Origin of the sequence: Burkholderia sp. LS-044 (genome assembly GCF_004803625.1) — a bacterium.
In the GTDB taxonomy this organism is placed as follows: Bacteria; Pseudomonadota; Gammaproteobacteria; order Burkholderiales; family Burkholderiaceae; genus Burkholderia; species Burkholderia cepacia.
Genome location: NZ_SSWO01000007.1, coordinates 1 through 57,671, shown reverse-complemented (window position 1 = coordinate 57,671; position 57,671 = coordinate 1). Strand labels below are relative to the sequence as shown.

Genomic DNA, 57,671 nt, shown 5'->3' with positions numbered 1-57,671 from the left:
TGCGGACCCGACATTATAAGGCGGCCGGACGATGCCGTTCCCGATCCGTTCGACCGCCCGTCGCGCGTACGTTGCCGGCACGTGGCGGCCGCGTCGCGACGGGCCCGCGCCGGCAAGGCGATGGCTGGTCGATGTGCATCCATTTATAATTGTCGGATTCGGCATCCAATTCACGCATTTTTCGGCAGATTTCCAACATGAGCGACAACACGCTTGCGAAGAGTTTCGAGCCCCACACCATCGAGTCCCATTGGGGGCCGGAGTGGGAAAAGCGCGGTTACGCGGCCCCGGCATTCGATCCGGCCCGCCCCGATTTCTCGATCCAGTTGCCGCCGCCGAACGTGACGGGCACGCTGCACATGGGCCACGCGTTCAACCAGACGATCATGGACGGCCTCGCCCGCTACCACCGGATGCTCGGCGAGAACACGCTGTGGGTGCCCGGCACCGACCACGCGGGGATCGCGACCCAGATCGTCGTCGAGCGCCAGCTCGACGCGCAGGGCGTGTCGCGCCACGACCTCGGCCGCGAGAAGTTCGTGGAGCGCGTGTGGGAATGGAAGGAAAAATCCGGTTCGACGATCACCGGCCAGGTGCGTCGCATCGGCGCGTCCACCGACTGGTCGCGCGAATACTTCACGATGGACGACAAGATGTCGGCCGCCGTGCGCGACGTGTTCGTCACGCTTTATGAACAGGGCCTGATCTACCGCGGCAAGCGCCTCGTCAACTGGGATCCGGTGCTGTTGACCGCCGTGTCGGATCTCGAAGTCGTGAGCGAAGAGGAAAACGGCCACCTGTGGCACATCCGCTACCCGCTCGTCGACGGCTCGGGCTCGCTGACCGTTGCCACGACGCGCCCGGAAACGATGCTCGGCGACGTCGCGCTGATGGTCCATCCGGAAGACGAGCGCTACGCGCACCTGATCGGCAAGCTCGTCACGCTGCCGCTGACGGGCCGCGAGATCCCGGTGATCGCCGACGACTACGTCGACCGCGAGTTCGGCACGGGCGTCGTGAAGGTCACGCCCGCGCACGACTTCAACGACTACCAGGTCGGCCTGCGCCACAAGCTCGCGCCGATCGAGATCCTGACGCTCGACGCGAAGATCAACGACAACGGCCCCGAGCAGTATCGCGGCCTCGACCGCTTCGACGCGCGCAAGGCGATCGTCGCCGATCTCGACGCGCAGGGCTTCCTCGATTCCGTGAAGCCGCACAAGCTGATGGTGCCGCGCGGCGACCGCACGGGCGTCGTCATCGAGCCGATGCTGACCGACCAGTGGTTCGTCGCGATGACGAAGCCGGCGCCGGAAGGCACGTTCAATCCCGGCAAGTCGATCACGGAAACGTCGCTCGACGTCGTGCGCAACGGCCAGATCAAGTTCGTGCCGGAAAACTGGACGACCACCTATTACCAGTGGCTCGAGAACATCCAGGACTGGTGCATCTCGCGCCAGCTGTGGTGGGGCCACCAGATTCCCGCATGGTACGGCGAGAACGGCGAGGTGTTCGTCGCGCGCAACGAGGAAGAAGCGCGCGCGCAGGCTGCCGCGAAGGGTTACGCGGGCGCGCTGAAGCGCGACGAGGACGTGCTCGACACGTGGTTCTCGTCGGCGCTCGTGCCGTTCTCGTCGCTCGGCTGGCCGAACGAAACGCCTGAACTGAAGCACTTCCTGCCGTCGTCGGTGCTCGTCACGGGCTTCGACATCATCTTCTTCTGGGTCGCCCGGATGGTGATGATGACCACGCACTTCACGGGCCAGGTGCCGTTCCACACCGTCTACGTGCACGGCCTCGTGCGCGACGCGGAAGGCCAGAAGATGTCGAAGAGCAAGGGCAACACGCTCGACCCGATCGACATCGTCGACGGCATCGACCTCGACACGCTGGTCGCGAAGCGCACGACGGGCCTGATGAACCCGAAACAGGCCGCGACGATCGAGAAGAAGACGCGCAAGGAATTCCCGGACGGCATCGCCGCGTTCGGCACCGATGCGCTGCGCTTCACGATGGCGTCGATGGCAACGCTCGGCCGCAACGTGAACTTCGACCTCGCGCGCTGCGAGGGCTATCGCAACTTCTGCAACAAGCTGTGGAACGCGACGCGCTTCGTGCTGATGAACTGCGAAGGCCACGACTGCGGCAGCGACAAGCCGGAAGTCTGCGGCGCGGGCGATTGCGGCCCGGGCGGCTACCTCGACTTCTCGGCGGCCGACCGCTGGATCGTGTCGCTGCTGCAGCGCACCGAGGCCGACATCGCGAAGGGCTTCGCCGATTACCGCTTCGACAACATCGCAAGCAGCATCTACAAGTTCGTGTGGGACGAGTACTGCGACTGGTATCTCGAACTCGCGAAGGTGCAGATCCAGAACGGCACGCCGGAACAACAGCGCGCAACGCGCCGCACGCTGCTGCGCGTGCTCGAAACGGTGCTGCGCCTCGCGCACCCGATCATCCCGTTCATTACCGAAGCGCTCTGGCAGAAGGTCGCGCCGCTCGCGGGCCGCTATCCGCAAGGCAAGGCCGACGGAGAAGCGTCGCTGATGGTGCAGGCGTACCCGGTCGCGAACCTGCAAAAGATCGACGAGGCGTCCGAACAGTGGGCGGCCGACCTGAAGGCGATCGTCGACGCGTGCCGCAACCTGCGCGGCGAGATGAACCTGTCACCGGCAACCAAGGTGCCGCTGCTTGCCGCCGGCGATGCCGAGCGCCTGCGCTCGTTCGCGCCGTACGTCCAGGCGCTCGCGCGCCTGTCGGAAGTGCAGATCCTCGCGGACGAAGCGGCGCTCGACAAGGAAGCGCACGGCGCGCCGATCGCGATCGTCGGGCCGAACAAGCTGGTGCTGAAGGTGGAAATCGACGTCGCGGCCGAACGCGAGCGCCTGTCGAAGGAAATCGCGCGCCTGACGGGCGAAATCGCGAAATGCAATGCGAAGCTCGGCAACGAGGCTTTCGTCGCGAAAGCGCCGCCGGCGGTGGTCGAACAGGAGCAGAAGCGCGTCGCGGAATTCCAGAGCACGCTCGAAAAACTGCGCGCGCAGCTCGATCGGTTGCCTGCGTAACAAAGGGTAAGGTTGTTTGCGTTCACTATAATGCGGACGTGAACATAAACCGTCTGACAAGTCGATTACAGAAATAAAGGTTCGATCATGTTGAAAGTCACCAAGGCGGTATTCCCTGTTGCCGGCCTCGGCACGCGCTTCCTCCCGGCAACGAAGGCAAGCCCGAAGGAAATGCTGCCGGTCGTCGACAAGCCGCTGATCCAGTACGCGGTCGAGGAAGCGATCGCCGCCGGCATTACCGAGATGATCTTCGTCACCGGGCGCAGCAAGCGCGCGATCGAGGACCACTTCGACAAGTCGTACGAAATCGAGGCCGAACTCGAGGCACGCGGCAAGGAGAAGCTGCTCGAACTCGTGCGCAGCATCAAGCCGAGCCATGTCGACTGCTTCTACGTGCGCCAGCCGGAAGCGCTCGGCCTCGGCCATGCGGTGCTGTGCGCCGAAAAGCTCGTGGCCGACAACCCGTTCGCGGTGATCCTCGCCGACGACCTGCTCGACGGCAACCCGCCCGTGATGAAGCAGATGGTCGACGTGTTCGACCACTATCACAGCTCGGTGATCGGCGTCGAAGAGATCCCGCCGTCGGAGACGAAGTCGTACGGGATCGTCGACGGCAAGGAGTGGGAGGAGTCGATCGTCAAGATGTCGGCGATCATCGAAAAGCCGGCGCCGGAAGTCGCGCCGTCGAACCTCGGCGTGGTCGGCCGCTACATCCTGAAGCCGAGGATCTTCGAGCACCTGCGCGCGCTGAAGCCCGGCGCGGGCGGCGAACTGCAGCTCACCGACGCGATCCAGGCGCTGCTCGCCGATGAACAGGTGCTGGCCTACAAGTACCAGGGCACGCGCTACGACTGCGGCAGCAAGCTCGGCTACCTGAAGGCGACGGTCGAATTCGCGCTGCGCCACGCGGAAGTCGGCGCGGAATTCGACGCGTACCTGCGCGCGCGCGCCAGCGCACACCCGGCCGACTGAACGCGGCAAGGGCACGAGGGCTCACTCCGGCGAGCCCGCCCTCACCTCACCGGCCGGCGCTCAGCGCGCTTCGGCCGGCTTCACCGAGACGACGCCCGGCATCCCGCCCGCGTCGTCTTTTTTCGTCTTGACGAGCCAGCCGTTGCCCGCGTCGAACGGCATCTTCGCGAGCGCGCTCTTCACGAGCGCCGGCGCGGCCTGCTGCGTGCCCGGCTCGCGATCGCGCAGCGACGCCGTCACGCGATAGACGTCGGCCCCCGACTTCGCGTCGACGAACCGCAGCGTCAGCACGTGGCGGTATACCTTCCCGGCGAACGGCAGCGCGAGCGGCGACGGCCCGTCGACGGTCACGCACGCGCTGCTCGCCGCACTGCACTGGTCGGCGACGGCCGCGACCGCCGTCGGCTGCGTCGCGTAGGCGACCGACAGCCGGTAGCGCGCGTCCTTGAGCGGTTTCGCATCGAAGCCGCGGTGCGCGAGTTCGTCGCGCACGAGCGTCTCGATCTGCCGGTATTCGGCATCGTTGGCCTGCGCGGCCGTCCGCACGAAATCATAGCCGTGTGCATCGGATGCGAACGCGTTCGGCTGCCCGACCGCACTCACGCCGCTCGTCACGCCGGCGCAACCCGTCAACAGCGACGCCGCCAGCGCGGCCGCTGCCCATTCCTTTCTCATGGCTTTCCCCAAATACCTGCCGTCGTGCCCGGCCCTATCAGGCGGACGGCTCGTCGATCGCGGGCAGCGACACCGTCACCGCGGTGCCGACACCCACCTCGCTGTCGACCGACACGCTGCCCCCATGGCGCGTGACGACCGTCTTCACGAATGCCATGCCGAGCCCGGAACCCGAGATTTCGGGCCGCTCGCCGGCATGGAACCGCTTGAAACGCTCGAACAGATGCCGCTGATCTTCCGGCGCAATGCCGTACCCCTGATCGCGAATCGTACAGAACATCCGTCTCGACGCATGCTCGACCGCCAGCGTACACGTGATCACGGTGTCGGACGGACTGTATTTGACTGCGTTGTTCAGCAGGTTCACGAACGCGCGCGTGATCAGCGAGCGGTCCGCGCGCACCCAGCACATATCGGTGCCGACGTCGGTGTCGATGCGGATGTGCTTCGCCTGCGCCTGCGGCCATACCTCGTCGCTCGCGTCGATCAGCACGTCGACGAGGCTCGTCGCCTCGAGCTGGTACGCCTGCGACTCCGCGCGCGCCAGCTGCACGAACTCGTCGGCGAGCGACAGCGCGCGGTGCGCATAGCGCTCGATCCGCGCGAGCAGCCCGCGCATCGCGTCGGTCTCGACGCGGTCGCGCTCGATCTCGACGAGCGCGAGGATCGACGACTGCGGCGAGCGCATGTCGTGCGACAGCAGGTGCAGCGCTTCCTCGCGATGCCGCTCGGCCGCGTGCAGTTCGGTCACGTCGACGAGGCCGGCGATCCAGCCCGTCACGCGGCCCTGCGCGTTCGTGCAAGCGGCGTAGCGTAACAGATGGTCGAGCCCGTCGCGATCGCGCACCTCGATGCCGCGTGCCATCGCGTCATGCTCGTCCTCGAGCGTCGGGTCGAGCACGGCCGGCCAGCGCTCGCGAATCGCCGCGTCGTGTTCGGCGTTACCGTCGACGGTCTTCATGAACGTCAGCTCGCCGAGCGCGGTGCGCAGCGGCCGCCCTTCCGGCAGCGGCAGCGCGAGCCGCGACCCGTAGCGCTTCGCTGCATGGTTCGCAATCAGCACGGTGCCGGCCAGGTCGGTCACGAAGATCGGCTCGGGCATGCTGTCGAGGCTGTCCCACACGAAGCGCTTCATGTCCTGCACGCGCTGCGCGGCTTGCGCCATCAGCGCCATCTGCCGCTCGAGCACGTCGCCGCCGACGCTGCGCGTGCGCGGCGCCTCGGGCAGCAGATGCGGCTCGTCGGCGAGCCGCTGCAGCTCGCGGCGCAGGTACGACATCGTCATTTCCAGGCGTCGCCAGTTCCAGATCGGGTAGACGGCGACCAGCCCGAAGATCGCGGGCGCCGGCGACAGCCAGATGCGCGCCTCGAACAGCAGCGCCATGCTCGCGACGACGGCGAGCCCGGCAAGGCTCAGCGTGAGCAGCAGCGCGCGCCACGGCGACAGCATCAGGAAGCCGCCCAGCAGCACGGCGAGCGGCAGCAGCGACGCGGCGAACAGCCCGGCGCGCGACGCGGGCGAGATCGCGCTGCCGGTCGCCAGCATGTCGAGCACGTTGGCATGGATGTACACACCGGCGAGCGGCCCGAACTCGCCGGAGACGGGCGTCGCGAAGCGGTCGTACAGCCCCGACGCCGTCACGCCGACGACGACGATCTTGCCGCGCAGCGCGTCGGGTTTCACGCGCCCTTCGAGCACGTCGTCGAACGACAGCGTCGGATACGCGGGCGTGTTGCGGCTGAACGGGATCAGGTAGCGGCCCTCGCCCGCCGCGTCGCGCGACAGGTCGTGCGCATGCGCACCGGGCACGCCGCCGACCGGATGCAGCCGGCCGCCCTGGATCGCGCGATACACGGGCACCATCAGTTGCGGCCAGCGCACGCGGCCGTCGCTTTCGAACAGCGCGACGCTGCGTACGATACCGTCGCGGTCGACTTCGAGGTTGATGTGGCCGAGGCCGACCGCGCGCGCCGCGAGCGCGGCCACCGGCGGATCGACCGCGCGCGTGCCGTCCGCCTGTTCGGGGCTCAGCAGCACGGGCAGGAAGGTCGGCACGTGGCTCATCGCGTCCGCGAACGCGCGATCCTCCGCGGACGGTTCGGTAAACAGCACGTCGTAGACGACGGCAGCCGGCTGCGCGCGCGCGAGCGTATCGAGCAGCCGCGCGTGCACGTTGCGCGACCACGGCCAGCGGCCGAGCGCGGACACGCTCTGGTTGTCGATGTCGACGACCACCACGTCGGGCGACAACGGCAGGCTGCGCAGCATCAGCAGCCGGTCGTAGATCAGGCCGTCGACGCTCGTCGACAGGCGGCCGAGCGCGCACGCAAGGATCACCGCGATCCCGAGGCAGCCGATCGCGATCCATTCGATCAGGAAGCGGCGGCCGAGGCGCCGCCGCGGGGAAACGGAGTCGGGTTTCATGCGCCGCGGATCAGCGCGACAGCGTGAACGCGCTGACCGGACTGGTCTTCTCGTAGAACTTGCCGCCTTCGAATTCCTCGACGGTCACGGCCCAGAAATAGTCGCCCGGCGGCAGGTGTGCAACGGTGATCTGGCGCGCATGCAGGCCGACCTGGTCGACGACCGGTGCGCTCAGGTCCTTCGAGCGCGACAGCACGAACCGGTAGCGCGCATCCTTGCCCGAACCGTTCGGCGACCAGCGGAACTCGTAGCCGTCGGCGCCGGGCGACGCGCTCGCGTCGAGCCCCATCACGCGGCGCTCGAACGCATACGTGCGCGGCCGGCCCTCGAGGCCGTTCGCGTCGATCGCGGCGACCCGCACGAAGTAGTTCCCGTTCGGCACGTCGTGAAAGACCGCCCGCGGAGAATCGGTGCGCGTTTCGCGGAACAGGTCGAGCAGCCCGGCGTCGTGCGCGAGCTGCAAACGGTAGCCACGCGCGTCGGCGAGCGGCGCGACGTCGAATGTGACGTCGGGCTCGTCCTGCACCTTGTCGGGATGCGCGAGCGCCGGTGCGGGCAGCAGCTCGACGGGCGCGCCGACCGCGCCGGACGATGTCGCGACGCTGCCGAAATTCGCATGCACGAGCGTCGGGCCGGCCGGCTGCCGATCGCCCGCGACGCCGACGGTGCCGTCGAGCACTTCGACGCGCGTCGACGCGCTACCGGCCGCGTCGTAATTCACGCGAAAGTGCGTACCGCGCACGCCGGCCACGACCGACGGCGAACGGATCTGGAAGCGGTCGTCGCGTTTCTTCAGATGGGTGACCTCGCTGTCGACCGAGCCGCGCGTGAGCTCGAACTCGCGATCGAGCGTGCCGGTCAGCACCGTGCGGCGCAGCGCCTTCAGGTCGAGCTGGCTGTCGGGCGGCAGGCTCATGTGCGTGCCGTCGGCGAGCTCGAGCGTCACGAAGCCGTTCGGGCCCGTGCGCACGCGATCGCCCTCGGCAAGCGTCGCATCGTTCGCGAGCGGCGCGTAAGCGTCGCCGGACGCGCGTTCGGCCGCCCCCTGTACCGCAACGACGCGCGCGGTCAGTTTTTCCTTGCGCAGACGCGCCACCGGCAGCTTCAGCGCGATGCCGGGCTGCAGGTGCTTCGGCGCGGGTACGCCGTTGATCTGCTGAAGCAGCTGCCAGTCGTCCGCGCCCTGCAGGTAGCGCGCGGCGACGTCATACAGCGTGTCGCCCGCCTGCGTGCGGTAGACGACCATCTTGCCCGCCGCGGCGGGCGGCTGCGCGGCCGCATGCTGCGCGGCGAACGCAAACGCGACCGCGCAGGACACACGCAGCGCCGCCGTCCGCAGGTTCGCCGTGTGCTGCGTGATTCCCGTGGTCACTCCGGTTCTCCCTGGCCGACCCGCTCGAGCCGGTAGCCGTAGCCGTAGATCGGCGCGAGGCGATAGCCGTTTTCGGGCCGCAGGCCGAGCTTGGTGCGCAGCATAGAGATGTGCGTATCCATCGTGCGCGACGGGATGTCGGTCGCCTGCTTCCACACGAGATCGAGAATGTGCGCGCGCGACAGCGGCCGGTCGAGGTGCTGGAACAGCAGCAGCGCGAGCTCGAATTCCTTCTGCGTGAGGCTCACGGCCTTGTCGCCGACGTAGGCCTGCTTCAGGTTCACGTCGAAGCGGAACTGGTCGAACTCGCGAACGGTTGCCTCGGCGTTGACCGGATACGCGCGGCGCAGCAACGAGCCGATGCGCGCACGCAGGATCGGGCCCGACACGGGCTTGACCACGTAATCGTCGGCGCCGGCGTTGAGGATCTGCGTGATCCCCGCCTCGTCGTCACGGCTCGTCATGAAGATGATCGGCAGGCTGTGCTCGGTCTGATTCGCACGCACCCACTTCAGCACTTCCTCGCCGGACATGTCGGGCACGTTCCAGTCGAGCACCAGCAGATCGAACGTCTCGCGCTGCAGGCGCTTCTTCAGGGCCTTGCCTTCCTTGAACGCATAGCACGTATGGCCGACGGCCGTCAGCGTTTGACTGACGAAATCCGTCTGGGCCGGATCGTCATCCAGTACAGCAATTCTCATAGCACCCCGCAAATCGAAATCGATTCGTCCAGTTCAGCTCCCCGCCCCCACCCCGGCCGCGCAGCACATGCGCGGCTTCCGGATACCGGCCGGCGAGCCGTCGTTCGCCGCTCGCGCCACCTGCGCAAACCGGCGACCCCGGCTAAATATCTCAAAAACGGGGCACGGACGAACCGGCGATTTCATCATAGTAGTATGAAATTCGCCAATAAATTGCGCGGACTACCGTCTTTTCTTCGAATAATGCTTCCTGTCGCGCAATCGGGCGTCTAGTCGGCGCCCGCGATGCCGGCCACCGGCTCGACAACATCGTCGGCCGGCGCGTGCTGCGACAGCGGTTCCGCATGCGCCGGTTGTACAAGCATCCGCTGCAGCTGGCCGCGCACGCGCTCCCACGCGGCGGCCGCGTAGTCCGGCTGGCTCGCCGCCCACGCCTGCGCCAGATCGAACACGCGCTCGATCGTCGCACCGCAGTAGGTCAGGCCCGAGCCGTCGTCCAGCGCGGCGTCGCGCAGCCGTTCGTCGAGCCACTCGGCCAGCCACGGCATCTCGGCCGCGGCCGAATCCGCGTAAGCCTCCAGCGCCGCACGCGCGTGACGATCCTGCTGCGGATCAAGCTCGATACGGCTCAGTCCCGATACGCTGCGTTCCGCTCCGGACGGACTTCGAATGGTCCCTGGTCTGAAGGACATGTCCTCTCCCCGTTGTACGACGGTAGCGTCAGGCATGGCCCCCGTGCCCGCCGTAAGACGTACCGTGGCCGGCGCATCCGCTGGGAGCGGACGACCGGCCGGGTCAGTATACGCAGCCGGTCACGAAGCGAGGTTTAAGAATTGTCAGAAAAGCGCGGCCCGGCGCCAGGCGCGGCCGGCAGCATGACGCGGGCCTTCAGCGGCGGCGCATCAGGAACACGAAGGTCTTGTCCTGCGTCGTCGATTCGACGATCTCGTTGCCCGTCTGCTTGGCGAACGCGGCGAAATCGCGCTGCGAACCCGGATCGGTCGCGAGCACCTTGAGGATTTGCCCGCTTTCCATATCGGCGAGCGCTTTCTTGGCACGCAGGATCGGCAACGGGCAATTGAGCCCGCGCGCGTCCACTTCCTTGTGAATCTGCATCGGCTGTCGACCTTCGAATGTCGCGCCACACGCGGCGCGGGAAGAAGCCGCGATTTTACCGCAGCGCCGCCGCGCCTGCCCGGGCAGGCCGAGGCCCGGCACCCGCGGGCACCGGGTTCACGCGCCGGAGAAACCGCCCGCGAGCCGCTCCCGCAGGTGCCGCACGAGCGCGCGCACCGCGCTCGGCACGACCGGGCTGTACGGGCGGATCGCGAAGATGTGGTCGCCGAACGCGCCTGACGGCCGCCAGCCGTCGAGCAGCGCGACGAGCCGGCCGGCGTCGAGATCGCGCTGCGCGCTGAAGTCCGGCAGCAGCGCGATGCCGAGCCCGCCGAGCGCGGCTTCGCGCATCGCCTCGCTGTTGTTCGCCGCGAAACTGCCGCGCACCGGCACGCTCACGCGCTGGCGCCGCCGGCCGTCCTGCTCGAAGCTCCACGCGGCCGGCTCGTGCTCGCGCAGGTAGCACAGGCAGCTGTGCTCGACGAGTTCGCTCGGGTGCCTCGGCGCGCCGCGCGCGTCGAGGTAGTCGCGGCTCGCGACGAGCAGCGAACGCGTGTCGCACAGCTTCCACGCGACGTGGGTCTGCGGCGCGGTGGTCGTATGGCGGATCGCGAGGTCGAAACCCTCCTGCGTCAGCGAATGCAGCCGGTCCGACAGGTCGAGCTCGATCTGCACGCCCGGATGCCGCCGCAGGAAATCGGGCAGGTGCGGCACGACCTGCTGGCGCCCGAGCGCGACCGGCACCGTCACGCGCAGCAGGCCGCGCGGCTCCCCGGCCAGGTCCTTCACGCGCGCAAAGTGCTGCCCGATCGACTCGAACGCGTCGCGCGTGCTGTCGACGAGCGTCTGGCCCGCGTCGGTAAGCCGCACGCTGCGCGTCGTGCGCCGCACGAGCGGCACGCCGGCCGCTTTTTCGAGATCGGCGATGCGCTGGCTCATCGCGGCCTTGCTGATGCCGAGCCGCTGCGCGGCGGCCGTGAAACTGCCGGCCGCGGCCAGCACCGTCAGCGAATGGATATGCGGCCAGAGGGCCTGGACATTTTGCTGATTCATCCGCCGATTATTCAGAATTCTGAACAGTGAATCAAGCTGCTTGGCCTTCTCCCGCCCGGCGCGTTTGCCTAGACTGGGTGCTGTCCACCCTACCCGATCCCTCAGGAGACACGATGAATCCGGTTCCCGCGTACACCTCCGACGCCGACGTCGGCCACTATGTCGACGGCGCGCCCGTCTCCGGCCGCAGCGGCCGCTTCCAGGACGTGCTCAATCCGGCGCTCGGCCGCGCGGTGCGCCGCGTCGCGCTCGCCGACGACAGCGAAGTGCAGCAGGCCGTCGCGTCGGCCCATGCCGCGTTCCCCGAGTGGGCCGCGACGCCGCCGATCCGCCGCGCGCGCGTCCTGCATCGCTTCCTGCAACTGATGAACGAGCACCGCGACGCGCTCGCGGCGATCATCACGGCCGAGCACGGCAAGGTGTTCTCCGACGCGCAGGGCGAAGTCGCCCGCGGCATCGACATCATCGAATTCGCGTGCGGGGTGCCGCAGCTCCTGAAAGGCGACTTCACCGACCAGGTCAGCACCGGCATCGACAACTGGACGATGCGCCAGCCGCTCGGCGTCGTCGCGGGCATCACGCCGTTCAACTTCCCGTGCATGGTGCCGTGCTGGATGTTCCCGGTCGCGATCGCGACGGGCAACACGTTCGTGCTGAAGCCGAGCGAGCGCGACCCGTCGGCGGCCCTGTTCATCGCCGACCTGCTCACGCAGGCCGGGTTGCCGGCCGGCGTGTTCAACGTCGTCCAGGGCGACAAGGGGGCGGTCGACGCGCTGCTCGACCACCCGGACGTGCAGGCCGTCAGCTTCGTCGGCTCGACCCCGATCGCGGCCTACGTGCAGCAACGCGCGGTGCAGTCGGGCAAGCGCGTGCAGGCCCTCGGCGGCGCGAAGAACCATCTGGTGGTGATGCCCGATGCGAACCTCGAGCAGGCCGTCGACGCGCTGATCGGCGCCGCGTACGGCTCGGCCGGCGAACGCTGCATGGCGATCAGCGTCGCGGTGCTGGTCGGCGACGTCGCGGACAAGATCGTGCCGCTGGTGGCCGAGCGCGCACGCAAGCTCGTGATCGGCGACGGGATGTCTCCGGAAGTCGAGATGGGCCCGATCGTCACCGGCGATGCACTCAAGCGCATCGAAGGCTATATCGAGCAAGGCGTGAACGAAGGCGCGCAACTGGTGGTCGACGGCCGCGGGCTGCGCGTGCCGGGCCGCGAGGCGGGCTTCTTCACCGGCGGCACGCTGTTCGACCACGTGACCCCCGACATGCGCATCTACAAGGAAGAAATCTTCGGGCCCGTGCTCGGCTGCGTGCGCGTGAAGGACTTCGGCGAGGCGGTCGACCTGATCAACGCGCACGAGTTCGGCAACGGCGTGTCGTGCTTCACGAGCGACGGCGGCATCGCGCGCGAATTCGCGCGGCGCATTCAGGTCGGGATGGTCGGCATCAACGTGCCGATTCCGGTGCCGATGGCGTGGCATGGCTTCGGCGGCTGGAAGAAGAGCCTGTTCGGCGACATGCACGCCTACGGCGAGGAAGGCGTGCGCTTCTACACGCGCCAGAAGTCGGTGATGCAGCGCTGGTCGTCGAGCATCGGCAAGGGTGCCGAATTCGCGATGCCGACCGCGAAGTAATCGCCTGAAGGCACGCCGGTCGCTGGCCGCCGGTTGCCGGTTACCGGTTGCTCCCGCGGCCGGTATACCGGCAGGCGACGTCAGCCGGCCTTCGTGCCGTGCGCGCCGTCGGCGGTCGGCAGGTACGACAGTTCGAGCCGATACGCGAGCGCGACGAACAGGCTCTGCGCGAGGCCCATCGTGGCCGTCAGCGCGCGGAAGCCGAACGTCTCGCTGTCCTGCACCATCAGCGTCACCTCGGCCTCCCGTGCAAGCGGGCTCATCCGGCTGTCGGTGATCGCGATCAGCCGCGCGCCGCGCTGCACGGCCTGCTGTGCGACCTGCACGGTTTCCTCCGCATACGGCATGAACGAGATGACGATCATCACGTCGCCCTCGCGCACCGACCGGATCTGCCCGAGATGCATGCTGCCCAGCGCGCTGAACAGCCCGATGCGCTTGTCGGTGTGCTGCAGCGCGTAGTCGAGGTACACGGCGATCGGAAACGCGCGCCGCGAACCCGCGATCCAGATCGCCTGGGTTTCGGCGAGCAGGTCGACGGCCTGCGCGAGCGCCTGCGAATCGAGCGTCTGCCGCAGCTGCTGCATGCCGGCAATGCTGCCCTTGATGAATTCGTCGGCGATCTGTTCGGGCTGCAGGCTCGACGAGCCCGACTCGATCACGTCGCGCAGCCGCAGGTTGTACGCGCGCCCCGGCGCGATCTGCTGCGCGAGCCCTTCGCGGAACAGCCGCTGCATCTCGGAGAAGCCGGAAAAGCCGAAATGCTTCGCGAAGCGCACCACGGCCGACGGCTGAACGCCGCACGCCTCCGCGAGCGACTGGATGCCTTCCAGGCCAAGCTGGTCCCGATGCGTTTCCACGTGGCGCGCAATCACCTTCAGGCGATTGCTGAGGCCGTCGTACTCCTGCGTCAGGTGCTGCAGGAACTGCTCGACGGTGGCGGGAGGTTTCTCGGATGAACTCATCGGATAGCGCGAAGTTGACGGCCCCGATGCGCGCACGACACTGACGGACGCGGCCCGGGGCTCACCTGAACACATGCATGAAGGGCGAATTTAATCACGTTTGCGGCGCGGCCCGCGCCACGTGCTCGCTCCCACGCGCTCGATCATCACTTGCCTACGCTCCACGGCGATACTGGAAGCGATTGTCCAACGCTCGCGCGGCGTCGTAAAGATTAGGGCGTCTACCAAGCCGGCCATCGGCGAGAAGCGGCGAGAAACAGCGAGAAACAGCGAGAAACGGCAAAAGCGACAGAAGCGGAGACATGCGGCAAGCAGCCGCCTGCCCCGCAGCCTGCCCGCGCCGCCGGTTCAGCGATAGTCGACCCACACGCCGCCCGCATCGGCGGAGCGCACGCAGTTCTCCACCCAGCGCACGCCTTCCACGCCCGCATGGACATCCGGAAAGCGAATGCTCTTCAACGCCGCGGCGTCGCCGCGATCGGCCGCATCCATCGCAAGCGCGAAGCGCGCATAGAGATTCGACCAGGCCTCGAACAGCCCCTCCGGATGCCCGGCACCGATGCGATCTTCGCGCAATGCGTGCGGATGCAGATAACCCATCCCGCGATCGAGCACCTGGGCGGGCTGCCCCTGCACTTCGTAGCGCAACTGGTTCGGATGCTCGTCCCACCATTCGACGCTCGCCTTCGCGCCGATCACCCTCACCTTCTGGCCGTGCATCGAGCCCGCGTTCACCGCGCTCGACCACACGTAACCGACCGCGCCCGTGTCGTACTCCATGATCGTGAACGCGTTGTCCTCGAGCGGCGCGCGGCTCTTCACGAAGCTCTGCCGCGAGCACATCAGCCGCCGGATCTTCAGCTCGGGCGCCATCACTTCGGAGATGTACAGCGGATGCGTGCCGATGTCGCCGAGCACGTAACTCGGGCCCGCGAACTTCGGGTCGACGCGCCAGCGCGCGGCCGCGCTCGCGGCCTCGACGCCCTCGCTGTGGAACCCGTGTGCGAACTGCATCTGCACGATGCGGATCTCGCCGAGATCGCCGCGCGCGATCATCTCGCGCGCCTGTTCGATCATCTGGTGTCCGGAATAGCCGTACGCGACGCCGACGATCCGGTTCTTCTCGACCGACAGCCGCTGCAGCGCCTCGGCCTCCTCGGTCGTGAAGCACAGCGGCTTCTCGCAGACCACGTGCAGCCCCGCGTTCAGCGCGGCGCGGCAGATCTCGAAGTGCGTGTTGTTCGGTGTCGCGATCGACACCGCGCGGATGCCGTCCGGGCGGCGCGCCTCGGCGTCGAACATCGTCGCGTAGTCGGGATAGCAGCGCTCGGCGGCGACGCCGAGCTTCACGCCGAACTGGCGGCCGCGTTCGGGATCGATGTCGAACGCGCCGGCGACCAGCTGGAAGCTGCCGTCGCGCAACGCGGCCGACCGGTGGCTGTAGCCGATCTGGCTGCCGAGCCCGCCGCCGACCATGCCCCAGCGAATCGAATGTCCAAGCAGAATCTGTCCGTCAATCATGATGGTGATGTTCCTGGTTCGTGTTCAGGGTGTTCAGGGGTGCAACGCGCGGTGGATCATGCGAAGCCGGCCGACGCGAGAAACGCGCGGCTCGCGGCGACGTCGCGCAGGCTCGTGCCGGCATTGCGCGGGTCGCGCTCCTGTTCGATCGTGATGTACCCGGCGTAGCCGATGTCGTCGAGCGCGCGGCGGATCGCCCGGTAGTCGAGCACGCCGGTGCCGATCGGGCACATCACGCCGCGCGCGCATGCGGCGAAGAACGCGATGTGCTCGCCCATCACCGCGTCGTACACGGCCGCGTCGATATCCTTGAAGTGCACATAGTCGAGGCGCGCCGCATGGCGGCGCAGCCAGGTTTCCGGGTCCATGCCCGAGTAATGCAGGTGGCCGGTATCCAGACAGAGGCCGGCCGTGTCGGCCGGAATGTCGGCGACGATCCGGTCGATCTCGTCCGCGAATTCGATGTAGCCGCCCGCATGCGGATGGATCACCGTGCGCACGCCGAATTCGTCGCGCGCGATCGTCGCGATCTGCCGGATGTGCTCGACCATGCCGGCCCAGCGTGCGCCGGACAGCCGCGGCGCGCGATCGGCGTGGCCGGCCGCGTAGTCGCGTTCTTCATGCCCCCAGTCGATCACGACCAGGTACGGCGCCGCGTAGCGCTGGCCGTCCTGCGTCGGCAGTTTCGGCAGCCGCGTGATCAGCGCGCAGATCTCGCGCGTCTGGCGCAACAGGTTCGGCAGGTTCTCCGGCGCCACGAGATCGTCGAAGATCGTACCGGCGGTGATGCTCAGGCGCTGCCGCTCGAGCTCGGCGCTCACCACGTCGAGTTCGAGCGGGATGTAGCCGTACGGCCCGAGCTCGATGCCCGAGTAGCCGGCCTGCGCGGCCTCGGCGAGCACCTGCCGCCACGGTGGCAGGTGCGGGTTCTTCACGTCGTCGACACCCCAGCAGCACGGTGCGCAACCCATCTTCATCGTCATGTCGGTCAGTCCGGCAGGTAGGTAGGCGGCTGCGGTTCAGCCACGATAGAACGCGGGGCGTTCGGCCATCGCGATCGATTCGACCGCCCCGCTCTTTTGCGCACGCACGCATGCGTCGGCCGCGACCGCCGCCGCGTAGCCGTCCCAGGCCGACGGCCCGGTGAGCGCGTGCGCGCGCACGCCGTCGATGAACGCCTGCAGCTCGACGTCGTACGATGCGATGAAGCGCTCCTTCCAGTCGGTCATGATCTCGACCGACTGCCGCGCCGCATGCTTGAGCCCCACCGCCGGCGGATCGGGCAGCTTCGCGATGCCCTGCTCGCCGACCACCTCGCACTGGATGTCGTAGCCGTACTGGCAGTTCACGAAGATCTCGACGTCGATGCGCACGCCGCTCGCGGTTTCCAGCAACACGATCTGCGGATCGGCGAGATGCGACGATGCATGGCGCGTCTTCTTCGGATAGACGACCTGCGTGCTCACGTAGTCCTCGCCGAGCAGCCAGCGCAGCACGTCGAGTTCGTGAATCAGCGTATCGGTGATCGCCATGTCGGTCGTGTAGCGCTCGCCGACCGACTGGTTGCGGTGCGCGCAATGCAGCATCAAGGGCGCGCCGATCTCGCCGCTGTCGATCACGCGCTTGAGCGCGCGATAGCCTTCGTCGTACGGACGCATGAAGCCGACCTGCACGAGCCGCTTGCCGTGCGCGACTTCCGCTTCGACGATCCGCATGCAGCCTTCCGCCGTGACGGCGAGCGGCTTCTCGCAGAACACGGGCTTGCCGTGCGCGATCGCGTCGAGCACGAACGCTTCGTGCGTCGGCCCCCACGACGTGACGAGCACGGCCTGCACGTCGGCGGCCGCGACCACCTCGTGGCCGTCGGCGTAGATCTCGGCATCGAGCCCGTACTTCGTCACCGCGTCGCGCGCCTGCTGCGGATCGATGTCGTTGACGGCCACGACACGCGCGCCGGACAGCGTGCGGGTCAGTCTGCGGATGTGGTCCTGGCCGATCGCGCCGCAGCCGATCACGCCGATTTGCAAGGTCATCTAACAGTCTCCAGTCGTTCATTTGCGGTGCGACACCCGCCGCACCGGCCAGCAACAGGTCAGCGCGCGGTGCGATCGAAAAAACGATCGACGTAGCGCCGGATCGTGTCGCGCATGTAGCGCGACGACGCTTCCGCGCGGTCCTCCCACGCGAACACGCACGACGACATCACGCCGTCGAAGCCTGCCGCGCCGAGCGCGCGAAAGAACACGTCCCAGTCGATCTCGCCCTGCCCGATGTCGAGATGCTGGTGCACGCGGATCTGGTTCGAACCGGGCGGGTTCACGATGTAGCGCAGCTGGCTGCTCTTGCGGTGGTCGAAGGTGTCGGCCACGCGCACGTGCGCGAGGATCGGCGCGGCCTGCGCGATCATCGCGGCCATGTCGTCGCCGTAGTAGAACGTGTGCGGCGCGATGTACGACAGCTTCAGCGACGGCGAGCCGATGTTCGTGACGATGTCGATCGCCGGCTGCAGCTGCTCGATCCAGTCCTCCGGATGCGGCTCGACCGACAGCACGATGCGCTCACGCTCGAGGATCGGCAGCAGCTCGTCCATCGAACGGAACCACGCGGCTTCGCACAGCTCCTTCGGGTTCGCGCCCGGCCGTTCACCGATCGAGCGCTCGGGCGACGCGCCGCGCCCGAACTCCGACACCATCAGCGCGCACTCCATCTCGACCGCCACCTCGATCGCCTTCTTCCAGCAGCGCACGGCCCATAACCGCTCGTCCTCGAACGGGCTCGCCCAGCGGTACATCGGCTGCAGCGACGCGAGGCCGACGCCGCTCGCGCGCATCGCCTGCCGGAAAGCGGCCATCCGCTCGCGCGTCGCGCGCGGCATCACCCACCAGTCGAGAAAGTCGCTGCGCGGCGACAGCTCGATCTGGTCGTAGCCGAGCTCGGCCACCGCGTGCGGCAGGCGGTCGAGCGGCAGGTGGCGAATCATGTAGGGGTCCAGCGCGATCTTCATCGAAAGTCCTCGGCGATAGCGGGTTCCGGACGAACGCGGCGGCATGTGCCGCCCTCGTCCGGCGATGCATGACGGTCAGCGGCGCTTCTTCTTGTTGCGGTACTGGTCGGCGATCACGGCCGCGACGATGATCGCGCCCTTGACCATCTCCTGGTAATACGCGTCGATGCGGATGAACGTGAAGCCCGACGTCATCACGCCGAGGATCAGCACGCCGATCACGGTGCCCGTCACGCGGCCGAGCCCGCCCGACAGCGACGTGCCGCCGATCACGACGGCCGCGATCGCGTCGAGTTCGTACATCACGCCCATGCCCGACTGGCCCGAGATCGCGCGCGCGGCGGTCACGGTGCCGGCGATCCCGCTCAGCAGGCCCGCGATCGCGTAGACGAAGATCAGGTGGCGCGTGACGTTGATGCCCGACACGACGGCCGCGTGACGGTTCGCGCCGATCGCGTACGTGTACTTGCCGAAGCGCGTGTAGCGCAGCACGACGTGGAAGATCGCGGCGATCACGAGGAAGATGATCACCGGATTGGCGCCTGCGCCGATGGCCGCGAACTGGTCGGTCAGCATCGACACGGGCATCCCGTTGGTGAACCACTTCGCGAACCCGCGCGCGGCGACCATCGTGCCGAGCGTCGCGATGAACGGCGGGATGCCGGTCATCGCGATCAGCGAGCCGTTCAGCAGGCCGACCAGCAGCCCGACGCACACGCCGGCCAGCACGGGCCAGATGATCGGCAGGTCGGTCAGGTGCGGGAACACCGCGCGCGGGAAGTCGGACACCTGCGCGAGGCTTGCCGACACGACCGCCGCGGCGGCCACGACCGAGCCCGACGACAGGTCGATCCCGCTGGTGATGATCACGAGGTTCACGCCGACCGCAATGATGCCGATCACCGCCATCTGCAGCACGATGATCTCGAGCCGCTCGGTATTGAACAGGAAGCTCTGGCCGACGACGATCCAGCCGACGATCTCGAAGAACAGGCTGATGCCGACGAGCACGAGGAAGATGCTCAGTTCGGGCGGCCACTTCATGTGCCGCGCCTTGATCGTCATGGTCTGCGCATCCGCAGCCGGATTCAGGTTGCCCATTTCATTTGTCTCCAGTCTTGTTTCGGCTCAGCGCGACGCGAGATCCATGATGCGGACCTGGTCGGCGTCCTTGCGATCGACGATGCCGGTCATGCGCCCTTCGTGCATCACCATCACGCGATCGCTCATTCCCAGCACTTCCGGCATTTCCGACGAGATCATCAGCACCGCGACGCCCTTGCCGGCGAGCGCGCTGACGAGCCTGTGAATCTCGGCCTTCGCGCCGACGTCGATGCCGCGGGTCGGTTCGTCGAGGATCAGGATGCGCGGCTGCGTGAGCAGCCACCGGCCGATCAGCACCTTCTGCTGGTTGCCGCCCGACAGGTTCTGGATCTCCTCGTGCAGCCCGGGCGACTTCACGCGCAGCATCCGGCTCATTTCCTCGCAGTCGCGCTTCAACTGCGCCTGCCGCACGAAATTGAACTTCACGTAGCGGTTGCTGAGCACCGCCGCTTCCATGTTCGCGAGCAGGTCGAGATTCAGGAAGCAGCCGGTGTCCTTGCGATCCTCGGTGAGGAAGGCCATCCCGTGCTTCATCGCCTGCGCGGGTGTCGCGATCCGCACCGGCTTGCCGTCGATCCGGATCTCGCCCGACGTGGCCGGCACGACGCCGAACAGCGCCTCCGCGACGTTCGAGCGCCCCGAGCCGACGAGGCCGGCCACGCCGAGGATCTCGCCCGCGCGCAGCTCGAAGCTCACGTCGCGGAACACGCCGTCGACGCCGAGGTTCTTCACCGACAGCACGACGTCGCCGATCGGCACTTCCTCCTTCGGGAACATCTGCGTGATCTCGCGCCCGACCATCATGCGGATGATGTCGTCGCGCGTGACGTCGCTCGACGCATGCGTGCCGATGTACTTGCCGTCGCGGAACACCGAAAACTCGTCGGCGATCTCGAACAGCTCGTTCATCTTGTGCGTGATGTAGACGATGCCCTTGCCCTGCTCGCGCAGCTGGCGAATGATCCGGAACAGGTGCGTGACTTCCTTGTCGGTCAGCGCGGAAGTCGGCTCGTCCATGATCAGCACGTCCGAGTCGAACGACACGGCCTTCGCGATCTCGACCATCTGGCGGCTCGCGACCGTCAGCGTGCGCACGTCGGTTTCCGGATCGATGTCGATCGACAGCCGCTCGAACAGCGCGGCCGTCTGGCGGCGCAGCGCCGCGTGATCGATCAGGCCGAAGCGGTTCTTCGGTTCGCGGCGGATCCAGATGTTCTCCGCGACCGTCATGTACGGCATCAGGTTGAGTTCCTGGTGAATCATCGCGATGCCGCGGTCGAGCGCATCGAGCGGGCCGTTCAGCACGACCGGCTCGCCGTTGATCAGGATCTCGCCCTGGTCGGGCGTGTAGACGCCCGCGATGATCTTCATCAGCGTCGACTTGCCCGCACCGTTCTCGCCCATCAGTGCATGGACGGTGCCGCGACGCACGCGGAACTGCACGCCGTCGAGCGCGACGACGCCCGGAAAGGACTTGCCGACACCGCGCACCTCGAGCACGCAGTCGGCCGCGGAAGAAGCCGGCGGGGCCGACGAGCCGGACAAACCCGACACACCGGCCGACGCATCGTCGCCGGCCATCGGGCGCGCGATCCTGGCTGTAAACATGGACGTTCCTCGACGAGTCGCGCGCGTGCCCGGTCATGCCGGGCACGCGCAGTTCAACGGATCACCGGTCAGTGCTTCGCGTACTGGCTCATGTTCTCGGGCGTCACGAGCTCGAACGGCACGTTCACGTAGCGGTCGACGGGCTGCTTCTTCGCGAGCTTGAGCGCGGCCGCGACGGCCTGCTGCCCCTGCCCGGACGCGTTCTGGTACACCGACACCTTCAGCTCGCCGCTCTTCATCGAGGCGAGCCCGTCCGGCGTCGCGTCGATGCCGGCGACGATCGTCTTCGGCGTCCACTTGCGCGCGGCCTTCAGCGCATTGATCGCGCCGATCGCCATCTCGTCGTTGTTGGAAATGATCGCGTCGTACTTCGTGCCGGAGCTCAGCCAGTTCATCGTGATGTCCTGGCCCTGCGTGCGGCTCCACTTGCCCTCGCGCTTGTCGACGATCTTCATGCCCGCGCAATCCTTCGTCGCGATCACGTCCTCGATGTCTTTCGTGCGGGCTCGCGCCGATTCGTTGGACAGCTCGCCCATCAGCACGAGGAGGTCGCCCTTGCCGCCGAGCAGCTTGCACACCTGGCGCGCCTGCAGCGTGCCCGACTGCTTCTCGTCGGACGCGACGACCGCGACGCCGGCCGGCAGCTTGTCGAAATCGACCGGCTTGCGGTTCACGTAGACGAGCGGGATCTTCGCGGCCGTCGCCATCTTCGTGATCTTCGGCGTCGCGTCGGTATCGACCGCGTTCACGATGATCGCGTCGACCTTCTGCGCAATCATGTTCTGGACCTGGCTCAACTGCTTGCCGACGTCGTTGCCGCCGTCCTCGATCTGCACCGTCGCGCCGTCCTTCTTCGCCGAATCGGCGATGCTGTTGCGCAGGATGGTCAGGAACGTGTCGTCGAACGACGCCATCGTCACGCCGATCTTCTCGGCATGCGCGAGCGGCGCAGCCAGGATCGCGGCGGCCGCGACGGCCATCAGCTTGGTCTTCATGATCAATCTGTCTCCTCATCTCCGGGGGCGGAAGACGGCGCGTTGCGCGCCGCCGGGCCGAGTCCGATCGAATCCGATACGGACTGAAGCATCCGGATGAAACTGTAGATCACTTCCTCGAAAATTTGGAAATTTATTTCTACGTGATTTCACCTAGGGAACTGGATTTCCAAAAAGTCTAGACTGCGTCCGTAGCCCGATTCCTTGCGGCAGGCAGTCCCGCGTCGTGCAATACACGGTGCGGACGGTCGCGACCGGATCGGCCCCCTAATCCGCCGGCATTGCCGAACGCCGGCCGCGAGCGTGACACGTGATATGAGCCTGCTGAACTTTCCGAGTGACCGCCCCATCGATCTCGCCTGCCTCGGCCGCGTGGCCGTGGATCTCTATGCGCAGCAGTACGGCAGCCGCCTCGAAGAGGCGCGCAGCTTCCAGATGTATCTCGGCGGCTCGTCCGGCAACGTCGCGTTCGGCGTGGCGCGGCTCGGGCTGAAGACCGCGATGATCTCGCGCGTCGGCGACGAGCAGATGGGCCGCTTCCTGCGCGAGACGCTCGAGCGCGAAGGCTGCGACACGAGCCAGCTGCAGACCGACCGCGAACGCCTCACCGCGCTGGTGCTGCTCGGGCTGAAGGATCGCGACACGTTCCCGCTGCTGTTCGTGCGCGAGAACTGCGCGGACATGGCCGTGCGCGCCGACGAGATCAGCGAGGACTTCATCGCCGGCTGCCGCGCGCTCGCGATCACCGGCACGCATCTGTCGACGCCGGGCACGCGCGAGGCGTCGCTGACCGCGCTCGGTTATGCGCGCCGCCATGGCGTCGTGCGAATTCTCGACATCGACTACCGGCCCGTACTGTGGGGCCTGACCGCGCGCGGCGCGGGCGAGAACCGCTACGTGCCGGACGCGCAGGTGACGCGTCAACTGCAGCAGGTGCTCGGCGAATTCGACCTGCTGGTCGGCACCGAGGAGGAATTCCTGATCGCGGGCGGCGTGCCGCATGACCTGATCGGGTCGTTGCAGGCGGTGCGCGCCATCACGAACGCGACGCTGGTCGTCAAGCGCGGCGCGCTCGGCTGCTGCGTGATCGAGGGCGACATTCCCGCCCGCATCGACGATGCGCCGACCTTCCTCGGCGAACGCGTCGAGGTGCTCAACGTGCTCGGCGCGGGCGACGCGTTCCTGTCGGGCCTGCTGTCGGGGCTGCTGCGCGGCCGCGACTGGGCCGAGTCGACGCGCATCGCGAACGCGTGCGGCGCGATCGTCGTATCGCGCCACGCGTGCTCCGCGGCGATGCCGACGCCGGCCGAGCTTGCGCACTGGTTCGACGGCAACCGCAATCCGGTGGTCGATGCCGATCACACGCTCGCGCACCTGCATCGCGTGACGGTGCCGCGCCGCGAATGGGACGACCTGTGCGTGATGGCGTTCGACCATCGCAGCCAGTTCTACGAACTCGCGGTGCAGGCCGGCGCCGACGAAGCGCGGATCAGGACGCTGAAGCGCCTGCTCGTGCGCGCGGTCGAGCAGGTCGAGCGCGAGCGCCGGATCGAAGGCCATGTCGGTGTGCTGATCGACGGCGGCGGCTACGGCAGCGACGCGCTGGCGTCGGCCACCGGGCGCGGCTGGTGGGTCGGCCGCCCGGTCGAGCTGCCGGGCTCCCGGCCGCTGCGCTTCGACGAAACGCGCTCGGTCGGCTCGTCGCTCACGCACTGGCCGACTGAACAGGTCGTGAAGTGCCTCGTTCACTATCATCCGGACGACCAGGTCGACCTGCGCGTCGAACAGGAGCAGCGCGTGCTGGAACTGTGGGAAGCCACGCGCGCCAGCGGCAACGAACTGCTGCTGGAAATGATTCCGCCGCGCGCGGTCACGCCGGCCGGCACCGAGGACGACGCGGTGCTGCGCACGATCGCGCGCTTCTACAACCTCGGCGTGAAACCCGAATGGTGGAAGCTCACGCCGCTGAGCGCCGACGGCTGGGCACGGCTCGCCGCGCTGATCGCCGAGCGCGACCCGCACTGCCGCGGCGCGGTGATCCTCGGGCTGAACCAGCCGCTGCAATACCTCGTCGACAGCTTCCGCTCGGCGACCAACCCGATCGTCAAGGGCTTCATGGTCGGGCGCACGCTGTGGGCCGATGCGTCGCTGAACTGGTTCGCCGGCCGGATCGACGACCAGGCGCTGATCGATGAAGTGGCCGGCAACTTCGCGCAGCTCGTGGATGCATGGCTCGGCCGCCGTGCGGCGGCGGCCCGCGCCGCCGCGGCGTGACATGACGTGACGCAACACGAAGCGACGCCCGCGATGATCCACCCGAATCCTCTTCACCGACCGACATGACCTCTACCGTAAGACTGACCGTCAGCCAGGCGCTCGTGCGCTACCTGGCCGCCCTGCGCGCCGAAGTCGTCCAGCCCGACGGCCGCGTCGAGATCCTGCCCTACTGCGGCGGCGTGTTCGCGATCTTCGGCCACGGCAACGTGGCCGGGCTCGGCGAAGCGCTGCACGCCGAAAAAGACCGGCTGCCGACGTTCCGCGCGCACAACGAGCAAGGGATGGCGAACGCGGCGATCGCGTTCGCGAAAGCGAACTTCCGCCAGCGGATGATGGCCGCGACGTCGAGCATCGGCCCGGGCGCGACCAACATGCTGACCTCCGCCGCGCTCGCGCACGTCGGCCGCCTGCCGCTGCTGCTGCTGCCCGGCGACGTGTTCGTGTCGCGCCTGCCCGACCCGGTGCTGCAACAGGTCGAGGATTTCGAACAGGGCGACGTCAGCGCGAACGACTGCTTCCGGCCGGTGACGCGCTACTTCGACCGGATCACGTCGCCCGAGCAGCTGCTCGTCGCGCTGCCGCGTGCGATCCAGGTGATGACCGACCCCGCGCAGTGCGGCCCCGTGTGCCTCGCGCTGCCGCAGGACGTGCAGACCTTCGCGTACGACTGGCCCGAGGATTTCTTCGCGCCGCCGGTGATCCGGATGCGCCGGCCGCCGGCCGACGCGCTCGAGCTCGCCGATGCGCTCGACGTGCTGAAGGCCGCGAAGAAGCCGCTGATCGTCGCGGGCGGCGGCGTGCTGTACAGCCAGGCGTGGGACGCGCTGCGTGCGTTCGCCGATACGCATGGCGTGCCGGTCGCGGAATCGCAGGCCGGCAAGGGCAGCCTCGCGTGGGACCACCCGCTGAACCTCGGCTCGATCGGCGTGACGGGCTCGCCCGCCGCAAACCGCGCGGCCGCGCAGGCCGACGTGGTGTTCGCGGTCGGCACGCGGCTGCAGGACTTCACGACCGGCTCGCATGCGCTCTACGGCAACGCAACGCTGCTGAGCCTGAACGTGCAACCGTTCGACGCAGGCAAGAAACGCGGCCGGCAACTCGTCGCCGACGCGCGCACGGGCCTCGGCCAGCTGTCGGCCGCGCTGGCCGGCTGGCACGCCGATCCGGCATGGACGGCCAGCAACCGCGACCAGGCCGCCGCATGGAACGCGCGCGTGACCGAACTCACGACGCGCGTGCCGAACGACACGCTGCCCTACGACGCGGAAGTGATCGGCGCGGTGCGCGACTCCGCGGCCGACGCGGGGCGCGACAGCGCGCGCGACGACCTCGTGGTGTGCGCGGCCGGCACGCTGCCGGCCGAACTGCACAAGCTGTGGCGCAGCGGCGTGCCGGGCAACTACCACATGGACTACGCGTACTCGTGCATGGGCTACGAAGTCGCGGGCGGCCTCGGCGCGAAGCTCGCGCGGCCCGAGCGCGAAGTGATCGTGATCGTCGGCGACGGCTCGTACATGATGCTCAACGCGGAACTCGCGACCTCCGTGATGCTCGGCCGCAAGATCGTCGTCGTGATCCTCGACAACCGCGGCTACGGCTGCATCGAGCGGCTGCAACTCAATTGCGGCGGCGCGAGCTTCAACAACATGCTCGACGACTGCGTGCCCGAAGGCGGCGAACGCTCGACGATCGACTTCGCGATGCATGCGCGCGCGATGGGCGCCGAAGCCGTGCACGTGCGCGATATCGGCGAACTGCGCAGCGAAATGAAGCGCGCCCGCGCGGCGAAGAAGAGCCAGGTGCTCGTGATCGACACCACGCACCGGCGCACGACCGACGACGGCGGCGCATGGTGGGAAGTCGCCGTGCCGCAGGTGTCCGAACGCGCCGGCGTCGAGGACGCGCACCGCGCGTATCTCGACGCGAAGACCCGGCAGCGGCGCTGATGACGCACGCTGCCCACGCACCCTCCCCGCGAAAAACACATTCGAACCAAGGAAGCCCGTCATGAGCTGGAACGTCCGCATCGGTATCAATCCCCTGTCGTGGATGAACGACGACCTGCCGTCGCTCGGCGGCGAGACGCCGCTCGAAACGGCGCTGAAGGAAGGCGCCGAAATCGGCTATGCGGGCTTCGAGCTCGGCAACAAGTTCCCGAAGACGGGCCCCGAGCTGAAGGCGAAACTCGCCGGGTTCGGGCTCGTGTGCGTGTCGGGCTGGTATTCGGGCTTCCTCGCGGAAGTCGCGCCGGGCATGAGCGACGCCGATGCGGTCGCCGCGGAAATCGAGCGCTGCCGCGCGCACATGACGAAGCTGCAGTACAACGACGTGAACGTGGTCGTGTACGGCGAATGCGCGGGCACGATCCAGGGCAACATCGACACGCCGGTCGCGAAACGGCCGCGCTTCGTCGACGAAGACGCATGGCGGCGCTACGCGGCACGCCTCGACGCATTCGGCGCGCACCTGCTCGCGACCTACGGCATCAAGCTCGCCTACCATCACCACATGGGCGCATACGTCGAATCGCCCGACGACGTCGACCGGCTGATGGCGCTGACCGATCCGGCGAAGGTGTTCCTGCTGTTCGATACCGGTCACGCGTATTTCGGCGGCGCGGCCGACCCGGTGACGCTGTTGAAGAAACACGTATCGCGCGTGGTCCACGTGCATTGCAAAGACGTGCGGCCGCAGGTCGTCACGCAGGCGCGCAACGACGGCTGGAGCTTCCTGAACGGCGTGATCAACGGCACCTTCACGGTGCCCGGCGACGGCGCGCTCGACTACGAGGCGACGCTGCGCACGCTGAAGGATGCCGGCTACGAAGGCTGGCTCGTCGTCGAGGCCGAGCAGGATCCGGCCGTCGCGCCGAGCTATGCGTATGCGAAGAAGGGCTACGAATCGCTGCGCGCGATCGTCGACCGGTTGAGCGCGTGAGCCCCGTCACCCCCGCTGTCACCCCCGCCGTCACCCCATTGCGGAGCCCCACCCCATGACGATTTCTCCCCTGCTGGTCAAAGCCTCTGCCGACCGCGAAATCTGCAACGTCACGCCGGAATCGGCCGGCTGGAAGCACGTCGGCTTTCGCGCGCTGCGCCTGAAGGCCGGCGACACCGAAACGCTCGACACGGGCACGCGGGAACTGTGCGTCGTCGTGCTCACGGGCACGGTGCGCGCGGAAGTCGACGGCACGACCTACGATGCGCTCGGCAAGCGCGACAGCGTATTCGAGGACGTATCGCCCGATGCGCTGTACGTGCCGGGCGGCAAGACGGTCACGCTGGTCGCGACGCGCGATGCGGAAATCGCGCTGTGCACCGCGCCGTATGCAAGCGGCGACAAGCCCGTGCAACGCCTCGACGGCGAACAGATGCGCCGCTCGGTACGCGGCCAAGGCACCAACACGCGCTACGTGTGCGACATCCTGATGGGCGACAACCCGGCGGCCGAGCGCCTCCTCGTCGTCGAGGTCGTCACGCCGGCGAGCCATTCGAGCAGCTATCCGCCGCACAAGCACGACCGCGACGCAGCGCCCGACGAAACCTCGCTCGAGGAAACCTACTACCACCGGATCGATCCGCCGCAGGGTTTCGCGTTCCAGCGCGTGTACACGGACGACCGCAGCCTCGACGAAGCGTGCGCGGTCGAGAACCACGACGTCGTGATGGTGCCGCGCGGCTACCATCCGGTGGTCGCGCCGCACGGCTACAACCTGTACTACCTGAACGTGATGGCCGGGCCCAGCCGCGCGTGGGCGTTCAAGAACGACCCCGCGCACGAATGGATGCTCGACGCGGCGCCGACGCGCTGAATGGAAGACGGGCCCGCGCGCGGCCCGTGACGATGCGATGCCCGGCACGCGCACCCAGAGCCGGGAACGCCACGGAGCCGCCATGGTGACGACCCTCTTTCGCCTCGATCCCCACCCGTTCGACGACGATGCGTCGAACCCGGCGCTGCCGCGCTTCGATGCGGCGCTTGCCCGTCGGATGGGCGAGATCGCGGTCAACCTCGCGTCGCGCCGCGGGCTGCCGATCGCGGTGAGCATCGTCGGCGAGCAGGCGCCGCTGTTCTACTGCGCGCTCGACGGCAGCCACGCGAACGACAGCGACGCGATCCGCCGGCGACAGAACACGGTGTTGCGCTTCGGCCTCAGCTCACTCGCGGTCGGCGAGCGCTTTCGACGCGCCGGCTGGTCGCTGCAATCGCAGGGGCTGTCGGATGACGACTATGCGCTCGACGGCGGTGGCGTGCCGTTGCGTGTCGCCGGGGCCGGCATCGTCGGCGCGATGACGATCGCGGGGCTCGACTCGGAACACAATCACGCGCTCGTCGTCGAGAGCCTGCAGTGGCACGTCGGCCGTTACGCGCTCGCGCCGCACGCGTAACGACAAGGGCGGCACGACCGGCGCAAGCGCGCCGAGGCACCGCCCCGCCCGATCAGTTCAACCCGCCGCTCACGACGAGATGCTCGCCGGTCATCCAGCGTGCATCGTCCGACGCGAGGAACACGGCCACCGACGCGATGTCGTCCGGCTCGCCGAGGCGGCCGAGCGGCGTCTCGCTGCGCACCTGCTTGTCGAGATCCGAACCGATGATGCCCGCGCTGTGCGTGCCCTCGGTCACGATCATCCCCGGGTTGATCGCGTTCACGCGAATCTTGCGCGGGCCGAGTTCGAGCGCGAGCACGCCGGTGATCGCGTCGACCGCGCCCTTGGTGCCGCTGTAGACGGCGCTGGCGGGCGGCGTGATGCTGGTCACCACCGAGCTGATGTTGATGATGCTCGCGCCTTCGCCGAGATGCTTGACGGCGGCCTGCGTCGTCAGCAGCACGCCGAACACGTTCGTGTCGAATTGACGGCGATAGTGCTCTTCGGTGATCGCCTCGATCGGCGCGAATTCGTACACGCCGGAATTGTTGACGAGCACGTCGAGACGGCCGTACGTGTCGATCGCCGTATCGACGATGCGCTGCGCGTCGGCTGCCTTCGACACGTCGCCGCCCACCGCGACCGCGCGGCCGCCCGCTTCGACGATCGCGCCGACGACCGCGTCGGCACCCGCCTTGCTGCTCGCATAGTTGACGACGACCGACGCGCCTTCGGCGGCCAGTGCCTTCGCGATTGCCGCGCCGATGCCCTTCGATCCGCCCGTGACGATCGCGACCTTGCCTGCCAGCTTGCTCATGATTTCATTCCTCAGTCAAAAGACCTTCGATGGATGGCGCCGGTTGCCGCGCAGTGTGTCGATGCGGCGACCGGCATGCATGGCAATGTACGGTGCGGCACCGCAGCGATAAAGCGGCTCGACACGAATTGACTGGCGGAGTTTGCCGAACAATCGCTCGCGCGCCGTCAGCCGGCGCTGAGCCAGGCGTTCGCGACCTCGCCGCCGAGGCCGTCGAGCGCGCCGTCGTAGACGATCCGTCCGCGCCCCATCACCGCGACGCGCCGCGCGAGCCGCGGCGCGAACTGCAGCCGCTGCTCGATCAGCAGGATCGCGACGCCGTCGGCCTGCAGCGCGGCCAGGCATGCGCCGACTTCGTCGACCGCGAGCGGCGCGAGGCCTTCGGCCGGTTCGTCGACGATCAGCACGCGCGGGCGGCCGGCCAGCGCACGCACCAGCGCGAGCACCTGCTGTTCGCCGCCCGACAGCCGCCCGGCTTTCACGTCCGCGCGCGCGGACAGCAGCGGAAAGCGGTCGAACAGCCGTTCGAGCGCCGCGCGTTCGGCCGCACCGCGGGCGCCGCGCAACCCGAGCCGCAGGTTGTCGCGCACCGTCAGCAGCGGGAACACGTCGCGGCTTTCGGCAACGTAAGCGACACCGCGCCGCGCGATCTCGAACGTGCGCGCGCCCACGCATTCGGCGCCGTCGATGCGCACCGAGCCGGCCGTGCGCACGAGCCCCATCACGGCCTTCGCGAGCGTCGAGCGCCCCGAGCCGTTGCGGCCGAGCAGCGCGAGCGTCTCGCCCGGGGCAAGCGCAAGATCGACGCCGTCGAGCACGGGTTGCAGGCCGTACCCCGCGCGCAGGCCGCGGATGTCGAGCAGCGCGCTCACAGGCCGCCCTCGCCCAGGTAGGCGGCCCGCACGGCCGGATCGGCGCGGATCGCATCGGGTGCGCCGGTCGCGACCACCGTGCCGCGCACGAGCACCGTGATGCGCTCGGCGAACCCGAACACCGTGTCCATGTCGTGCTCGATCAGCAGGACCGTTCGCCCCTGCGTCGTCGCACGGATCAGCGCGATCATCCGCGCCGCCTGCGCGCGGCTCATGCCGGCCGTCGGCTCGTCGAGCAGCAGCGTGCGCGCCCCGCTCGCGAGTGCGATCCCGAGATCGAGCGCGCGCTGTTCCGCATAGCCCAGCTCGGCGGCCGGCGTGTCGCGGTGCGCGTCGAGGCCGATGTCGTGCAGCACGCGCCCGGCCGCGAGATCGACCGACGCCGATTCGCGCAGCCGGTTCCACCAGCGCCGCCGTTCGGCGGGCGCATGCAGTGCCGCACAACGCAGGTTGTCGAACACGGACAGCCGCGCGAATGCGCTCGTCTGCTGGAAACTGCGGCCGATGCCGAGCCGGCTCGCGACGACCGGCCCGCGCCCGCGCAGCTCCACGCCATGCAGCACCACGCGCCCGCGCGTGGGCCGCGTCGCACCGGCGATCACGCCGAACAGCGTCGACTTGCCCGCGCCGTTCGGCCCGATCAGCGCATGACGCTCGCCGGCCGCGATGCTCAGCTCGACGCCGTCGAGCACCGTCTGCGCGCCGAAGCGCTGCACGACGCCGTGCAGCGCGATCGCGTTGCCGTTCATCGCACGTCCTCCCGCTTGCCCGCCTGCCCGCCCGGCGCGAAGCGCGCGCGCCAGCCCCACAGCAACGCACCGATGCCGGCCGCCGAACACGCGACGGCCCAGCCGGCCGGCGTATCGGCGTCGATGCGCCAGGCGCCGAACGCGAAGCCTGCGCCGTCGTACTGCGCGAAGCGCCACGCATAACCGAGCTCCGCCGCGCAGACGATCGCGACGCCCCAGAACACGCACGCGGCGACCGCGCACAGCATGCGCCACCGCTCGGCCGCTGGCGCGCCGCGCCGCGATGCTTGCGCGAGCGCCTGCACGATCCCGGCGATCCCGCGCGGCGCGGCCACGACGATCGCGACGAACAGCACGCCGAGATACAGCGCCCACGCGCGCGACACGCCCGCGACGACGATGCTCAGCAGGGTCAGCACGGCGGCACCGGCCGCCGGCCCGAAGAACGTACCGGTGCCGCCGATCACCGCGGCGATCAGCACGGTCGCCGAACGCGCCATCGACACGCTGTCGGGCGTCGCGATTTCGACGTCGATCAGCGTCAGCGTGCCCGCGACACCCGCGAAGAACGACGCGCAGGTGACCATCGCGAGCCGCACGCGGCGCGGATCGGTGCCGAGCGCGGCGACGCGCGCGGGATTGTCGCGCACCGCGTTCGCGAGCCGCGCGAGCGGCATGCGCGTCAGCGCGTGCATGGCCCACGCCGACGCGATGCACCACGCGGCGATGACCGCATACGCCTGCACCGGTGCGCCGAAATGCCAGCCGCCCCACGGCGTGCCGCTCGCGCGGTCGATCGGCACGCCGCCGATTCCGCCGAACCACGCGGGCACGCTCCAGGCGGCGGCCGCGACGCATTCGCCGAGCCCGAGCGTGATCATCGCGAACGCGGTGCCGGAACGGCGTGTCGCGAGCAGCCCGGCCGCGAAGCCGAAACCGGCGCCGGCCATGCCGCCGACGAGCGGCAACAGCGGCAGCGGGCCGCCGAAGTGGTTGAACCAGTGCGCGGCCGCGAACGCGCCGAGGCCCGCGAACGCCGCGTGCCCGAACGACAGCAGCCCGGTCGTGCCGAGCTGCAGGTTGTACGACAGCGCGAGCACGACCAGCGCGGCCGTCTGCGCGAGATAACCGAGCACCGCGCCATGCGGCCACAGCCACGCGGGCAGCGCGACGCACGCGGCGAACAGCGCCCCGCGCGCCAGGCCGGCGGCAAGCGTGCGGCTACGCATCGGCGCGCTCGCCGAACAGCCCGCGCGGCCGCGCGACCAGCACCGCGACCAGCAGCAGGTACGGCACCAGCGGCGCGAGCTGCGCGATCGATACTGTGGCCACGCTGTCGGGCAGCGCGATGCCGGCCCATGACGCGAGGTCGCGCAGCGACGTATCGCTCGCGGCCGCGAAGGTCTGCGCGCAACCGACGGCGAGCGACGCCGCGAACGCGCCGCCGAGCGAACCGAGCCCGCCGATCACGACGACCGCGAACACGACCGAACCGACGGTTTCGGCCAGCGCGGGTTCGATCACCGCGAGCGGCGCGCCGATCACGCCGGCCAGCGCGGCCAGCGCGGTGCCCGCGCCGAACAGCGCCGTCATCACGCGCGGCACGTCGTAGCCGAGCGCCTCGACGGCCGCCCGGTGCGTGAGTGCCGCGCGCACCACGAGCCCGATGCGCGACGTGCGCAACAACGCGCCGAGCGCAACGAGCATCGCCGCGGACATTCCCATCATGAACAGCCGGTAGCGCGGCAGCGCGAGGCCGAAGACGGTCGCGGGCGCGCCGTCGAACAGCGCCGGCACGGGGGCCGGCAGCGGCGCCAGGCCCCACACGAGTTTCGCGCCCTCGCCGATCAGGTACGCGAGCCCGAAGGTCAGCAGCAGTTCGCTCGTATGGCCGCGCGCCTGGACCCGGCGCAGCAGCGTGCGTTCGCAGCCGGCGCCGAGCAGCCCGACCGCGAGCGGCGCGAGGACCAGCGCGGGCCAGAAGCCCGCGCGGGCCGCGATGCTGTAGCCGACATATGCGCCGAGCATGTAGAAGCTCGCGTGTGCGAAGTTGAGCACGCCCTGCACGCTGAAGATCAGCGTGAGGCCGGCCGACAGCATGAACAGCAGCAAGCCGTAGCTGAGGCCGTTGAAGGCCTGGAGCGCGAATGCGTGCACCGCGAGGTCAGGCCGCGAGCGGCTCGAGCGCGGCGCGCAGCGCGTCGGGCAGCGGCACCGGGCGGCGCGTGCCGCGATCGACGTACACGTGCACGAAATGCCCCTGTGCGGCGGGCGACGCGTCGCCCTGCGCGAACAGCCCGACCTCGTAGCGCACGCTCGACGTGCCGAGCTTCACGACCCGCAAACCCGCGTCGACCGACTGCGGAAACACCAGCGGCGCGAAGTAGTTGCACTGCGTCTCGACCACGAGGCCGATCGTCTGCCCGTGCTCGACGTCGAGCACGCCGGCGCGGATCAGGTATTCGTTCACGACCGTGTCGAAGTAGCTGTAGTAGACGACGTTGTTCACGTGCCCGTAGACGTCGTTGTCCATCCAGCGGGTCGTGATCGGCAGGAAGTGGCGATAGGCGTCGCGCGGACGCGGTTGCGGCTTGTCGGACATGGCGATGGCGGTCAAGACGATGAAAGCGCTGAGGACGAAGCGCGGCGGCCGCGTGGCACGGCGGCTGCAACCCGACTGGCCGGCCCGTCACTGGCCCGGCCGGTCGACGAATTCGAAATCGAGGCCGCGCGCACGCATCCAGTCGGCGAGCGCGACACCCGTGCCGGCGCGCCACGGGCGCAGCAGCGGCGGATCGACGAGCTTGTATTCGAGCAGTTCCGGCGACAGCGCGACCGTGCCCGACGCGCGCACGTGGTACGCGATGATCAGTTCGTTCTTGCGGATGAATTCGTAGACGCCGACGAGCGACACGTGCTCGGCCTTCAGGGCCGTTTCCTCGAACACCTCGCGCGCGATGCCGTCCTCGGGCGTCTCGCCGTTCTCGAGGAAGCCGGTGATCAGCGCGAACATGCCTTCGGGCCAGGCCGCGTTGCGCGCGAGCAGGATCTTGCCGTCGAGCTCGACGATCGCGGCCACCACCGGCAGCGGGTTGTTCCAGTGCACGTAGCCGCATGCGTCGTCGGGACAGGCCTGGCGGACGCGGCCGCCTTCATGGTCGGGATCGGCGCGCTCGGTGAGCGGGCTCGCGCAGCGCGGGCAGAAGCGGTAGTCGGCGGTGGTCATCGATGGGGATCTGGCGGGCGCGGGAAAGGCCTCATTCTAGCGAGTTTGCCGGCCGCAAGCCGTCGCCCGTGAAAGCGGACGACAGTGGCCGCCCCTCGCGCGACGCGTGCCGAATCCCGACCGTTGCCGCTCCCCCGCGCGCGCGGCACACCACGAAAAAGGGGGCTTCACGGCTCGGCGTGAAGCCCCCTTTGCGCGGCACGACCGTGACCAAGGCCACCGGCGACGGCATACGTGCCGCCATCGCCGGCCGGCCATCCCGTCAGGCACGCATGCCGGGCGGGTGTCGGATCGAAGCCGCAATGGCGCGACGTTCCCGGAAGGCGTGTATCACCACCAGGAACACCGCCTCCCGGAATGCGGCGATCAGTTCCGGATGTCGCCGAAATCGAGGCCCGCGACCGGCACCGCCGCCGCGCTTCCGCTCACGCTGCTGCCGCGCACGGAGCCGATGTTGAGGCCGACCAGCCCGCCGTAGAACTGGTCGTAACCGGCCGTGTACGCAACACGGCTCCTCGAGCTCGAGTTCTCGACCGAACCGAAGTTTCCACCCGCCACGCCACCCAGCCGCGCATTACGCCCGCCGGACACCTTGCCTGACGACGACGACGACGCGATCCTGCCTGCGTTGTTGCCGACGAGACCGCCGACCCAACTGTAATCACCGCCCTTTGCCGAACCCGACGAGTCCGACGCATTGATCGATGCGCCAGCGGAGTTGATGCCGACCAGTCCGCCGACGTTGCCATCGGTTCCGGCAACGACGTCACCCGATGCGCTCGACGACGATACGCTGCCGTCATTGCGTCCGACCAGACCGCCCGCATCGCCGGCTCCGTCGACGGTCACGGCCCCGCTCGCGCTGGCGCTCGCCACCGTGCCGGCGTTCTTGCCGACGAGCCCGCCGGCGCTGCTGTTCGCACCGGCCGATACGTCGCCCGCCGCGGAGGACGCGGTAAGGGTGCCGCCGTTTCCGTTCTCGCCGACCAGACCGCCAGCCTTCGCGTTGTCGCCCACGGTCACGCTGCCCCTCGCGTCGGACGCTTCGATCGATGCGGCGTTGTAGCCGACGAGGCCGCCCGCCGTCGCGTAGCGGCCCGCCTTCACGGTCGCACTCGACGAAGAGGCCTTGATCCGTCCGGCCTTGTCCCCGCCTTCGTTGAAGCCGACGAGACCGCCGACACGCCCGCCGCTGCCCGGCGCGTTGACGCTGCCCGCAGCCGACGAGCCCGCGATGATGCCCCGGTTGACCCCGACCAGGCCGCCCGTGCCGCCCGCCGAGCGGCTGCTCACCTGAACGTCGACGCGGCTGTTCGCGATGGTCGCGTCGCCGAGGTCGGGGTACAGGACCGTGCGGTTTTCGCCGACCAGGCCGCCAACCGCCAACGCATTCTTGTCGCCTTCGACCCGGCCCGACACGAACGCGCGATCGATCGAACCGCTCAGATTGCTGCCGACCAGGCCGCCGACATACGTCAGGCCTTCGCCGCTCACGAACACGTCCTTCGCCTTCACGTTCGAGATCTTGCCCGCGTTGGCGCCTGCCAATGCGCCGACGCTGACGGGAGTGCGATTGGGCTGACCAAACGCTTGCGCCCTGACGTTCTCCAGCGTGAGGTTGGAGATCCGGCCAACGTTGCTCGCGAACAGCCCGACGAAGGCTGCGCCGGGATTCACGACCGACAGGTTGCCGATGGTATTGCCCAGGCCGTCGAACACGCCGCCGAATGCGTTGCTGTTGCCGCCGAGGCTGCGGAACTGCGCGCCGTTGCCGTTGATCGCATTGCCCAGCACGTAACGGCCGTTCAGGTTGCCGTCGACGTCGCGCAACCCCGCGAGGTCATGAATCACGCGATACGCTTCCCCGTTTGCCGAGAACGATGCATTGCGCCCCGACAGCGTGACCACCGCACCGTCGTTCGCCAGCGTATGCCCGCTGCCCGAATTCAGCTCGAGGTGCGCGTTTTCGCCCGTCAGCGCCAACGTGTTGCCGATACGGACGCGCTTCGCCGCATTCACCGCCACGCCCGCGTTCGCGCCGCTCGCCGTCAGCGACTGCTTCAGGTCGACGTTGCCCTTTTGCGACGTCAGCGTCAGCGCGTTGTCGCCCGTCCAGGTCACCGCGTCATTCACCGTCAGATCGACCGACGTATTGGTCAACGCGACGTTCGTCGTGCCCAGGTTGCGCGACAGCGTCTCCCCGTCGATCGCGTTGGCTCCGGAGCCGACCCCTGCGTTGGCCGCCTCGATCGTCCACCGGCCCGTGCGGCCCGACGCCGCGTGCGTATCCACCTGCGCGTCGCGCGCCACCGTCACCCGCTCGCCACGCGTCGTCACCGTGCCGCCTGCCGTCGATGCGTCCTGCGCACTCGCGTCGAGCTTCCCGCCGACATGAACCTGGCCGCCGTCCAGCGTGATCTTCCCGTCGCGGCTGCTCAGGCCCTTCGCCTCGATCGCGCCGCTGTTCTTCACCACCGAACCCAGCAGACCGCCCGCCGCGCGCGCCGTCATCAGCACTTCACCGCCGTCCGCCTGCAGCAGCCCGCCGTTGTGCGCCTGCGCGTCCACCGCCCCGCCTTCCACCTGCAGGCTCAGCAGCCCCTGGCCGTCGAAGTTCACGTTGAACGCATTGCCCGCGCCCAGCGCCACGCGCCCCATCTGCGCGCGGATCACACCCGTGTTCGACACCCGCGCGCCCAGCAGCGCCACGCTGCCGCCGTCCGCCGCCGTGATCGTCCCCGCGTTCTGCACCGACTGGCTCGACGTCCCCGCGAACCGGTAGCGCCCCGCCAGGAAATCCGCGTCCGACAGGTTCTGCGTCGACGCCACCAGACCGCCCACGTTCACCTGGGCACCCGCACCGAACATCACCCCGTTCGGGTTCACCAGGAACACCCGGCCGTTCGCGTCGAGCTGACCCAGGATCTGACTGCCGTTCGACCCGAGCACCCGGTTCAGCGCCATCGACTGGCTCCCCGGCTGCTTGAACGACACCCGCTCGCCGCTGCCCACGCTGAAGTCCTGCCAGTTCGTGATCAGCTTGTCCGTGTGCTGGTGGATCGACATCGTTTTGCCGTCCACCGACGTGTCGATGTTCGCCTTTCCCGACTCGATCACGCCGCCCGTCGGCAGCGCGTACGCGCCCGACGCCGCGAGACCCAGCAGCGACACGCCCGCCGCGAGCAGGCGCTTGCCGCCGCTCGACTTGCCACGACGGCGCGCCGTTTCCCCGACCGCGCACCAGCCTCCCTGCGCTTCATTCCATACCAACGAGTAGGCTTTATTCATTTTGGGATCCTCTTCAATTTACTCAAGAAAGACCGTCTTGCCAGACGGACTGTGATCACGCTCGCTCAGAAATACTGAGCGGCCTGAACCCATACGCTCGGCGCGCGGGTCGGCGAGTCGCCTCCCCTGCCGAGCGGCAATGCGGCAGTCAGCGACACCTGCCGGGTCGAGCCGTACCAGCTCGCGCCGAAGCCCACCGACTGCAGGTGCTGCGTATTCCGTTCGCGCGTCCATGGATGCCGGTTGAGCTGCACGCCGCCCGCGTCGACGAACGTGCTGACCTGCCATCCGGGCGCGGCGAGATAACGCAGTTCCGCGCTTGCCTGCCAACCCTGATCGCCGCTGCCTTCGCCGAGCGCATACGCGCGCACGCCGTATGGTCCGCCGAGGCTGAATTTCTCCGACGAATCGAGATTGCGCGACGCAAGCTGGGCGCTGACCTGCGCGTACACCTGGAACCGGCTGCCCACGGCCTGAATGCGCTGCAGGTTCAGGTTCAGCTTCGTGAAACTGCCGATCGCGTTCGTCAACTCGTTCGCTCCGAGCGCATCGTTGCTGCGCAAGCGCCCGACGCCGAACATCACCGAGAAGCCGTTGCGACCGCCGCCCAGCCAGCCGTCCTGGCTGTTCCCGCTGAGCGCGACAGTCCACAGGCCGACGTTCTTGTCGTTGCGCAACGAAAAGACGCCGTATTCGTCATGCAGGTTCTTGTTCTCGTACTGAATCTGGGCCGTAAGGCCCGCGTTGCGTGCGCGCACGATCGGCTGCGCGACGTACACGGTCTGCACGCTCGCGCGCCCGCTCGCGTCGAGATCGGAAAAGCCGCCGGCGAGCTGGTAGCGCAGCGACGAATACCCCACCCCGACCCGCGTCGACGCCGGTCCGACCGGCACCTGATAGGCGGCGCGGTAATAGCGTTGCCGTTCATTGCTGACGAGCCCGCGCAGGCTCAGGCGATCGCCGAGCCGCAGCGGCGCATTGACGTCGACGCTGCCGCCGACGCGGTAACGCCCCGTCGACGGATCGCCGAAGTTGTCGAATTCGAGCGCCCCGGAAGCAGGCGACGCGCGCCCGGCCTCGACGACGAGATCGGTGGTGCCTGGCGCGTCGCCGGGACGCAACGTGCCGCGCGCGCCGACGCCCGCCAGATCGTCGAGCAGCAGCAGGCTGCGCTCGAGACTGGCGCCACGGACGACGTCGCCCGCGCGCAGTGCCGCGAGCGGCTGGCGCAGCACGGCGTCGAATACGCGGGAATGGTTCTGGATCTCGATGCGACCGTAGCGGCCTTCGACGACTTCGATGCGCACGACGCCGTCGTCGATCTCCTGCTTCGGCAGATAGGCTCGCGCGAGCACGTAGCCGCGCGCGCGATAGAAGGCGGAGATCCGCTCGGCCGCGCGCTGAAGATCGGCGAAGCCCAGCGCATCGCCGGCCAGATCGGCGACGAGCGCCTGCAGCGTTGCGCTGTCGAATACCGTATTACCGCCGACCTCGAACCTGCGCACCCAAACACGTGCCCCGGTTTCAGCAGGCGCCTGCGCGGCGCTGCCGGACGGCACGATCTCAAGGTCGGGTGCGGCTTCCGCCGGCAGGTTCGGCCGGGACGTCTCGATGTCGCGCATCGCCGAGCCGGCGTTCGGCGCCTGCGCATACGCGTGGCCGAACAGGCTCGCGGCACCCGCTCCGCACAGCAGCGACAGGCACATCGCGCGGCCGACGCCGGCGGTCGCTCGCCGCATGCCGCGAGCGCCGATCACCCCGGCATACTCATCGGCAGCGCGAAGGCCCGCCGCCGGAAAACGGTCGATGTCGTCACGACAACGGACGACGATTCTGATTGGTTCTACCCACATGCGTCACGGCACCCTGAATCGAGTTGCCGGATACTCGCCGGCAATCAAATAATTCGGGGCATGCTACCGATCGATAGTCCGCGTGTATGTAGGGCACGTACGAAATTAGCGCGGCATTTTTCGTTCAATTAGAGACGTGTATCAGCCTTCGCGAGCTGAAACATCGCAATCCTATTCATTTATCCCGTGCGATGCCGGCGTGCGACGGCGATCGTCGCAAAGCCCGCGGCTCCGGCCAGCAGCACCGCGGCCGCGAGCCAGAGCACCGGCGTGAACGACGCGTACCGCGCAACCAGCGGCGCCGCGACGAGCGGCCCCAGGATCTGCCCGACCCCGTACGACGCGGTCGCATAACCCATCAGCCCGGCCGCGCGTTCTCCGTGGAGCCGCCGCGCCTCGCGCATCGCGAACAGCGTGATCGCGGTGAACGGCAGGCCGAGCAGCGCGCTGCCGACCGAGAAGCCGGCCGCGTTCGGCCACACGATCCCCGCCGCGATCCCGAGCGCCTGAGTCGCGCAGCCGGCGGCGAGCAGCAGCCGGTTGTCCCAGTGGCCGGGCAATCGCGAAGCGGCGATCGCGCCGACGATCAGCGCCGCGCCGAACATCGGCCAGAACAGGTCGGGCCACGGCGAGCCGGCCGGCAGCGCGGCGCGCGCGATCACCGGCAGAAACGTCGCGGTGATGATGTAGCCGAAGCCCGGCATCCCGTACAGCACGACGAGCCACGCGGCGTCGACCCGATGGCGCCGCGCGTCGTGCGGTGCCGCGACCGTCGCCGCATGCCGGGCAGGCTCGGCCGTCGGCACGGCTGCCGACACCGGCGCACTGCCGACACCGGCGCACTGCCGAACGCGCGCCAGATCGCGATCGACAGCACGGCCGACAGCGCCGCGAAACCGAGCCAGCCGGGCGCCGCGCGCTGGCCGGCCAGCGCGCTGCCGATCAGCCCCGTCACCACGATGCCCACGCCGGGTCCCGCGTAGATCACCCCGCTCCACTCGGGCGCGTGCAGTTCGGCCAGCCGCCGCAGCCCCCATTGCGACACGAACACGAACGTCCACGCGCTGACGACGCCCGCGACGAAGCGCACCACGAGCCACACCGGCAACAGATGGCCGACGCCCATCGCGGCGGTCAGCAGCACGGTGGCGGCAAGCCCGATGCGCACCATCCGTGCGGGCGCGGCGCGCACCGCCGCGCAGCTGACCGCACCGACGAAATAGCCCGCGTAGTTCACCGACGCGAGCCAACTGCCGGCCTTCAGACTGATCGAGCCGTCGGCGAGCATCAGCGGCAGCAGCGGCGTGAACGCGAAGCGGCCGACGCCGAGCGCGACCGCGAGCCCGATCATGCAGGCGAGCGCGGCCGCGCGGGCGCGGCGGTCGGCGTCGGCATCATCGGGCAGGTGTACGCCGGCGGCGGCGCTCGGGGCATCGGAACGGGACATGGCGGCATGGGCCGCGCGCGAAACGCGCCGGCCGGATCGGAAATCGGAACGTTTCCATCGTAGCTTGACCAAACGTTCTCGAAAAATGAATAATTGAGAATCCATTCATCGCTAGGAGAGAATCATGGATCTGGCGGCGCTGGCGATATTCCGGGCCGTGGTGCGCGAGAACGGCGTGACGCGCGCGGCGGCCAAGCTCAATCGCGTGCAGTCGAACGTCACGACGCGCATCAAGCAGCTCGAGGAGGAACTCGGCGCAGCGCTGTTCGTGCGCGACGGCCGCCGGCTCGTGCTGACGCCGGCCGGGCACACGCTGCTGCCGTATGCGGAGCGCCTGCTCGCGCTCGCCGACGAGGCGCGCGACGCGGTGCGCGAGGACACGCCGCGCGGGCGGCTGCGGCTCGGCACGATGGAGAGCACGGCCGCGAGCCGGCTGCCGACCGTGCTCGCGCGCTATCACCACGCGTGGCCCGACGTGTCGCTCGAACTGGTGACGGGCACGACGGGCTGGCTGATCGAGCGCGTGCGCGACTTCGAGATCGACGCCGCGCTGTTCGCGCGCCCGCCGGCACCCGACACGCTGCCCGACACGTTCGAGACCGTGCCGGTCTTCCGCGAGGATCTGGTGCTGCTCACGCCGCGCGGCCATCCGCCGGTGCGCACGCCGCGTGACGTGATCCTGCCGACGCTGATCGCATTCGAGCGCGGCTGCACGTATCGCAAGTACGTCGAACAGTGGTACGCGGCGCACGGCGTCAAGCCGGCGCGCGTGCTCGAACTCGGCTCGTATCACGCGATCGTCGCGTGTGTCGCGGCAGGTGCCGGCGTCGCGGTCGCGCCGCGTTCGGTGCTCGACCTGCAGCCCGAGACCGGCAACATCGCCGCGCACGTGATCCCCGAGCTGGAGGGCATCGACACGCTGCTCGCGTGGCGGCAGGGTTATGCGTCGGCGGCGTTGGCCGCGTTGCGCGATGCGCTCACCGAAGCCGCACGGCAGCCGGATGGCGCGGCGAAGCCGCCGGTGGCCGTGCCGGTCTGAACCGCCGGCTCCCGCTTCCGCCGCGTACAAACAAACGGCCCGACCGGTATCAACCGGTCGGGCCGTTTTTCATGTCGAGCGACGCCGCCTTCAACGAGACGGCATCGCATCGGTCGTGGCGATCAGAGCCGCTCTTCGACCCAGCCCTTCACGCCGGCCAGCGCGCCGGGCAGGTTCGCCGGCTCGGTGCCGCCTGCCTGCGCCATGTCCGGGCGGCCGCCGCCCTTGCCGCCGACCTGCTGCGCGACGAAGTTCACGAGCTCGCCGGCCTTGACCTTCTTGCTCGCATCCGGCGTGACGCCGGCGATCAGGCTGACCTTGCCGCCTTCGACGGCCGCCAGCACGATCGCCGCGCTCTTCAGCTTGTCCTTCAGCTTGTCGACCGTTTCGCGCAGCGTCTTCGCGTCCGCGCCGTCGAGCGTCGCCGCCAGCACGTACACGCCGCCGATTTCGACGGCCTGCTGCGCGAGCTCGTCGCCCTGGCTCGATGCGAGCTTCGACTTCAGCGCACCCAGCTCCTTCTCGAGCGACTTCACCTGGTCCTGCACCTGCGCGATACGCTGCGTCAGTTCCGACGGCTGCGCCTTCAGCGCCGCTGCCGCTTCGTTCACACGCGCGTCGAGCTCCTGCACGTAGCGCAGCGCGTTGTCGCCGGTGATCGCCTCGACACGGCGGATGCCGGCCGCGACGCCGCCTTCGACGACGATCTTGAAGAAGCCGATGTCGCCGCTGCGGCTTACGTGCGTGCCGCCGCACAGTTCGCGCGAGAAGCCGAGGTCGAGCACGCGCACTTCGTCGCCGTACTTCTCGCCGAACAGCGCCATCGCGCCGCCCTTCACCGCTTCGTCGTACGGCATCACGCGCACGATGCCCGGCGCGTTGGCCAGGATTTCGTTGTTGACGATCTGCTCGACGCGACGGATTTCGTCGTCGGTCATCGGTGCGTTGTGCGCGAAGTCGAAACGGGTCTTTTCCGCGTCGACCAGCGAACCCTTCTGCTGCACGTGCGCGCCGAGCACTTCGCGCAGCGCCTTGTGCATCAGGTGGGTGGCCGAGTGGTTGCGCTGCGTGCGTGCACGACGGTGCGCGTCGATCTCCGCGCGCAGCACGTCGCCGACCTTCAGCGTGCCCTGCTCCAGCGTGCCGTGGTGGCCGATCACGTCGGCCTGCACCTTCAGCGTGTCAGCCACCGCGAAGCGCGTCGCGGCGTTCGCGAGCACGCCCTGGTCGCCGACCTGGCCGCCCGATTCCGCATAGAACGGCGTGTGGTCGAGCACGACGACCGCGTCCTGGCCGGTCTTCACTTCGTTGACCGACGAACCGTCGACGTACAGCGCGACGACCTTCGCGTCGTCGAACGCGATTTCCTCGTACCCGTGGAACGTGGTCTTCGCGCCCGTGTATTCGAGGCCCTGCGTCGCCTTGAACTTGCCGGCCGCGCGCGCCTGCTCGCGCTGGCGCGCCATCGCGTCGTCGAATGCCGGCTCGTCGACCGTCATCCCGCGCTCGCGGCACACGTCGGCCGTGAGGTCGAGCGGGAAGCCGTAGGTGTCGTGCAGCTTGAACGCGAGCTCGCCGTCGAGCACCTTGCCGCCCTTCGCCTCGACGTCGGCCAGCGCGGCCTCGAGGATCGACATGCCGTGCTCGATCGTCTCGAAGAAGCGCTCTTCTTCCTGGCGCAGCACGTCGGTCACGCGCTGCTCGGCTTCCTTCAGCTCCGGATACGCGACGCCCATCTCGGCGACGAGGTCGGCCACCAGCTTGTGGAAGAACGCGCCCTTGCGGCCGAGCTTGTAGCCGTGGCGGATCGCGCGGCGCACGATGCGGCGCAGCACGTAGCCGCGGCCTTCGTTGCCGGGAATCACGCCGTCGACGATCAGGAACGAGCATGCGCGGATGTGATCGGCGATCACCTTCAGCGAGTTGTTCGTGAGGTCGCTGATCTCGGTCACGCGCGCGGCGGCCTTGATCAGGTTCTGGAACAGGTCGATCTCGTAGTTGCTGTGCACGTGCTGCAGCACCGCGGCGAGACGCTCGAGGCCCATGCCGGTGTCGACCGACTGCTTCGGCAGGCGCGTCATGTTGCCCTGCGCGTCGCGGTTGAACTGCATGAACACGAGGTTCCAGATCTCGATGTAGCGGTCGCCGTCTTCTTCAGGCGACCCCGGCGGGCCACCCCACACGTCCGGGCCGTGGTCGTAGAAGATTTCGGTACACGGGCCGCACGGGCCGGTGTCGCCCATCGTCCAGAAGTTGTCCGACGCGTAGCGCGCGCCCTTGTTGTCGCCGATGCGGATGATGCGCTCGGTCGGCACGCCGACTTCCTTCGCCCAGATGTCGTAGGCTTCGTCGTCTTCCTGGTACACGGTGACCCACAGCTTGTCCTTCGGCAGCTGGTAGACCGTGGTCAGCAGTTCCCACGCGAACTTGATCGCGTCGTGCTTGAAGTAGTCGCCGAACGAGAAGTTGCCGAGCATCTCGAAGAACGTGTGGTGGCGCGCCGTGTAGCCGACGTTCTCGAGGTCGTTGTGCTTGCCGCCCGCGCGCACGCTGCGCTGCGCCGTCGTGGCGCGCGAGTACGGACGCGGGTCCGTGCCGAGGAACACGTCCTTGAACTGGACCATGCCCGAGTTCGTGAACATCAGCGTGGGGTCGTTACCGGGCACGAGGCTCGACGAGCGGACGATCGTGTGGCCCTTCGATTCGAAGAATTTGAGAAATTTCTCGCGGATTTCGGCAGCTTTCATGGCGTGCGGGGACAGTCTGGCAAAGACGGCTTCAAACGCCGGCGCCCTTGGGCGGCGCGCGGCGGCATGGATTCGGAAACGGTCGATTATACGGGATCGGGGCCGGCTTCCGGGCAAAGCGCCGGCAAAGCGGCTCGGCCATCCGGACGGCCCGGCTGGGCCACCCGGATGGCCGATTCGCCTTAAGATGCTCGGCATGCCAATTCGCCTTGCCCGCCAAGGCCAGCCATGAAAGGAGACGATTCGACGATGGGTGCCCTGAGCCATATCCGCGTGCTGGACCTCACCCGCGTGCTCGCGGGCCCGTGGTGCGCGCAGACGCTTGCCGATTTCGGCGCGGACGTGATCAAGGTCGAGCGCCCGGGCGCCGGCGACGACACGCGCCACTGGGGGCCGCCGTACCTGAAGGACGCGGACGGCGCGGATACCGCCGAGGCCGCGTACTACCTGGCGGCGAACCGCAACAAGCGCTCGGTGACGGTCGACATCGCCACGCCCGAGGGCCAGCAGATCGTGCGCGAACTCGCCGCGCAAAGCGACGTCGTGCTCGAGAACTACAAGGTCGGCCAGTTGAAGAAATACGGGCTCGATTACGAATCGCTGCGCGCGGTGAAGCCCGACCTCGTCTACTGCTCGGTCACCGGCTTCGGCCAGACGGGCCCGTACGCGCATCGCGCCGGCTACGACTTCATCGTCCAGGGGATCGGCGGCTTCATGAGCATCACCGGCGAGCGCGACGGCGAGCCGGGCGGCGGCCCACAGAAGGCCGGCGTCGCGATCGCCGACCTCGCGACCGGCCTCTACTCGACGATCGCGGTGCTCGCCGCCCTCACCCACCGCGACCGGACGGGCGAAGGCCAGTACATCGACATGGCGCTGCTCGACGTGCAGGTCGCGCTGCTCGCGAACATGAACACCAACTTCCTCGCGAGCGGCAAGCCGCCGGTGCGCTGGGGCAACGCGCATCCGAACATCGTGCCGTACCAGACGTTCCAGACGAGCGACGGGTGGATCATCGTCGCGGTCGGCAACGACGGGCAGTTCCGCAAGTTCGTCGAGGCGGGCGGCCGGCCCGAGCTGGCCGACGACGAGCGCTTCGCGACGAATCCGTCGCGCGTGCGCCACCGCGACACGCTGGTGCCGATCCTCGCGGAAATGGTGAAGGCGCGCGGCAAGGCCGACTGGATCGACGTGCTCGAAGCGGCCGGCGTGCCGTGCGGGCCGATCAACGATCTCGACGAGGTGTTCGACAACGAGCAGGTCGTCGCGCGCGGGATGCAGGTGTCGCTGCCGCATCCGAGCGGCGCGGACGCGAAGCTCGTGCGCAACCCGATCCGGATGAGCGTGACGCCGCCCGACGCGCGTACCGCGCCGCCGCTGCTCGGCGCACAGACCGACGACGTGCTGCGCGACATGCTCGGCTACGACGACGCGAAGATCGCCCGGCTGCGCGCGAAACAGGCGATCTGAGAGGCGATCCGAGAGGCGATCCGGGCACGGCGCCCGGCGCGGGCACCGGCGGGCAGGCGGCGGCCGCGGCTGCCCCGCCGCCCGCCGTCAGCCGCGGCGGGCGAGCGCGTCGAGCCAGCCGCGCGCCTCGGGCCAGTCGCCGAGCCCGCTGTCCGCATTGATGTGGCCACGCGGGCCGATATCGTGGAAAGCGCTGCCCCATGCGTTCGCGCAACTGCGCGCGAACGCAAGCGAGCCGTACGGATCGTCGCTGCTGGCGACGACGCAGGTCGGAAACGGCAGCCGTTCGAGCGGCACGGGCCCGAAGCCGTGCGCATCGGCCGGAAACGCGGGGCCGCCCGGGTCCGGCAGCGCGACGAGCAGCGCGCCGCGCACCTTCGCGAGCGCGGCCGGGCGCGCATAGCGGGTCGCCCACCACGCGGTGGTGAGCGTGCCGAGACTGTGGCCGGCGATCAGCACCGGCCCGGGCGCGGCTTCGACCGCGCGATCGAGCGCGAGACACCAGCCGTTGCGGAACGCACGGTCCCAGTCGGGCATCGCGACGCGCGAGAAACGTGCATCGGCACGCTCCCAGCGGCTCTGCCAGTGAAGCGGGCCCGAATTGGCGTAACCCGGCAGGACGAGAACGGGAAATGAGCTCATGGAAGGTGCGTCGACGGGTGAAATCGTTATATGGCGTCGACGCAGTGTCGCACACCCGTTCCTCCCTGATGCTGCCTGTCTGAAACCGGAAGGATGTGCAAGGGGCCGGGACGCGTGCGGGACGGCGTCGCGACCGGACGACGAGCCGCGTGGCACGCGGCTCGCGTCATGTCATCGATCAGCGCACGTTCGCGCCGACGATACCGCCCGCCGCGGCGCCGGCGACCGTGCCGAGCGGGCCGCCCGTCACCAGGTAACCGAGCGCGCCGCCGGCGGCCGCGCCGATGCCGGCATTGCGCTGCGTATGCGTCATGGCGCACGCGCCGAGTTGCGACAGGGCCGCGACGATCACGGCGGTACGAACGATAAACGTGGTCTTCTTCATCATGATTGTTGGTGTCCTCTCGCCGCGCGGTTATGCGAACGGCGGTATCGAATCGGTGAAGCCATCATAGGCAACGCCAAACGGCCCGGGCAATCCGATTTACGTCGTGTTACAGCCGACACAATATCGAGATAATCCGTCGAAACCCGCGCCTGCCGCGCCGCCAGCCGCGCGGGACGGACCCCGGTCAGGTAGAATCACGGGATTAAACCGGCGCGACGCGCCGACACAACCTGACGCCATCCGCATGAGCACCGAACGCAACGACGCCCCCGCGGCTTCCAATTTCATCCGCAACATCATCGACGACGACAACCGCACCGGCAAATGGGGCGGCCGCGTCGAAACACGCTTCCCGCCCGAGCCGAACGGCTACCTGCACATCGGCCATGCCAAGAGCATCTGCCTGAACTTCAGCGTCGCACGCGACTACGGCGGCGTGTGCCACCTGCGCTTCGACGATACGAACCCGGAAAAGGAAAGCGTCGAGTACGTCGACTCGATCGTCGACGCGGTGCGCTGGCTCGGCTTCGACTGGCGCAAGGACGCGGTCGATCACCAGTACTTCGCGAGCGACTACTACGACAAGCTGTACGAATTCGCCGAGCTGCTGATCCAGCGCGGCAAGGCGTACGTCGACAGCCAGAGCGCGGAAGAAATGCGCGCGAACCGCGGCTCGCTGACCGAAGGCGGCAAGCCGTCGCCGTTCCGCGACCGCACGCCGGAAGAAAACCTCGACCTGTTCCGCCGCATGAAGGCCGGCGAGTTCAAGGAAGGCGAGCACGTGCTGCGCGCGAAGATCGACATGGCTTCGCCGAACATGAACATGCGCGACCCGGTGATCTACCGGATCCGCTACGCGCACCACTACCGCACCGGCGACGCATGGTGCGTGTACCCGATGTACGACTACACGCACTGCATCTCGGATGCGCTCGAAGGCATCACGCATTCGCTGTGCACGCTCGAATTCGAGGATCACCGCCCGCTGTACGACTGGGTGCTGAACGAACTCGCGGAAGCCGGCATGTTCACGCGCCCGCTGCCGCAACAGATCGAATTCTCGCGGCTGAACCTCACGTACGCGATCACCAGCAAGCGCAAGCTGCTGCAGCTCGTCACCGAAGGCCACGTCGACGGCTGGGACGACCCGCGGATGCCGACGATCGTCGGCGTGCGCCGCCGCGGCTTCACGCCGGAGAGCATCCACCTGTTCTGCGAGCGGATCGGCGTGACGAAGATCGATTCGTGGATCGACATGAGCATCTTCGAAGGCGCGCTGCGCGACGACCTCGACGACAAGGCAGCGCGCACGGTCGCCGTGCTCGATCCGCTGAAGCTCGTGATCGACAACTACCCGGAAGACCTCGAGGAAGCGTGCACGGCGCCCGTGCATCCGCACCATCCGGATCGCGGCGTGCGTACGTTCCCGATCTCGCGCGAGCTGTGGATCGAGCGCGAGGATTTCGTCGAGAACCCGCCGAAGGGCTATTTCCGCCTGTTCCCGGGCAACAAGGTGCGCCTGCGCTACGGCTACGTGATCGAGTGCACGGGCTTCGACAAGGACGCCGACGGCAACGTGACGGCCGTGCACTGCAACTACTTCCCGGACAGCAAGTCGGGCACCGAAGGCGCGAACAACTACAAGGTCAAGGGCAACATCCACTGGGTCAGCGCGAAGCATGCGCAGCCGGCCGAAGTGCGGATCTACGACCGCCTGTTCAAGGAGCCGCATCCGGACGCGGGCGGCGCGAACTTCCTCGAGGCGCTGAATCCGGACTCGAAGAAGATCGTCCAGGCATACGTCGAGCCGGGCAACAGCGACATCGCGCCGGAAACGCGCGTGCAGTTCGAGCGTCACGGCTACTTCGTGGCCGATCGTGTCGATTCGAAGCCGGGCAAGCCCGTGTTCAACCGGATCGTCGGGCTGCGCGACAGCTGGGGCAAGCCGGCCTGACGGATCGGACAGGCGCGGCGCCGGTCGCCCGCGCCTGAGCCGTTCGTCATGCTCGGACAACGGCTGCGCCGATGCGCAGCCCGACCGGCCGCTCGCCGGGGCAGCCTGCCCCGAATGCCACGCCAGGAACCGTCGTCATGCCCTATTCGCTGCAGGCCATCGTCGCCAGATCCGGCGCATTTGCGTCCGCGCCGCTGCCGCGGGGGCTGCGCGTCGTCCGCCTGCGCGGCGACATCGACATGATCCCGCTCGACACCGCGTTCCGGAACGCTCACGCCATCCCGTTCTGCCCGTTGACCGACGGGGACGACACGGTGCTGCCGCCGGCACTTCTGTCGCTGTGTGAACAGTTGAGTGCGCACGCTGCACTGGCTTATGTCGAAGCCGAATTCTTCGGCGGCAGCGGCACCCAGGCGCATGCGCGCTTCGCGGATGGCCGCGCAAGCGGCCCGCTCGTCGTGTCGGGCCATGCGATCAACGAAGCGCTTCGCGATCTCGGCGTCGCCAGGGGCGACGCGTTCGACGAATTCGAAGCGATCGGCCTCGACCAGCATCGCGATACCGATCGATGGCTGACCTGACTCGCCGGCGGCGAATCGGACGAACCATGAAAAAAACCGGCTTGCGCCGGTTTTTTTATTGCCTGCCGGGGTTACGCGCCCGTCAACCGCCGATGCAGGTCCACCAGCGACAGCTTCGTACGAAACAGCCGCGCGAGGCTGCGGCTCGCATACGCGTCGATGTCGGCCGGCACGGTCCAGCGATACGCATCCATCTCGGGAATCATCGAGCCGTCGCGGCGGCTCGGAAACAGCGACGTGCACGTGCACTGCGCGGGATCGATCTCGCCTTCGGCCACCTGCACCGCGAACAGGTGCAGATCCTTGTCGTGCCGGTACGCAAAGCGGCCGAGATCGAGCAACCGGGCCGGCGCCAGCGCGATGCCGGTTTCCTCGAGCAGTTCGCGCAGCGCGGCATCGGCCGGCGATTCGCCCGGCTCGCCCTGCCCCTTCGGGATGTCCCAGTGCGTGGTGTCCGTCGCGTGCGCGAGGAACACGCGGCCGGCCGCATCGAGGATCACGACGCCGCACGACACCGTGCGCGGCGCGTCGCCCCGCTTCATCACGCGCGTGCTCAGCGCTTCTGCAACTGCCACTTGCCCGCGTCGGTCTTGCAATAGACGGGCTTGAGCGTCATCGTCTGGCCCTTCGCGGTGATTTCGGTGGCGATTTCACGGCAGGTCTTGCCGTCCGTCTCGGTCGTGGTCGGCGTGAGCTTCGCATCGATCTGCGTGCCGCGGCCGCTGCTCTGCCACGCCGTGGTCTCGCCGTCCTTGCCTTCGTCGCGCACCTGCGCGGCGGCCTTCGCGAGCGACGCGCGGTCGGCCTTGCTGAAGTAGCTGAGCGGCGTGTCGTTCAGGAAATTCAGGTTGTTCTGCGCATGGGCGGGCAGCATCGCGGCTGCGCACGCGGCGCCGGCCAGCACGCGCGTGACGACGGAAAGGGATGCACGCATCGACATGTTGTTCTCCTTGGATGTTCGATCGAACGGCGCACCGCGCGTGCCGGCGAACTGGCACGCACACTGCGCCTGTCAGCGAGCGAGGATAGCATGCGTGCCGCCTGCACCGCCTTCTAGTGGCCGGCCGGCGCGGCCGCTTGCCGATATCCGTCAGTCAACGTGCCGAGGAAGGCGATCACGTCCTTGATCTCGGCCGCGTTCAGCGCCGGCTGCTCGCCGCGCTTGCGGTCGAACGGCGCCTCGCGGTTGATGTTCGGCCAGTAGCGTTTCGGCAGGTCGTCATAGATCTGCACCTTGCCGTGCACGACCGGATAGAACTTCTCCGGATGAATGTCGCGCTCGACGTAGAAGCGCATCACGTCCTCGAGCGTGTGATAGACGCCGTTGTGGAAGAACGTCTTGCGCAGCGCGACGTTGCGCAGCGACGGCGTGCGGAACAGCCCGCAGAATTCGTCGCGGCCCTTCAGGTCGGTACGCTCGGGGCCGCACGCGCCGAGGTCGTGGAAGCGCGGGTCGCGATTGACGGGCAGCGCGCGATTGCGCGGCACCGCGATCGCGATCAGCCCGAAATCGCTGAACTGCGGCGGCGTGCCGTCGAGTGCGCGCTGGCTGATGTGGCAGCTCGCGCAGTTGCCCTTCTTCTCGTCGTTGAACAGCTGCAGGCCGCGCATTTCGGCCGGCGTGAGCTGCGCATGGCCCGCGAGATACGCGTCGTACTTGCTCGTGTACGGCGAGAACAGTTCGGGCGTCTGCTCGAACGTCTCGAGCGCGCGCAGCACGGCCTTGAACGTGGCCGCATCGTCGTCGAGCACCTTCACGCCGAACACCGCGCGGAACTCCTCCGCGTACGGTGCGGCCTTCACGGCCTGTGCGACCTTCGCCGGCGAGCTGTTCATCTCGAACGGCGACGTGAGCGGAATGCGCGCCTGCTCGGCGCCCGTGTCGACGCGGCCGTCCCACGTGAGGCCGCCCGTCGGGCCCGCATCGACGCTCTCGTCGCCCTCGTCGTCGGAATCGTGGAAGTGCTCGGTGAACTGCGGCACGCCCTGCAGGTACTTGAGCGACGGCACCGCACGAAAGCCCGGATGCTTCATGTCGTCGCCGCCGAACTGCACGTCCAGCGCATTGGGCGGCCCGAATGCGTGATCGGGGCTGTGGCATGACGCGCACGCGAGCTTGCCGGAACCTGACAGCGTAGGGTCGAAGAAAAGTTGCTTGCCGAGCGCCGTCATCCGGCGCACGCCTTCGTAAACTTGTGCCCGCGTCTGCGGCTGGTTCGTCGCGACCACGGCGCCGCTCGCGGCAACCGTTGCGGACGCAACGGGGTGCGCGCCGCCCGGCGCGCTCGCAGCCTGTGCGGACGGCGCACCGGCACCGGGCTGTCCGTCACAGCCGGCAACGGTGACGAGCGTGGCGGCCAGCGCGAATGCGCCGGCGAGATGCAGCCACGAACGCGCGAACGCGCCGGCTGTCGGTTGGCGAGGCTTCATCGATTCGTCGGAAAGTAGGTTCAGGAGCGGCCGGAGTTTATGTCAGCCGCATGACCGTTGCATGACGACTCGTCGACAGCCAATCGAAAGGACGCCTACACCCGCCTGTCAAATCGCACCCTCAAAATGCGTGCAGCCGGACATGCCACGGTCACCTCGCGAACCGGCGGTACACGAATGCGCCGGTTCCCCACGCGACAAGAGAGAGATAGAGAGTACAACGGATGAAAAACCACGCCTGGATTCGCTTTACGCCGATCGCCGTTGCCGCGGCCGCCGCCCTCACCGCCTGCGGCGGCGACGACGTGCAGCAGCAGGGCCTGTCGACGGTCAAGAACGTCGTCGTGATCTACGCGGAAAACCGCAGCTTCGACAACCTGTACGGCAATTTCCCCGGCGCGAACGGCCTGCAGAACGTGACCGCGGCCAGCGCGCAGCAGAAGGACCGCAACGGCCAGCCGCTCGCGACGCTGCCGAAGGCCTGGGGCGGCCTGACCGCGAAGGGCGTGACGCCGGCCGTGACCGAGGCGATGACGGCGAACCTGCCGAACGCGCCGTTCGCGATCGACGACCCGAACGGCTTCAACACGCCGATGAGCGTGACGACGCGCGACCTGTATCACCGCTTCTACGAGAACCAGATGCAGATCAACGGCGGCAAGAACGACATGTTCGCCGCATGGGCCGACTCGGGCGGCCTCGTGATGGGCCACTACACGCCCGACGCGACGAAACTGCCGCTGTGGAAGATCGCGCAGCAGTTCACGCTGGCCGACAACTTCTTCATGGGCGCGTTCGGCGGCTCGTTCCTGAACCACCAGTACCTGATCTGCGCGTGCGCGCCGTTCTACGCGAACGCGGACAAGAGCCCGGCCGCCGGTTCGATCTCGGCCGTCGCCGCCGACGGCAAGTCGCTGCAGCTCGCGAGCAACTCGCCCGCTTCCGCGCTCGACGGCGCGCCGAAGTTCGTGAACTCGGGCAACCTGACGCCGGACTTCTACGCGATCAACACGATGCAGCCGCCGTACCAGCCGAGCGGCAACAAGGCGGCGTCGGGCGGCGATCCGAACCTCGCCGACCCGTCGGCCGCGACGACACTGCCGCCGCAGTCGCAACAGAACATCGGCGACCTGCTGACCAACGCGGGCGTGTCGTGGGCGTGGTACGGCGGTGCGTGGAACCAGGCACTGCAGGCCGCGCAAAGCGGCACGGCAAACGTGATCTACGGCCCGAACATGACGGCGCCGAACTTCCAGCCGCACCACCAGCCGTTCAACTACTACGCGAACCAGGCGCCGGGCAGCACGAGCCGCGCGCAGCACTTGCTCGACGGCGGCACCGACGGCAGCGAGTTCATCAAGGCGATCGACGCGGGCACGCTGCCGCAGGTCGCGTTCTACAAGCCGCAGGGCAACCTGAACGAGCACCCGGGTTACACGGACGTCGCGAGCGGCGACCAGCACATCGCGAACGTGCTCGCGCACCTGCAGGCGAGCCCGCAGTGGAAGAACATGGTCGTGGTCGTCACGTACGACGAAAACGGCGGCTTCTGGGATCACGTGTCGCCGCCGAAGGGCGACCGCTGGGGCCCGGGCACGCGCATTCCGGCGCTGATCGTGTCGCCGTTCTCGAAGAAGGGTTTCGTCGACCACACGCAGTACGACACCGCGTCGATCCTGCGCTTCATCACGCGCCGCTTCTCGCTGCCGCGCCTCGCCGGCCTGCAACAGCGCGACGACGCGCTGAAGGCCAACGGCGGGCAGCCGATGGGCGACCTGACGAACGCGCTGCAACTGTCGCCGAACCTGTAACGGCATCGCGACAGGCGGGCCGGTGTCATCGCCGGCCCGAATGCACGAAGGGCGGCCTCCCGGCCGCCCTTTTTTCATCGGTGCGCACGCGTCACCAGCCGTACTTCAGCTCGACCCCGACATAGTCGGCGTTGTGCCCGCCTGCCTCGCGGATCGCATCGCCGACCTGGAAATGCACGGCCTCGACCGCACCGATCAGGTTCGCGGCGATCGTCCAGTCGGCACGCAGCTGCACGTACATCCCCGTCCACGACCCGCCCTTGCCTGCCGTGCCCGGCACCACCGCGTTGCCCTGCTGGTAGACCGCATCGCCGGTCGTCTCGCGCCACTGGAAACCGAGCGCACCGAGCAGCGACAGGTTCGGCGACGGCTTCAGCGTCACCGACGGCTTCACGTGGATCAGGTTCGAATACCCGGTGAAGCCGGCCAGCGTGAAGTAATAGCCGTTCGGAAACAGCGGATTGAAGGTCTCGACCCGGCCGTCGTGCGGATGCCGGTCGCCCGACGCCGCATCGACCTGCAGCGCGATGCGCGGCGACCACGGCGCGTCGAGCCGGTAGCCGGCGATCGAGCCGACCGCCCACGCGCGGATCGTGCTGCTGCCGACCGTGCCCGTCTGCAGCATCGTTTCGAGATCCCAGTCGAAGCGGCCGTGCGTGCCGGTGTAACGCAGATCCCACACGTCACGGCGCTCCGCGCCGCTCGCATCGAGAAAGCGCGCGCTGCTGCGGTTGTAGCGCGACCAGTAGCCCGACAGGTCGCCGGGCCCGACCGACTGCCGCTCGAAGCGCACGCCGCTGAACGTGAGGTCGCGGTTCGACACGTCGTCGAACGCGGACACGGTGCGGTTCTGCACCGGCTGCGTCGCATACGCGATGAAGCGCCACTTCCGGTACTCGTAGTCGGCCCACACCGCATCGAACGCCAGCCGCACGTTCGGGCCGTCGCGCGCGGCGATGAAGCGCTGCAGGTCGAACGCCATCTCCTGCCGGCCGACGCGGAACTTGAACGTCCCGCCGCCGAGCGCGCCCGTGTAGGTCGCGAACGCCTGCTCGAGATCGAGCGGGTTCCTGTCGACCGGCGAGATCGTGTTCTTGCCGAATGCGCGGTCGTCCTGCAGCTGCACGAAGAACTGCCAGTGCTGGCCGAGATGCGCGTCGGCATGCACCTCGACACGCTGGATCAGGTACGTATCCGATTGCGCGGAGCCGATGCCGAACAGCGGCGCGTCGTTGGTCTCGAGGCGCTCGCGCAGGTTCACGCCGAGCGACAGATAGGAAGCCGGATCGTTACCGAGCGGGATATATTTCAAGCCGTCGAGCGGTGCGCGCGGCACGCACGGATTCGCGAGCACCGACCAGTCCTCCTGCCAGCGGTTGAACAGCACGGTCGGCCGCTTGGCCGTGCAGGTCGCGGCGGGTGCGCCATCGGCGGCGGCCGGTGCGGTCTCCGCATCCGCTCGAGCCGCATCGGTACCCGCGAGCAGCAGCCCCGCGACGAGCGACGCGCGGGCAAGCCGGTCGAGGCGAGCGGCTCGCGGCATCGCCCGAAGCTGCCCGCCCGCCGCGGCCATTCGTTCGCGCTCGCGTGCATCCGCGCGGCCCGCTCGCCGGTCGCGGCCGCCGCGCATCCCGCCGCGCCGCCCGATCACGCATGCTCCCGCGTGGCGGTGCCGGCGGACATCCCCGCGCAGGCCGCCAGTCCCGCCAGCGCGACGGCCGGAGCCAGCAGCGCCCAGAACCCGAGATAGCGAAAACCCAGCGCACCGGCCATCGCGCCGAGCGCGAACGCGACGATCGCCGGCCACATCTTCGCGAAGCGCGCGCGTGCCGCCGTGCGCACGCTGTCGGGCGTGCCGGCGGACAGCAGGTCGACGACGTCGAGAATCGCCTGCGTGACGTTGCCGGTCATCACCGTGTTCGGCACGCCGGCGCGCGCGATCACGCGCGGATGCGCGTTCTGGATGCCCATCGCGAACGTGCCGACGATGCCGGCCAGCAGCACCGGCAGGCTGTCGGATTGCGTGACGGGCGACGCCCACACGCCGGCCGCGCAGAAGCCGAGCAGCAGCACGGCCTGGACCGCATGCAGCGCCCGCGTGCCCTGCCACGCGGGCCGCCCGGCAAACGCGCGCGCGATCAGGCTGCTCGCGACGACACCGCACACGAACGCGGGAAACACGCTCAGCTTCAGCAGGACGCCCTGGCCGAACCCCGCGGCCCCCGCGCCGATCAGCACGAAGTTGCCGGTCACGTGCGCGGTGAACAGCCCGAACAGCGCGACGAAGCTCAGCGTGTCGACGAAGCCGGCCACCGCGGCAAGAATCGTGTCCTCGTGCTTCATCGCGCCGCACCCGCGTGGATTTCGGCGACATAACCGCCGGGGAACCGGACCAGCGCCGCGTCGCGCCCGTCCGCCGTGTACGGCGGCACGAGCACGTCGACGCCGGCCGCCCTGGCTTTCTCCAGCGTTGCGGCCAGGTCGGGCACCTCGTAGCCCGTCGTCTCGTGCCCGTACGGATAAGGCAGGTGGCCGTCCGTCACGAGCACCGTCATCTTGCCGAAGCCCGACGTGATGCGAATGCGGCGATAGGTGTCGTTCGGGCGGCCGATCTCGACGCCGGGCGCCTTCAGATCGTCGGACACCACCTTGCCGTTCGAGAACTTGACGAAGTCGTGCACGAACTTGCGCACGCTCTGCGGCGACACGTACACGCGATTCTCGGGGATCGTCTGCAGTGCGTCGTACTTCGGCGCCTGCGTGTGCCAGTAGAGCTGCATCTTCACGCCGCCCGTCCACGCGATCACCGCATCGCGGCCGATCGGATCGGGGAACGTGTCGACGATCACTTCCGCGCCGTGCTCGCGCGCCACCTTCATCGCCGCATCCATGTCGGTGACGAGATAACCCGTGCGCTCCGCGCCGAACGGCCAGGGAGTCGGCGTCTTGAAGCCGAACACCGAGATCGTGCCGGCCGGCGTGAACACGAGCTGCGACATCGTCTGGCTCGGTGTCGGCGTGACCTGGAACACGCCCTGCTTCGACTTGCTGCCGCCGAACGTCGCGACGAAGCTGTCGGTGAAGCGATCGAAATCCTCCGGCGCCACGTACACGTGCGTCGTGTCGTATTGCGGCCCGACGGCGAGCGTCGGCGTGGCCGCCGGCAGGACGGGCGGCTTCGCGTACGCGGCCGGCGCCGCGACGAGGCCGGCGGCGATCGCCAGCGCGAGCAAGGCGGAACGAATCGATTTCATGACTGGATGTCCTTGTTGTTGATCGTCATCGAGTGGCACGGCCGTTGCCGGCCGGATACGTCGCATCGGCGAGCCGCGTCGCGAGCACGAGTGCCGCGATCAGCCCGAGATGCTCGAAAAAGCTGTTGAGCGCCATGAAACGCGCGGCGCCCGTCTGGTTCCAGAAGTCGTTCGCCACCGCCATCGCGACGAGCGTCAGCATGCCGAGGCTGCCGGCGCCGAGCCACGTGAAGCGGCGAAACACGA

Annotated in this window: 46 protein-coding genes and 2 pseudogenes; 13 read left to right on the top strand and 35 right to left on the bottom strand. The window is 68.5% G+C overall.

All coding sequences use genetic code 11. The annotated features are described in order from the left end of the window. Positions 1-197: 197 nt before the first annotated feature. Both E9536_RS19320 and galU read left to right on the top strand, forming a co-directional pair. Positions 198-3,065 (top strand): valine--tRNA ligase, encoded by a 2,868-nt coding sequence (locus E9536_RS19320; RefSeq protein WP_060316640.1) that lies wholly within the window; start codon positions 198-200, stop codon positions 3,063-3,065. A gap of 87 nt (positions 3,066-3,152) precedes the next feature. Continuing rightward, entirely contained in the window at positions 3,153-4,037 is an 885-nt protein-coding gene (galU, locus tag E9536_RS19315) for a UTP--glucose-1-phosphate uridylyltransferase GalU (protein ID WP_027787729.1), read from the top strand. 60 nt (positions 4,038-4,097) lie between these two features. Here galU and E9536_RS19310 read toward each other — a convergent pair whose 3' ends face one another. The 7 genes from E9536_RS19310 to E9536_RS19280 form a co-directional block, all read right to left on the bottom strand. Next, positions 4,098-4,712 (bottom strand): DUF4136 domain-containing protein, encoded by a 615-nt coding sequence (locus E9536_RS19310; protein ID WP_060357990.1) that lies wholly within the window; start codon positions 4,710-4,712, stop codon positions 4,098-4,100. 37 nt (positions 4,713-4,749) lie between these two features. Then, positions 4,750-7,137 (bottom strand): CHASE2 domain-containing protein, encoded by a 2,388-nt coding sequence (locus E9536_RS19305; RefSeq protein WP_060196781.1) that lies wholly within the window; start codon positions 7,135-7,137, stop codon positions 4,750-4,752. 10 nt (positions 7,138-7,147) lie between these two features. Then, positions 7,148-8,509, bottom strand: coding sequence for a FecR domain-containing protein (locus tag E9536_RS19300; RefSeq protein WP_119337099.1), 1,362 nt, complete (start codon positions 8,507-8,509; stop codon positions 7,148-7,150). Then, a complete protein-coding gene (locus E9536_RS19295) occupies positions 8,506-9,210 on the bottom strand; it encodes a response regulator transcription factor (RefSeq protein ID WP_006490421.1) in 705 nt (234 codons plus the stop codon). The genes E9536_RS19300 and E9536_RS19295 overlap by 4 nt, the downstream gene beginning before the upstream one ends. 269 nt (positions 9,211-9,479) lie before the next feature. Continuing rightward, positions 9,480-9,902: a peptidase gene (locus E9536_RS19290; protein WP_136470412.1), complete on the bottom strand. Its 423-nt coding sequence runs from the start codon at positions 9,900-9,902 to the stop codon at positions 9,480-9,482. Between the two features lie 196 nt (positions 9,903-10,098). Further along, positions 10,099-10,326, bottom strand: a complete 228-nt coding sequence (locus tag E9536_RS19285) for a sulfurtransferase TusA family protein (RefSeq protein WP_006402122.1) — start codon at positions 10,324-10,326, stop codon at positions 10,099-10,101. A 117-nt stretch (positions 10,327-10,443) separates the two neighbouring features. Continuing rightward, complete coding sequence (locus tag E9536_RS19280) at positions 10,444-11,379, bottom strand: LysR family transcriptional regulator (RefSeq protein WP_136470411.1); 936 nt, start codon at positions 11,377-11,379, stop codon at positions 10,444-10,446. 113 nt (positions 11,380-11,492) lie between these two features. On the opposite strand from E9536_RS19280, the gene E9536_RS19275 reads away from it, so the two are divergent. Beyond that, positions 11,493-13,013: a CoA-acylating methylmalonate-semialdehyde dehydrogenase gene (locus E9536_RS19275; protein ID WP_027787736.1), complete on the top strand. Its 1,521-nt coding sequence runs from the start codon at positions 11,493-11,495 to the stop codon at positions 13,011-13,013. Between the two features lie 80 nt (positions 13,014-13,093). On the opposite strand, the gene E9536_RS19270 is transcribed toward E9536_RS19275, so the two are convergent. From E9536_RS19270 to E9536_RS19235, 8 genes are all read right to left on the bottom strand, one after another. Continuing rightward, positions 13,094-13,978, bottom strand: coding sequence for a MurR/RpiR family transcriptional regulator (locus E9536_RS19270; RefSeq protein ID WP_021162369.1), 885 nt, complete (start codon positions 13,976-13,978; stop codon positions 13,094-13,096). 348 nt (positions 13,979-14,326) lie between these two features. Further along, a complete protein-coding gene (locus E9536_RS19265) occupies positions 14,327-15,499 on the bottom strand; it encodes a Gfo/Idh/MocA family oxidoreductase (protein ID WP_027787737.1) in 1,173 nt (390 codons plus the stop codon). A gap of 56 nt (positions 15,500-15,555) precedes the next feature. Continuing rightward, positions 15,556-16,482, bottom strand: coding sequence for a TIM barrel protein (locus E9536_RS19260; RefSeq protein ID WP_060082893.1), 927 nt, complete (start codon positions 16,480-16,482; stop codon positions 15,556-15,558). A gap of 36 nt (positions 16,483-16,518) precedes the next feature. Next, complete coding sequence (locus E9536_RS19255) at positions 16,519-17,532, bottom strand: Gfo/Idh/MocA family oxidoreductase (protein WP_021162372.1); 1,014 nt, start codon at positions 17,530-17,532, stop codon at positions 16,519-16,521. Between the two features lie 59 nt (positions 17,533-17,591). Continuing rightward, positions 17,592-18,503, bottom strand: a complete 912-nt coding sequence (locus E9536_RS19250; protein WP_060196776.1) for a sugar phosphate isomerase/epimerase — start codon at positions 18,501-18,503, stop codon at positions 17,592-17,594. 75 nt (positions 18,504-18,578) lie between these two features. Beyond that, positions 18,579-19,604 carry an ABC transporter permease gene (locus E9536_RS19245; RefSeq protein WP_021162374.1) on the bottom strand — a complete coding sequence of 342 codons (1,026 nt, stop codon included), beginning with the start codon at positions 19,602-19,604 and terminating at the stop codon, positions 18,579-18,581. 27 nt (positions 19,605-19,631) lie between these two features. Beyond that, positions 19,632-21,215: a sugar ABC transporter ATP-binding protein gene (locus E9536_RS19240; protein WP_059526876.1), complete on the bottom strand. Its 1,584-nt coding sequence runs from the start codon at positions 21,213-21,215 to the stop codon at positions 19,632-19,634. A 68-nt stretch (positions 21,216-21,283) separates the two neighbouring features. After that, positions 21,284-22,210 (bottom strand): sugar ABC transporter substrate-binding protein, encoded by a 927-nt coding sequence (locus tag E9536_RS19235; protein ID WP_059687282.1) that lies wholly within the window; start codon positions 22,208-22,210, stop codon positions 21,284-21,286. A gap of 315 nt (positions 22,211-22,525) precedes the next feature. On the opposite strand from E9536_RS19235, the gene iolC reads away from it, so the two are divergent. From iolC to E9536_RS19210, 5 genes are all read left to right on the top strand, one after another. Then, positions 22,526-24,484 (top strand): 5-dehydro-2-deoxygluconokinase, encoded by a 1,959-nt coding sequence (gene iolC / locus E9536_RS19230; protein ID WP_136470410.1) that lies wholly within the window; start codon positions 22,526-22,528, stop codon positions 24,482-24,484. A gap of 65 nt (positions 24,485-24,549) precedes the next feature. Then, entirely contained in the window at positions 24,550-26,433 is a 1,884-nt protein-coding gene (iolD, locus tag E9536_RS19225; protein ID WP_027787743.1) for a 3D-(3,5/4)-trihydroxycyclohexane-1,2-dione acylhydrolase (decyclizing), read from the top strand. 61 nt (positions 26,434-26,494) lie between these two features. Continuing rightward, positions 26,495-27,424, top strand: a complete 930-nt coding sequence (gene iolE / locus E9536_RS19220; protein WP_059699022.1) for a myo-inosose-2 dehydratase — start codon at positions 26,495-26,497, stop codon at positions 27,422-27,424. Between the two features lie 55 nt (positions 27,425-27,479). Then, a complete protein-coding gene (gene iolB / locus E9536_RS19215; RefSeq protein ID WP_136470409.1) occupies positions 27,480-28,298 on the top strand; it encodes a 5-deoxy-glucuronate isomerase in 819 nt (272 codons plus the stop codon). A gap of 82 nt (positions 28,299-28,380) precedes the next feature. Beyond that, the gene (locus E9536_RS19210; RefSeq protein ID WP_059497814.1) at positions 28,381-28,875 is read left to right on the top strand and encodes a heme-degrading domain-containing protein; all 495 of its coding nucleotides are present in this window, start codon (positions 28,381-28,383) and stop codon (positions 28,873-28,875) included. Positions 28,876-28,927: 52 nt separating this feature from the next. Here E9536_RS19210 and E9536_RS19205 read toward each other — a convergent pair whose 3' ends face one another. From E9536_RS19205 to E9536_RS19160, 10 genes and pseudogenes are all read right to left on the bottom strand, one after another. Next, positions 28,928-29,674 carry a glucose 1-dehydrogenase gene (locus E9536_RS19205; RefSeq protein ID WP_021162382.1) on the bottom strand — a complete coding sequence of 249 codons (747 nt, stop codon included), beginning with the start codon at positions 29,672-29,674 and terminating at the stop codon, positions 28,928-28,930. A gap of 167 nt (positions 29,675-29,841) precedes the next feature. After that, positions 29,842-30,546, bottom strand: coding sequence for an ABC transporter ATP-binding protein (locus tag E9536_RS19200; protein WP_027787747.1), 705 nt, complete (start codon positions 30,544-30,546; stop codon positions 29,842-29,844). Then, a complete protein-coding gene (locus E9536_RS19195) occupies positions 30,543-31,295 on the bottom strand; it encodes an ABC transporter ATP-binding protein (RefSeq protein WP_060082888.1) in 753 nt (250 codons plus the stop codon). The genes E9536_RS19200 and E9536_RS19195 overlap by 4 nt, the downstream gene beginning before the upstream one ends. Next, positions 31,292-32,524 (bottom strand): branched-chain amino acid ABC transporter permease, encoded by a 1,233-nt coding sequence (locus E9536_RS19190; RefSeq protein WP_136470408.1) that lies wholly within the window; start codon positions 32,522-32,524, stop codon positions 31,292-31,294. Before E9536_RS19190 ends, E9536_RS19195 begins: the two co-directional genes overlap by 4 nt. Next, positions 32,517-33,452 (bottom strand): branched-chain amino acid ABC transporter permease, encoded by a 936-nt coding sequence (locus E9536_RS19185; protein WP_059699016.1) that lies wholly within the window; start codon positions 33,450-33,452, stop codon positions 32,517-32,519. The genes E9536_RS19190 and E9536_RS19185 overlap by 8 nt, the downstream gene beginning before the upstream one ends. A gap of 7 nt (positions 33,453-33,459) precedes the next feature. Continuing rightward, complete coding sequence (locus E9536_RS19180) at positions 33,460-33,897, bottom strand: thioesterase family protein (protein WP_027787751.1); 438 nt, start codon at positions 33,895-33,897, stop codon at positions 33,460-33,462. Positions 33,898-33,984: 87 nt separating this feature from the next. Beyond that, positions 33,985-34,521 carry an NUDIX domain-containing protein gene (locus E9536_RS19175; RefSeq protein ID WP_027787752.1) on the bottom strand — a complete coding sequence of 179 codons (537 nt, stop codon included), beginning with the start codon at positions 34,519-34,521 and terminating at the stop codon, positions 33,985-33,987. A 366-nt stretch (positions 34,522-34,887) separates the two neighbouring features. Continuing rightward, entirely contained in the window at positions 34,888-37,809 is a 2,922-nt protein-coding gene (locus E9536_RS19170; protein ID WP_136470407.1) for a GLUG motif-containing protein, read from the bottom strand. Positions 37,810-37,874: 65 nt separating this feature from the next. After that, positions 37,875-39,515 carry a ShlB/FhaC/HecB family hemolysin secretion/activation protein gene (locus E9536_RS19165; protein ID WP_136470548.1) on the bottom strand — a complete coding sequence of 547 codons (1,641 nt, stop codon included), beginning with the start codon at positions 39,513-39,515 and terminating at the stop codon, positions 37,875-37,877. Positions 39,516-39,841: 326 nt separating this feature from the next. Beyond that, a pseudogene (locus E9536_RS19160) lies at positions 39,842-41,109 on the bottom strand (YbfB/YjiJ family MFS transporter). Between the two features lie 124 nt (positions 41,110-41,233). On the opposite strand from E9536_RS19160, the gene E9536_RS19155 reads away from it, so the two are divergent. Next, the gene (locus E9536_RS19155; RefSeq protein ID WP_027787754.1) at positions 41,234-42,148 is read left to right on the top strand and encodes a LysR family transcriptional regulator; all 915 of its coding nucleotides are present in this window, start codon (positions 41,234-41,236) and stop codon (positions 42,146-42,148) included. A gap of 122 nt (positions 42,149-42,270) precedes the next feature. On the opposite strand, the gene alaS is transcribed toward E9536_RS19155, so the two are convergent. Further along, positions 42,271-44,895 (bottom strand): alanine--tRNA ligase, encoded by a 2,625-nt coding sequence (alaS, locus tag E9536_RS19150; RefSeq protein ID WP_059687268.1) that lies wholly within the window; start codon positions 44,893-44,895, stop codon positions 42,271-42,273. A gap of 249 nt (positions 44,896-45,144) precedes the next feature. On the opposite strand from alaS, the gene E9536_RS19140 reads away from it, so the two are divergent. After that, positions 45,145-46,365 carry a CaiB/BaiF CoA-transferase family protein gene (locus E9536_RS19140; protein WP_111998174.1) on the top strand — a complete coding sequence of 407 codons (1,221 nt, stop codon included), beginning with the start codon at positions 45,145-45,147 and terminating at the stop codon, positions 46,363-46,365. Between the two features lie 87 nt (positions 46,366-46,452). Here E9536_RS19140 and E9536_RS19135 read toward each other — a convergent pair whose 3' ends face one another. Together E9536_RS19135 and E9536_RS19130 are read right to left on the bottom strand one after the other, a co-directional pair. Beyond that, entirely contained in the window at positions 46,453-47,007 is a 555-nt protein-coding gene (locus tag E9536_RS19135; RefSeq protein ID WP_136470406.1) for an alpha/beta hydrolase, read from the bottom strand. A 178-nt stretch (positions 47,008-47,185) separates the two neighbouring features. Beyond that, the gene (locus E9536_RS19130; protein ID WP_011351716.1) at positions 47,186-47,395 is read right to left on the bottom strand and encodes an ornithine acetyltransferase; all 210 of its coding nucleotides are present in this window, start codon (positions 47,393-47,395) and stop codon (positions 47,186-47,188) included. Between the two features lie 244 nt (positions 47,396-47,639). Here E9536_RS19130 and E9536_RS19125 point away from each other — a divergent pair, with 244 nt between their 5' ends. Both E9536_RS19125 and E9536_RS19120 read left to right on the top strand, forming a co-directional pair. After that, on the top strand, positions 47,640-49,349 hold the full coding sequence (locus E9536_RS19125) for a glutamine--tRNA ligase/YqeY domain fusion protein (protein ID WP_027787758.1): 1,710 nt from the start codon (positions 47,640-47,642) through the stop codon (positions 49,347-49,349). Between the two features lie 137 nt (positions 49,350-49,486). After that, entirely contained in the window at positions 49,487-49,930 is a 444-nt protein-coding gene (locus E9536_RS19120) for a hypothetical protein (protein WP_136470405.1), read from the top strand. Between the two features lie 71 nt (positions 49,931-50,001). On the opposite strand, the gene E9536_RS19115 is transcribed toward E9536_RS19120, so the two are convergent. The 3 genes from E9536_RS19115 to E9536_RS19105 form a co-directional block, all read right to left on the bottom strand. Next, positions 50,002-50,472, bottom strand: a complete 471-nt coding sequence (locus E9536_RS19115) for an NUDIX hydrolase (protein WP_027787759.1) — start codon at positions 50,470-50,472, stop codon at positions 50,002-50,004. 11 nt (positions 50,473-50,483) lie between these two features. Next, a complete protein-coding gene (locus tag E9536_RS19110) occupies positions 50,484-50,870 on the bottom strand; it encodes a hypothetical protein (RefSeq protein ID WP_060206462.1) in 387 nt (128 codons plus the stop codon). Positions 50,871-50,983: 113 nt separating this feature from the next. After that, complete coding sequence (locus E9536_RS19105; protein ID WP_136470404.1) at positions 50,984-52,360, bottom strand: cytochrome c peroxidase; 1,377 nt, start codon at positions 52,358-52,360, stop codon at positions 50,984-50,986. Between the two features lie 224 nt (positions 52,361-52,584). Here E9536_RS19105 and E9536_RS19100 point away from each other — a divergent pair, with 224 nt between their 5' ends. Further along, positions 52,585-54,171, top strand: a complete 1,587-nt coding sequence (locus tag E9536_RS19100) for an acid phosphatase (RefSeq protein ID WP_027787762.1) — start codon at positions 52,585-52,587, stop codon at positions 54,169-54,171. A gap of 91 nt (positions 54,172-54,262) precedes the next feature. Here E9536_RS19100 and E9536_RS19095 read toward each other — a convergent pair whose 3' ends face one another. The 4 genes and pseudogenes from E9536_RS19095 to E9536_RS19080 form a co-directional block, all read right to left on the bottom strand. Continuing rightward, positions 54,263-55,714, bottom strand: a complete 1,452-nt coding sequence (locus E9536_RS19095; protein WP_027787763.1) for an alginate export family protein — start codon at positions 55,712-55,714, stop codon at positions 54,263-54,265. A 104-nt stretch (positions 55,715-55,818) separates the two neighbouring features. After that, positions 55,819-56,514 carry a YoaK family protein gene (locus tag E9536_RS19090; RefSeq protein WP_136470403.1) on the bottom strand — a complete coding sequence of 232 codons (696 nt, stop codon included), beginning with the start codon at positions 56,512-56,514 and terminating at the stop codon, positions 55,819-55,821. Beyond that, positions 56,511-57,425, bottom strand: a complete 915-nt coding sequence (locus E9536_RS19085) for a hypothetical protein (protein WP_059699000.1) — start codon at positions 57,423-57,425, stop codon at positions 56,511-56,513. The genes E9536_RS19090 and E9536_RS19085 overlap by 4 nt, the downstream gene beginning before the upstream one ends. Positions 57,426-57,450: 25 nt before the next feature. Next, positions 57,451-57,671 (bottom strand): annotated as a pseudogene (locus tag E9536_RS19080) (DoxX family protein); the annotation flags it as partial.

What these genes read in the sequence shown, in the direction of transcription:
- E9536_RS19320 (WP_060316640.1), top strand. Translation starts at nt 198, where the DNA reads ATGAGCGACAACACGCTTGCGAAGAGTTTCGAGCCCCACACCATCGAG.
- galU (WP_027787729.1), top strand. Translation starts at nt 3,153, where the DNA reads ATGTTGAAAGTCACCAAGGCGGTATTCCCTGTTGCCGGCCTCGGCACG.
- E9536_RS19310 (WP_060357990.1), bottom strand. Translation starts at nt 4,712, where the DNA reads ATGAGAAAGGAATGGGCAGCGGCCGCGCTGGCGGCGTCGCTGTTGACG.
- E9536_RS19305 (WP_060196781.1), bottom strand. Translation starts at nt 7,137, where the DNA reads ATGAAACCCGACTCCGTTTCCCCGCGGCGGCGCCTCGGCCGCCGCTTC.
- E9536_RS19295 (WP_006490421.1), bottom strand. Translation starts at nt 9,210, where the DNA reads ATGAGAATTGCTGTACTGGATGACGATCCGGCCCAGACGGATTTCGTC.
- E9536_RS19290 (WP_136470412.1), bottom strand. Translation starts at nt 9,902, where the DNA reads ATGTCCTTCAGACCAGGGACCATTCGAAGTCCGTCCGGAGCGGAACGC.
- E9536_RS19285 (WP_006402122.1), bottom strand. Translation starts at nt 10,326, where the DNA reads ATGCAGATTCACAAGGAAGTGGACGCGCGCGGGCTCAATTGCCCGTTG.
- E9536_RS19280 (WP_136470411.1), bottom strand. Translation starts at nt 11,379, where the DNA reads ATGAATCAGCAAAATGTCCAGGCCCTCTGGCCGCATATCCATTCGCTG.
- E9536_RS19275 (WP_027787736.1), top strand. Translation starts at nt 11,493, where the DNA reads ATGAATCCGGTTCCCGCGTACACCTCCGACGCCGACGTCGGCCACTAT.
- E9536_RS19270 (WP_021162369.1), bottom strand. Translation starts at nt 13,978, where the DNA reads ATGAGTTCATCCGAGAAACCTCCCGCCACCGTCGAGCAGTTCCTGCAG.
- E9536_RS19265 (WP_027787737.1), bottom strand. Translation starts at nt 15,499, where the DNA reads ATGATTGACGGACAGATTCTGCTTGGACATTCGATTCGCTGGGGCATG.
- E9536_RS19260 (WP_060082893.1), bottom strand. Translation starts at nt 16,482, where the DNA reads ATGACGATGAAGATGGGTTGCGCACCGTGCTGCTGGGGTGTCGACGAC.
- E9536_RS19255 (WP_021162372.1), bottom strand. Translation starts at nt 17,532, where the DNA reads ATGACCTTGCAAATCGGCGTGATCGGCTGCGGCGCGATCGGCCAGGAC.
- E9536_RS19250 (WP_060196776.1), bottom strand. Translation starts at nt 18,503, where the DNA reads ATGAAGATCGCGCTGGACCCCTACATGATTCGCCACCTGCCGCTCGAC.
- E9536_RS19245 (WP_021162374.1), bottom strand. Translation starts at nt 19,604, where the DNA reads ATGGGCAACCTGAATCCGGCTGCGGATGCGCAGACCATGACGATCAAG.
- E9536_RS19240 (WP_059526876.1), bottom strand. Translation starts at nt 21,215, where the DNA reads ATGTTTACAGCCAGGATCGCGCGCCCGATGGCCGGCGACGATGCGTCG.
- E9536_RS19235 (WP_059687282.1), bottom strand. Translation starts at nt 22,210, where the DNA reads ATGAAGACCAAGCTGATGGCCGTCGCGGCCGCCGCGATCCTGGCTGCG.
- iolC (WP_136470410.1), top strand. Translation starts at nt 22,526, where the DNA reads ATGAGCCTGCTGAACTTTCCGAGTGACCGCCCCATCGATCTCGCCTGC.
- iolD (WP_027787743.1), top strand. Translation starts at nt 24,550, where the DNA reads ATGACCTCTACCGTAAGACTGACCGTCAGCCAGGCGCTCGTGCGCTAC.
- iolE (WP_059699022.1), top strand. Translation starts at nt 26,495, where the DNA reads ATGAGCTGGAACGTCCGCATCGGTATCAATCCCCTGTCGTGGATGAAC.
- iolB (WP_136470409.1), top strand. Translation starts at nt 27,480, where the DNA reads ATGACGATTTCTCCCCTGCTGGTCAAAGCCTCTGCCGACCGCGAAATC.
- E9536_RS19210 (WP_059497814.1), top strand. Translation starts at nt 28,381, where the DNA reads ATGGTGACGACCCTCTTTCGCCTCGATCCCCACCCGTTCGACGACGAT.
- E9536_RS19205 (WP_021162382.1), bottom strand. Translation starts at nt 29,674, where the DNA reads ATGAGCAAGCTGGCAGGCAAGGTCGCGATCGTCACGGGCGGATCGAAG.
- E9536_RS19195 (WP_060082888.1), bottom strand. Translation starts at nt 31,295, where the DNA reads ATGAACGGCAACGCGATCGCGCTGCACGGCGTCGTGCAGCGCTTCGGC.
- E9536_RS19190 (WP_136470408.1), bottom strand. Translation starts at nt 32,524, where the DNA reads ATGCGTAGCCGCACGCTTGCCGCCGGCCTGGCGCGCGGGGCGCTGTTC.
- E9536_RS19180 (WP_027787751.1), bottom strand. Translation starts at nt 33,897, where the DNA reads ATGTCCGACAAGCCGCAACCGCGTCCGCGCGACGCCTATCGCCACTTC.
- E9536_RS19175 (WP_027787752.1), bottom strand. Translation starts at nt 34,521, where the DNA reads ATGACCACCGCCGACTACCGCTTCTGCCCGCGCTGCGCGAGCCCGCTC.
- E9536_RS19170 (WP_136470407.1), bottom strand. Translation starts at nt 37,809, where the DNA reads ATGAATAAAGCCTACTCGTTGGTATGGAATGAAGCGCAGGGAGGCTGG.
- E9536_RS19165 (WP_136470548.1), bottom strand. Translation starts at nt 39,515, where the DNA reads ATGTGCCTGTCGCTGCTGTGCGGAGCGGGTGCCGCGAGCCTGTTCGGC.
- E9536_RS19155 (WP_027787754.1), top strand. Translation starts at nt 41,234, where the DNA reads ATGGATCTGGCGGCGCTGGCGATATTCCGGGCCGTGGTGCGCGAGAAC.
- alaS (WP_059687268.1), bottom strand. Translation starts at nt 44,895, where the DNA reads ATGAAAGCTGCCGAAATCCGCGAGAAATTTCTCAAATTCTTCGAATCG.
- E9536_RS19140 (WP_111998174.1), top strand. Translation starts at nt 45,145, where the DNA reads ATGGGTGCCCTGAGCCATATCCGCGTGCTGGACCTCACCCGCGTGCTC.
- E9536_RS19135 (WP_136470406.1), bottom strand. Translation starts at nt 47,007, where the DNA reads ATGAGCTCATTTCCCGTTCTCGTCCTGCCGGGTTACGCCAATTCGGGC.
- E9536_RS19130 (WP_011351716.1), bottom strand. Translation starts at nt 47,395, where the DNA reads ATGATGAAGAAGACCACGTTTATCGTTCGTACCGCCGTGATCGTCGCG.
- E9536_RS19125 (WP_027787758.1), top strand. Translation starts at nt 47,640, where the DNA reads ATGAGCACCGAACGCAACGACGCCCCCGCGGCTTCCAATTTCATCCGC.
- E9536_RS19120 (WP_136470405.1), top strand. Translation starts at nt 49,487, where the DNA reads ATGCCCTATTCGCTGCAGGCCATCGTCGCCAGATCCGGCGCATTTGCG.
- E9536_RS19115 (WP_027787759.1), bottom strand. Translation starts at nt 50,472, where the DNA reads ATGAAGCGGGGCGACGCGCCGCGCACGGTGTCGTGCGGCGTCGTGATC.
- E9536_RS19110 (WP_060206462.1), bottom strand. Translation starts at nt 50,870, where the DNA reads ATGTCGATGCGTGCATCCCTTTCCGTCGTCACGCGCGTGCTGGCCGGC.
- E9536_RS19105 (WP_136470404.1), bottom strand. Translation starts at nt 52,360, where the DNA reads ATGAAGCCTCGCCAACCGACAGCCGGCGCGTTCGCGCGTTCGTGGCTG.
- E9536_RS19100 (WP_027787762.1), top strand. Translation starts at nt 52,585, where the DNA reads ATGAAAAACCACGCCTGGATTCGCTTTACGCCGATCGCCGTTGCCGCG.
- E9536_RS19095 (WP_027787763.1), bottom strand. Translation starts at nt 55,714, where the DNA reads ATGCCGCGAGCCGCTCGCCTCGACCGGCTTGCCCGCGCGTCGCTCGTC.
- E9536_RS19090 (WP_136470403.1), bottom strand. Translation starts at nt 56,514, where the DNA reads ATGAAGCACGAGGACACGATTCTTGCCGCGGTGGCCGGCTTCGTCGAC.
- E9536_RS19085 (WP_059699000.1), bottom strand. Translation starts at nt 57,425, where the DNA reads ATGAAATCGATTCGTTCCGCCTTGCTCGCGCTGGCGATCGCCGCCGGC.